Origin of the sequence: Caulobacter sp. Root1472 (genome assembly GCF_001426985.1) — a bacterium.
In the GTDB taxonomy this organism is placed as follows: domain Bacteria; phylum Pseudomonadota; class Alphaproteobacteria; order Caulobacterales; family Caulobacteraceae; genus Caulobacter; species Caulobacter rhizosphaerae.
Genome location: NZ_LMFX01000001.1, coordinates 112,679 through 157,724 on the forward strand (window position 1 = coordinate 112,679; position 45,046 = coordinate 157,724).

44 protein-coding genes and 3 pseudogenes (1 of these 47 only partly in view) are annotated in these 45,046 nt (G+C 69.0%); 35 read left to right on the forward strand and 12 right to left on the reverse strand.

Annotated elements, in window-relative coordinates:
- A protein-coding gene (locus tag ASD47_RS00515; RefSeq protein WP_056750064.1) for a lipoprotein-releasing ABC transporter permease subunit crosses the window boundary here: on the forward strand, positions 1–201 show its 3' end. It extends 1,074 nt beyond the left edge of the window; 201 of the gene's 1,275 nt are visible here — the last part of the coding sequence; its start codon lies beyond the left edge, outside the window; it ends in the stop codon at positions 199–201.
- Positions 194–880, forward strand: coding sequence for an ABC transporter ATP-binding protein (locus ASD47_RS00520; RefSeq protein ID WP_056750067.1), 687 nt, complete (start codon positions 194–196; stop codon positions 878–880). Before ASD47_RS00515 ends, ASD47_RS00520 begins: the two co-directional genes overlap by 8 nt.
- On the opposite strand, the gene ASD47_RS00525 is transcribed toward ASD47_RS00520, so the two are convergent.
- Positions 877–1,836 (reverse strand): nucleoside hydrolase, encoded by a 960-nt coding sequence (locus ASD47_RS00525; RefSeq protein WP_056750070.1) that lies wholly within the window; start codon positions 1,834–1,836, stop codon positions 877–879. The genes ASD47_RS00520 and ASD47_RS00525 overlap by 4 nt on opposite strands.
- Positions 1,837–2,001: 165 nt before the next feature.
- On the opposite strand from ASD47_RS00525, the gene sidA reads away from it, so the two are divergent.
- The 5 genes and pseudogenes from sidA to ASD47_RS25935 all read left to right on the forward strand — a co-directional run bounded on the left by sidA (position 2,002) and on the right by ASD47_RS25935 (position 7,373).
- Positions 2,002–2,091, forward strand: coding sequence for a cell division inhibitor SidA (gene sidA, locus ASD47_RS00530; protein WP_035074860.1), 90 nt, complete (start codon positions 2,002–2,004; stop codon positions 2,089–2,091).
- A 24-nt stretch (positions 2,092–2,115) separates the two neighbouring features.
- Positions 2,116–5,550 (forward strand): DNA polymerase III subunit alpha, encoded by a 3,435-nt coding sequence (gene dnaE / locus ASD47_RS00535; protein WP_056750071.1) that lies wholly within the window; start codon positions 2,116–2,118, stop codon positions 5,548–5,550.
- 159 nt (positions 5,551–5,709) lie between these two features.
- The gene (locus tag ASD47_RS00540; RefSeq protein ID WP_056750073.1) at positions 5,710–6,042 is read left to right on the forward strand and encodes a DUF5076 domain-containing protein; all 333 of its coding nucleotides are present in this window, start codon (positions 5,710–5,712) and stop codon (positions 6,040–6,042) included.
- Between the two features lie 154 nt (positions 6,043–6,196).
- Complete coding sequence (locus ASD47_RS00545) at positions 6,197–6,547, forward strand: GFA family protein (protein WP_056750077.1); 351 nt, start codon at positions 6,197–6,199, stop codon at positions 6,545–6,547.
- Positions 6,548–6,615: 68 nt separating this feature from the next.
- Positions 6,616–7,373 (forward strand): annotated as a pseudogene (locus tag ASD47_RS25935) (IS5 family transposase).
- Here ASD47_RS25935 and ASD47_RS25940 read toward each other — a convergent pair.
- Positions 7,366–8,169: pseudogene (locus ASD47_RS25940) on the reverse strand (IS5 family transposase). The pseudogenes ASD47_RS25935 and ASD47_RS25940 sit on opposite strands and share 8 nt — an antisense overlap.
- 437 nt (positions 8,170–8,606) lie before the next feature.
- On the opposite strand from ASD47_RS25940, the gene ASD47_RS00565 reads away from it, so the two are divergent.
- A complete protein-coding gene (locus ASD47_RS00565; protein ID WP_056750083.1) occupies positions 8,607–9,170 on the forward strand; it encodes a hypothetical protein in 564 nt (187 codons plus the stop codon).
- 65 nt (positions 9,171–9,235) lie between these two features.
- Here the strand turns inward: ASD47_RS00565 and ASD47_RS00570 are convergent, their stop codons facing one another.
- Positions 9,236–9,886 carry a haloacid dehalogenase-like hydrolase gene (locus ASD47_RS00570; RefSeq protein ID WP_056750085.1) on the reverse strand — a complete coding sequence of 217 codons (651 nt, stop codon included), beginning with the start codon at positions 9,884–9,886 and terminating at the stop codon, positions 9,236–9,238.
- Between the two features lie 178 nt (positions 9,887–10,064).
- On the opposite strand from ASD47_RS00570, the pseudogene ASD47_RS28060 reads away from it, so the two are divergent.
- The 19 genes and pseudogenes from ASD47_RS28060 to ASD47_RS00655 all read left to right on the forward strand — a co-directional run.
- A pseudogene (locus ASD47_RS28060) lies at positions 10,065–10,367 on the forward strand (GNAT family N-acetyltransferase); the annotation flags it as partial.
- Between the two features lie 85 nt (positions 10,368–10,452).
- Complete coding sequence (locus tag ASD47_RS27885; protein ID WP_255355492.1) at positions 10,453–10,587, forward strand: hypothetical protein; 135 nt, start codon at positions 10,453–10,455, stop codon at positions 10,585–10,587.
- 206 nt (positions 10,588–10,793) lie between these two features.
- Complete coding sequence (gene rpsB, locus ASD47_RS27330) at positions 10,794–11,708, forward strand: 30S ribosomal protein S2 (RefSeq protein ID WP_056750088.1); 915 nt, start codon at positions 10,794–10,796, stop codon at positions 11,706–11,708.
- A gap of 162 nt (positions 11,709–11,870) precedes the next feature.
- Positions 11,871–12,809, forward strand: coding sequence for a translation elongation factor Ts (gene tsf, locus ASD47_RS00580; RefSeq protein ID WP_056750091.1), 939 nt, complete (start codon positions 11,871–11,873; stop codon positions 12,807–12,809).
- Positions 12,810–13,021: 212 nt separating this feature from the next.
- Positions 13,022–13,759 (forward strand): UMP kinase, encoded by a 738-nt coding sequence (gene pyrH, locus ASD47_RS00585; protein ID WP_056750094.1) that lies wholly within the window; start codon positions 13,022–13,024, stop codon positions 13,757–13,759.
- A gap of 25 nt (positions 13,760–13,784) precedes the next feature.
- On the forward strand, positions 13,785–14,351 hold the full coding sequence (frr, locus tag ASD47_RS00590) for a ribosome recycling factor (protein WP_056750097.1): 567 nt from the start codon (positions 13,785–13,787) through the stop codon (positions 14,349–14,351).
- 44 nt (positions 14,352–14,395) lie between these two features.
- Positions 14,396–15,175: a polyprenyl diphosphate synthase gene (uppS, locus tag ASD47_RS00595; RefSeq protein WP_056750099.1), complete on the forward strand. Its 780-nt coding sequence runs from the start codon at positions 14,396–14,398 to the stop codon at positions 15,173–15,175.
- Positions 15,153–16,001, forward strand: coding sequence for a phosphatidate cytidylyltransferase (locus ASD47_RS00600; protein ID WP_056750103.1), 849 nt, complete (start codon positions 15,153–15,155; stop codon positions 15,999–16,001). Before uppS ends, ASD47_RS00600 begins: the two co-directional genes overlap by 23 nt.
- A complete protein-coding gene (locus tag ASD47_RS00605; RefSeq protein ID WP_056750106.1) occupies positions 15,989–17,197 on the forward strand; it encodes a 1-deoxy-D-xylulose-5-phosphate reductoisomerase in 1,209 nt (402 codons plus the stop codon). The genes ASD47_RS00600 and ASD47_RS00605 overlap by 13 nt, the downstream gene beginning before the upstream one ends.
- A gap of 41 nt (positions 17,198–17,238) precedes the next feature.
- A complete protein-coding gene (locus ASD47_RS00610; RefSeq protein ID WP_235525700.1) occupies positions 17,239–18,423 on the forward strand; it encodes an RIP metalloprotease in 1,185 nt (394 codons plus the stop codon).
- A 29-nt stretch (positions 18,424–18,452) separates the two neighbouring features.
- On the forward strand, positions 18,453–20,822 hold the full coding sequence (bamA, locus tag ASD47_RS00615) for an outer membrane protein assembly factor BamA (RefSeq protein WP_056750111.1): 2,370 nt from the start codon (positions 18,453–18,455) through the stop codon (positions 20,820–20,822).
- A 5-nt stretch (positions 20,823–20,827) separates the two neighbouring features.
- A complete protein-coding gene (locus tag ASD47_RS00620) occupies positions 20,828–21,475 on the forward strand; it encodes an OmpH family outer membrane protein (protein WP_056750114.1) in 648 nt (215 codons plus the stop codon).
- 46 nt (positions 21,476–21,521) lie between these two features.
- Entirely contained in the window at positions 21,522–22,538 is a 1,017-nt protein-coding gene (gene lpxD / locus ASD47_RS00625; RefSeq protein ID WP_056750116.1) for a UDP-3-O-(3-hydroxymyristoyl)glucosamine N-acyltransferase, read from the forward strand.
- Positions 22,539–22,545: 7 nt separating this feature from the next.
- Positions 22,546–23,022, forward strand: coding sequence for a 3-hydroxyacyl-ACP dehydratase FabZ (fabZ, locus tag ASD47_RS00630; protein ID WP_056750120.1), 477 nt, complete (start codon positions 22,546–22,548; stop codon positions 23,020–23,022).
- Complete coding sequence (gene lpxA / locus ASD47_RS00635) at positions 23,019–23,813, forward strand: acyl-ACP--UDP-N-acetylglucosamine O-acyltransferase (protein WP_056750123.1); 795 nt, start codon at positions 23,019–23,021, stop codon at positions 23,811–23,813. The genes fabZ and lpxA overlap by 4 nt, the downstream gene beginning before the upstream one ends.
- Before the next feature lie 8 nt (positions 23,814–23,821).
- A complete protein-coding gene (locus ASD47_RS00640; RefSeq protein WP_056750126.1) occupies positions 23,822–24,664 on the forward strand; it encodes an LpxI family protein in 843 nt (280 codons plus the stop codon).
- Positions 24,661–25,854 carry a lipid-A-disaccharide synthase gene (gene lpxB, locus ASD47_RS00645; protein WP_056750130.1) on the forward strand — a complete coding sequence of 398 codons (1,194 nt, stop codon included), beginning with the start codon at positions 24,661–24,663 and terminating at the stop codon, positions 25,852–25,854. The genes ASD47_RS00640 and lpxB overlap by 4 nt, the downstream gene beginning before the upstream one ends.
- Positions 25,855–25,962: 108 nt before the next feature.
- A complete protein-coding gene (locus tag ASD47_RS00650; protein WP_056750133.1) occupies positions 25,963–27,612 on the forward strand; it encodes a flagellar hook-length control protein FliK in 1,650 nt (549 codons plus the stop codon).
- Entirely contained in the window at positions 27,609–27,881 is a 273-nt protein-coding gene (locus ASD47_RS00655) for an EscU/YscU/HrcU family type III secretion system export apparatus switch protein (RefSeq protein WP_056750136.1), read from the forward strand. Before ASD47_RS00650 ends, ASD47_RS00655 begins: the two co-directional genes overlap by 4 nt.
- 19 nt (positions 27,882–27,900) lie before the next feature.
- Here the strand turns inward: ASD47_RS00655 and ASD47_RS00660 are convergent, their stop codons facing one another.
- From ASD47_RS00660 to gltX, 3 genes are all read right to left on the reverse strand, one after another.
- Complete coding sequence (locus tag ASD47_RS00660) at positions 27,901–28,512, reverse strand: GyrI-like domain-containing protein (RefSeq protein ID WP_056750139.1); 612 nt, start codon at positions 28,510–28,512, stop codon at positions 27,901–27,903.
- A 163-nt stretch (positions 28,513–28,675) separates the two neighbouring features.
- Positions 28,676–29,956: a citrate synthase gene (gene gltA / locus ASD47_RS00665; RefSeq protein WP_035074918.1), complete on the reverse strand. Its 1,281-nt coding sequence runs from the start codon at positions 29,954–29,956 to the stop codon at positions 28,676–28,678.
- A gap of 67 nt (positions 29,957–30,023) precedes the next feature.
- Positions 30,024–31,445: a glutamate--tRNA ligase gene (gene gltX / locus ASD47_RS00670; RefSeq protein ID WP_056750142.1), complete on the reverse strand. Its 1,422-nt coding sequence runs from the start codon at positions 31,443–31,445 to the stop codon at positions 30,024–30,026.
- A 55-nt stretch (positions 31,446–31,500) separates the two neighbouring features.
- Between gltX and ASD47_RS00675 the strand changes: the two genes are divergently transcribed.
- Together ASD47_RS00675 and ASD47_RS00680 are read left to right on the forward strand one after the other, a co-directional pair.
- Positions 31,501–33,708, forward strand: coding sequence for a ComEC/Rec2 family competence protein (locus ASD47_RS00675; protein ID WP_082564421.1), 2,208 nt, complete (start codon positions 31,501–31,503; stop codon positions 33,706–33,708).
- Between the two features lie 38 nt (positions 33,709–33,746).
- A complete protein-coding gene (locus tag ASD47_RS00680; protein ID WP_235525702.1) occupies positions 33,747–34,181 on the forward strand; it encodes a GFA family protein in 435 nt (144 codons plus the stop codon).
- 159 nt (positions 34,182–34,340) lie between these two features.
- Here the strand turns inward: ASD47_RS00680 and lexA are convergent, their stop codons facing one another.
- Positions 34,341–35,042 carry a transcriptional repressor LexA gene (lexA, locus tag ASD47_RS00685; protein ID WP_056750145.1) on the reverse strand — a complete coding sequence of 234 codons (702 nt, stop codon included), beginning with the start codon at positions 35,040–35,042 and terminating at the stop codon, positions 34,341–34,343.
- A 438-nt stretch (positions 35,043–35,480) separates the two neighbouring features.
- Between lexA and ASD47_RS00690 the strand changes: the two genes are divergently transcribed.
- Positions 35,481–35,900 carry a DUF5990 family protein gene (locus ASD47_RS00690; RefSeq protein WP_056750148.1) on the forward strand — a complete coding sequence of 140 codons (420 nt, stop codon included), beginning with the start codon at positions 35,481–35,483 and terminating at the stop codon, positions 35,898–35,900.
- A 7-nt stretch (positions 35,901–35,907) separates the two neighbouring features.
- On the opposite strand, the gene trpC is transcribed toward ASD47_RS00690, so the two are convergent.
- The 3 genes from trpC to ASD47_RS00705 are packed head-to-tail and all read right to left on the reverse strand — an operon-like array spanning position 35,908 to position 38,318.
- A complete protein-coding gene (trpC, locus tag ASD47_RS00695) occupies positions 35,908–36,696 on the reverse strand; it encodes an indole-3-glycerol phosphate synthase TrpC (RefSeq protein WP_056750151.1) in 789 nt (262 codons plus the stop codon).
- Entirely contained in the window at positions 36,693–37,718 is a 1,026-nt protein-coding gene (trpD, locus tag ASD47_RS00700; RefSeq protein ID WP_056750154.1) for an anthranilate phosphoribosyltransferase, read from the reverse strand. Before trpD ends, trpC begins: the two co-directional genes overlap by 4 nt.
- A gap of 3 nt (positions 37,719–37,721) precedes the next feature.
- Positions 37,722–38,318, reverse strand: a complete 597-nt coding sequence (locus tag ASD47_RS00705) for an aminodeoxychorismate/anthranilate synthase component II (protein WP_056750160.1) — start codon at positions 38,316–38,318, stop codon at positions 37,722–37,724.
- 95 nt (positions 38,319–38,413) lie between these two features.
- Here ASD47_RS00705 and ASD47_RS00710 point away from each other — a divergent pair, with 95 nt between their 5' ends.
- Genes ASD47_RS00710 through ASD47_RS26965 form a run of 4 tightly spaced genes read left to right on the forward strand, consistent with a single transcriptional unit; the run spans position 38,414 to position 40,290 of the window.
- Positions 38,414–38,998, forward strand: a complete 585-nt coding sequence (locus ASD47_RS00710; RefSeq protein WP_056750164.1) for a hypothetical protein — start codon at positions 38,414–38,416, stop codon at positions 38,996–38,998.
- Positions 38,979–39,608 (forward strand): DUF488 family protein, encoded by a 630-nt coding sequence (locus tag ASD47_RS00715; RefSeq protein WP_056750167.1) that lies wholly within the window; start codon positions 38,979–38,981, stop codon positions 39,606–39,608. The genes ASD47_RS00710 and ASD47_RS00715 overlap by 20 nt, the downstream gene beginning before the upstream one ends.
- Complete coding sequence (locus tag ASD47_RS00720) at positions 39,605–40,045, forward strand: DUF488 family protein (protein ID WP_056750171.1); 441 nt, start codon at positions 39,605–39,607, stop codon at positions 40,043–40,045. Before ASD47_RS00715 ends, ASD47_RS00720 begins: the two co-directional genes overlap by 4 nt.
- 38 nt (positions 40,046–40,083) lie before the next feature.
- Positions 40,084–40,290, forward strand: coding sequence for a hypothetical protein (locus tag ASD47_RS26965; RefSeq protein ID WP_056750176.1), 207 nt, complete (start codon positions 40,084–40,086; stop codon positions 40,288–40,290).
- A gap of 12 nt (positions 40,291–40,302) precedes the next feature.
- Here the strand turns inward: ASD47_RS26965 and trpE are convergent, their stop codons facing one another.
- Both trpE and ASD47_RS00735 read right to left on the reverse strand, forming a co-directional pair.
- Positions 40,303–41,838 (reverse strand): anthranilate synthase component I, encoded by a 1,536-nt coding sequence (gene trpE, locus ASD47_RS00730; RefSeq protein WP_056750180.1) that lies wholly within the window; start codon positions 41,836–41,838, stop codon positions 40,303–40,305.
- Positions 41,835–43,811: a peptidylprolyl isomerase gene (locus ASD47_RS00735; protein WP_056750183.1), complete on the reverse strand. Its 1,977-nt coding sequence runs from the start codon at positions 43,809–43,811 to the stop codon at positions 41,835–41,837. Before ASD47_RS00735 ends, trpE begins: the two co-directional genes overlap by 4 nt.
- 159 nt (positions 43,812–43,970) lie before the next feature.
- On the opposite strand from ASD47_RS00735, the gene tpiA reads away from it, so the two are divergent.
- A complete protein-coding gene (gene tpiA / locus ASD47_RS00740) occupies positions 43,971–44,732 on the forward strand; it encodes a triose-phosphate isomerase (RefSeq protein ID WP_056750186.1) in 762 nt (253 codons plus the stop codon).
- The last annotated feature ends 314 nt before the right edge of the window (positions 44,733–45,046 follow it).

A 45,046-nucleotide genomic window follows, 5' to 3' on the forward strand; every position in this document is an offset into this window, starting at 1 on the left:
CAGAACTTCGTGGAATGGATGACGGGCACGGCGGTGTTCAGCGCCGACATCTACTTCCTGGCCCACATCCCGGCCAAGATCGACTGGACGGAGGTCGGGGTGATCGTCGCCATAACGACTCTCCTCAGCATATTGGCCGCCCTTCTGCCTGCCGTCTGGGCCTCGCGAATCGATCCGGTCGAGGCCCTTCGCTATGAGTAGCCCCGTCCTGGCCCTGCGCGGCGTCGAACGCACCTATGTCACCGAGGCCGGCGCCCTGAACGTGCTGCGCGGCGTCGACCTGGACGTCTATCCGGGCGAGGTCGTGGGCCTGATCGGTCCGTCCGGCTCGGGCAAGTCGTCGCTGCTGCACGCGGCCGGCCTGCTGGAAAAGCCCAACGCCGGCCTGATCGCCCTGGACGGCCGCGACTGCTCGAAGCTGTCCGAGCGCCAGCGCACCAAGATGCGGCTGTCGACCGTCGGCTTCGTCTACCAGTTCCACCACCTGCTGCCCGAGTTCAGCGCGCTCGACAACGTGGCCATGCCGGCGATGATCGCGGGCAAGGGCCGGGGTGAGGCGCGCGAGGCGGCCCAGGTGATGCTCGAGCAACTGGGGCTGGCTCAGCGCATCGAGCACCAGCCGGGCCAGATGTCCGGCGGCGAGCAGCAGCGCGTGGCCATCGCCCGGGCGCTGGCCAACAGCCCAAAGCTGCTGCTGGCCGACGAACCGACCGGCAACCTCGACCCGGCCAATTCGGCGGCGGTGTTCCAGGCCCTGTACGATCAGGCCCGTAAAAGGGGCGTGGCGGCCCTGATCGCCACCCACAACATGGAGCTGGCCCGCTACATGGACCGGGTCTTCGCCCTGAAGGACGGACACCTGGTGGCCCAGCGCTTCTAGAGCAGCGCAGCCCGCATGGCGGCGTAGAAGCCCGCCTGGTCGATCTTCCGGATCATCCGAGCGTTGGGCGGCCGGCGCTTCAGGGCCGGATCCGCCAGTTCGATGTCCGGCAGGATCGGGTGGGAGACGCTCAGATAGCCGCGCGTCAGCTCGCCGATCGTCTCGACATCGACCACGGCCATGTCGGACTCCAGGATCAGGGTCTCGTCCAGCGCCACGGCGCAGGTCAGGGCGTCCGGATGCAGGCTGCCGTCCAGGCCTTGCGTTTCCCGGGCGAAGGCCAGGGAGCTCCGGTTGACCTGGGTGAAGAACGCCGCGCGCGGCGTGCCCAGGGCCTCCAGGGCCGACAGTTGGTCCACGGTCAGCAGGCCGTCCCGCAGCGTCTCGGTCCAGGTGACGATGCTCGTCGGAAAGCCGGCGTTGATCACGATCTTGGCCGCTTCCGGATCGACATAGAAATTGTACTCGGCCGCGGGGGTGACGTTGCCGACCCCGTTGTCGGTTCCGCCCATGATCCACAGGCGCTTGACCGCCTGGGCGATGCGCGGCTCGCGCAGATAGGCCAGGGCGATGTTGGTCAGGGCGGCCTGAGCGATCAGGGTGATTTCGCCGGGCGCGTCCATCACCCGCCGCACGATCTCGTCGGCCGCGTGGCCGGGGGAGGGGCGCTGGACGGCCTTCGCAAAGCCGCTGTCGCTCATGCCGTCGGCCCCGAACACATAGGCCGCGTCCAGCGGCGCGCGGGTGAACGGCCGCTGGGCGCCCAGATAGACCGGGATTTCGCCGCCGCGTTCGCAGGCTTCCAGGGTGGCCAGGGCGTTCTCAGCGTGCTGCTCGAAGCCGACATTGCCGTGGGCGATGGTGATGGCCTCGACGCTCACGCCAGGGCGGCGCAGGGCGAGCATCAGGGAGAAGGCGTCGTCCCCGGCGGTGTCGGTGTCGATGATCAGGCGCATGTGGCGATCTGCGCCGATCCGCGCTGCAAATCCACTGGAAAGGCGGGCCGCGGCCCAGGCGCGCGGCTACGCGACAAAAAAGCGCGCAATCGAACAAGGGTCTCTTGCGCGTGAGAACAAAAGTGGAATATAGAACAAACAAGCAACGACCGCAGGAGGGTTCCCATGGTCCGTATCGCGCGTGAGTCTTTGGCTCTTGTATCTGTCGTCAGCTTCGTCTGGATGATGTGTCAGGTCGCCCAACTGGTGGCCTGAGTCGTGTAGCGGTGAGGTGTGGTGATGTCGGGCAGTGAAGGTCAGGGTTTCGTCCACCTTCGCGTGCGGTCGGCCTATTCGCTGCTGGAAGGCGCCATCAAGGCCGACAAGATCCCCGGCCTGGCCGCGGCCGCGGGCATGCCGGCGGCGGGGCTGGTGGACCGTAACAACCTGTTCGGCGCGCTCGAATATTCCGTCTATTCCAAGGACTACGGCGTTCAACCGATCATCGGCTGCGCCCTGGCGGTGTCGGGCATCGGGGCCGGACCGACCGAGCGTTGGGCGCGCACGCCGACCATCACCCTGCTGGTCCAGAACGAGCGGGGCTATCTGAACCTTTCGGAACTGTCGTCCCTGGCCTATCTGGAAAGCGGCGAGATGGTCGAGCCGGTCGTGCCCTGGGCCAAGGTGGTCGAGCACGCCGAGGGGTTGATCCTGCTGTCGGGCGGAACCGACGGCCCGATCGACGCCCTGCTGGCGGCCGGCAAGACCGCCGAGGGCGAGGCCGCGCTGGCGCAGATGCAGCGGGTGTTCGGCGATCGCTTCTATGTCGAGCTGCAGCGTCACGGCCTGCCGCGCCAGGCCGCCGCCGAGCCGGGCCTGGTCCACTGGGCCTATGAGCACGACGCGCCTCTGGTCGCCACCAACGACGTCTATTACGCCAAGCCCAGCCTGTACGACGCCCACGATGCGCTGCTGTGCATTTCCGACGGCGCCTTCGTCGGCCAGGACGAGCGGCGGCGGGTGACGCCCGAGCACTGGTTCAAGCCGGCCGAGGACATGCGCAAGCTGTTCGCCGACCTGCCCGAGGCCTGCGACAACACCCTCGATATCGCCCGCCGCTGCGCCTTCATGGTGCACAAGCGCGACCCGATCCTGCCCAGCTTCCCCACCGGTGACGGCCGCAACGAACCCGAGGAGCTGACCTATCAGGCCGAGGAAGGCCTGCGTCGGCGGCTGGCGGCGCTGCCGCAACTGGCCGCGCCGGAAGAGGAATATTGGGAGCGGTTGAGGTTCGAGCTCGGCATCATCATCAAGATGGGCTTTCCGGGCTACTTCCTGATCGTGTCGGACTTCATCAAGTGGGGTAAGGAACACGGCATCCCGGTGGGACCGGGACGGGGTTCGGGCGCGGGGTCTCTGGTCGCGTGGGTGCTGACCATCACCGATCTCGACCCGCTGCGCTTCGGGTTGCTGTTCGAGCGCTTCCTCAATCCCGAGCGGGTGTCGATGCCCGACTTCGACGTCGACTTCTGCCAGGAGCGGCGCGAAGAGGTGATCTCCTACGTGCAGGAGAAATACGGCCGCGACCGCGTGGCCCAGATCATCACCTTCGGCAGTCTGCAGGCCCGCGCCGTGCTGCGGGATGTCGGGCGGGTGATGCAACTGCCGTTGGGCCTGGTCGACCGGCTCTGCAAGATGGTGCCCAACAACCCGGCCGCGCCGGTCACCCTGGCCCAGGCCATCGACATCGAGCCGCGCCTCAAGCAGGCCCGCGACGAAGACGCCAACGTCAAGGCCTGCCTGGACGTGGCCCTGCAACTGGAGGGGCTGTTCCGCAACGCCTCGACCCACGCCGCCGGCGTGGTGATCGGCGACCGGCCCCTGACCCAGCTGACCCCGCTCTACAAGGATCCGCGCTCGGACCTTCCGGCCACCCAGTTCAACATGAAGTGGGTCGAGAGCGCCGGCCTGGTGAAGTTCGACTTCCTTGGGCTCAAGACGCTCACGGTGCTGGATCGGGCGGTCAAGCACCTCAAGAAGCGCGGCGAGATCATCGATCTTGGCCAGCTGCCGTTCGACGACGCCAAGACCTACGAGCTCCTCGCCTCCGGCCAGACGGTCGGCGTGTTCCAGCTGGAAAGCCAGGGCATGCGCGACACGCTGCGCAAGATGCGCTGCAGCTCGATCGAGGAGATCACCGCGCTGATCTCGCTCTATCGTCCCGGCCCGATGGACAACATCGACACGTTCGTCGACTGCAAGTTCGGCCGCAAGCCCGTCGACAACCTGCACCCCTCGCTGGAGAAGGTGCTCAAGGAGACCTACGGCGTCATCGTCTACCAGGAACAGGTGATGCAGATCGCCCAGATCCTGGCGGGTTACAGCCTGGGCGAAGCCGATCTTCTGCGCCGGGCCATGGGCAAGAAGAAGAAGGAGGAGATGGATCTCCAGAAGATCCGTTTCGTCGCCGGCGCCAAGGAAAAGGGCGTGCCAGAGGAGCAGTCGGGCTCGATCTTCGAACTGGTGGCCAAGTTCGCCGGCTACGGCTTCAACAAGTCGCACGCGGCCGCCTATGCCCTGATCTCCTACCAGACGGCCTGGCTGAAGGCCAATACGCCGGTCGAGTTCCTGGCCGCCTCGATGAGCCTGGACCTGTCGAACACGGACAAGCTGGCGGTCTTCCACCAGGACGCCCGGCGCTTCGACATCACCGTGCGGCCGCCCGACGTCAACCGCTCGGGCGCGGACTTCGAGGTCGAGAACGGCGAGGTGCTCTATGCGCTGGGCGCGGTGCGCAATGTCGGGCTGGAGGCCATGAAGCACCTGGTCGCCATCCGCGAGGAGGGCGGGCCGTTCCGCGACATCTTCGACTTCGTCGAACGGGTCGACCCCAAGCTAGTCAACAAGCGGGCGATCGAGAACCTGGCCCGGGCCGGGGCTTTCGACTCGATCCACAAGAATCGCGCCCAGATCTTCGCCTCGGCGGACGTGTTGATCGCCCATGGCCAGAGCATCGCCGCCGACCGCCAGGGCGGCCAGCACGCCCTGTTCGGCGGCGATCCGGCCGCCGGCCGGCCGCGCCTGAAGAAGACCGAGCCCTGGAGCCAGGTCGACCTCTTGGACGAGGAACTGGCGGCCGTCGGCTTCTATCTGACCGGCCACCCGCTGGACGACATGGTCGGGGTGCTGCGCCGCCGCCGCACGGCCATGCTGACCGAGGTCATCCCGCGCGCCGAGGCCGGCATGGAGGCCTTCCGCATGTGCGGCGTGGTCCGCCGCCGCCAGGAGCGGGCTTCGCAGAGCGGCGAGCGCTTCGCCTTCGTCTCGCTGTCTGACCCCAGCGGAGAGTACGAGGTGCTGTTTCCGCCAGAGGCCTTGCGCAAGTGCCGCGAGGTGCTGGAGCCGGGCAAGGCGGTGTCGATCAAGGTCCGCGCCAAGGCCCGCGACGGCGAGGTGCGGTTCTTTGGCGACGACGCCGAGCCCATCGAGAAGGCCATCGAGAACATGGTGGCGGGCCTGCGCCTGCACCTGTCGCCCTCGGCGACCGAGATCGAGGCCCTGAGAAAGCGGCTCGAGCCGGCCGCCTCGCCGCGCGGCGGCGAGGTCAGCCTGGTCGCGGCCCTGGGCGGCGGCCGCGAGATCGAGATGAAGCTGCCTGGGCGCTACACGCTCGACGCCGCCCTGCGCGGCGCCTTGAAGACCGCGCCGGGCGTAGCCCTGTTGGAAGATGTGTGATGGGAGGGGCGCGCCGGCGAATGTGGTCGTCGCGTCATCCGGTGCGGCCCGAAGGCGGGAGAACCTTGTCATCGCCGGGACCGGCCGCCTTGTTTCGAGCACGAGGCGTGGGCGCCCAGGCTGCCGGTTCGAGTCTGGATTTCCAGACGTGGGGGTCTGATGAACGTACTTGGAATTCCGCCGGCGGCGCTGCGCGACGCTGAGGCCCTGGAACTGGCCCGGGTCTGGATCGCCGAGCGGGGGCTGCACTGCTCCCCGAGGGTGGGCCTCTATGCCGACGATGGTGCGTCAGGAGAGACCAGAGCCTGGGCCATCATCCTGGCCGACATGGCGGGACATATCGCCGATGCGCTGAGCGCCGCGGGCATGGGGTCTCGGGCGGACTTGCTGGACGCGCTGGCCGACCGTTTCAACGCGGAGGTGGCTTCGCCCACATCCGCGCGTAGGGCGAATGGGGCGTGGAGGCGAGCTGACGAGGTGATGGCGGCGTAGGCGTCGGGCTTGGGCTCGGCTTTGTCGTTGGCCGTCAACACCGGACGGAGGGATTTGGGGCAGGGGCGGCATCCTTGTCGGCCCCCAAGGTTTTCGTGCGCGTCTCTTGGGCCTGAAGCGCGCGGATCCCATCAGTTTTCGAAAGGAAATTCTCATGGCCAGACATGAAGGCGGCTGCCAGTGCGGCGCGGTGCGCTATGCGGTCGAGCTCGAACTCGACAAGCTGATCGCCTGCAACTGCTCGCGATGCGGCAAGCTGGGGTCGGTGCTGGCCTTCGCCCCCGCCTCGGCGTTCGAGCTGAAGCAGGGCCAGGACTCCCTGACTGAATACCGCTTCAACAGCCACAAGATCTCGCACCTGTTCTGCAAGACCTGCGGAATCCAATCCTTCGGCCGCGGTGTCGGGCCGGACGGGGCCGAGATGGCGGCGATCAATGTGCGCACCCTGGACGACGTGGACGTCTTCGCGCTGGAACCCCACCGGTTCGACGGCAAGTCGCTCTAGGCTGTGGTGACGATTTGGGATTCCGACGGCCCGAGGTTCTGATTCAACGCTGCTTTTTGGAGGCGGCGTTGGAAGGCGAGGTTGTTCGGGACGATCAATGGGCGCGGATCCAACCGTTCGTGCCGGGCGGCCGCAAGGGCAAGCGCGGGCCGCGCAGCAACGGCCGGTTGTTCGCGGACGCGCTGTTGCGGATGGCGCGCTCAGGTTGGCGGTGGCGTGATCTGCCCGGGCGAGTTGGGCCCTATCAGACGGCCAAGCGACGCTATTGCCGCCGGATCGAGATGGGCGTGCTCAACCGGTTGTTCGAGGCGGTGGCGGCCGAGCCCGATCTGGAATGGACGATGCTGGACGCTAGCCTGATCCGCGCCGACGTCCAAGCCGCCGGCGCGCGGCGAAAAAGGGGGACCGCACGCCCAGGCGCTTGGCCGCTGGCGCGGCGGCTTCGGAACCAAGATCCACGTCTGCGTAGACGCCTTGGGCCTGCCGGTCCGCATCATTCTGGGGCCAAGCCATAAGAACGACATGGCGCCCGCCTGCGACCTGATCGACGGCGTGGCCGCCCGGTACGTCCTGGCCGACAAGGCCTATGACGCCGATCGGCCGTATCTGAAGATCATCCAGCAGGGCGGCGACCCCGTCGTGCCGCCCCGTCGCCATCGCGAGCGACAGCACGCCTATGACCGCGCTCGACAAGGAGCGAAACCGCGTCGAACGCTTCTTCAGCCGCATCAAGTACTTCCGACGCATCGCCACGCGAGACGACGAGCTGGCGGCCACCTTCATGGGCTTCGTCACCCCGGGCGCCATCATGCTCTGGCTCAAATAGCTAAATCGTCACCGCAGCCTAGGAGCTGTGGACACTTACCGCCCCAGAGCACGGCGGCGGCGAGGTGTAGGACGGCGAGGTAGTTCCTGGCGTCTTCTCGAAGCGTGTGGCGACGCGCCGGAACTGCTTGAGGCGGCTGAAGCAGCATTGGACCAGGTGGCGTTGGGCGTAGAGGTGCTTGTCGAGCGGATGCTTGCTGGCGCGCGAGGGGTTGTTGGGAATGACCGCGAGCGCGCCCTTGGCGGCGATGGCTTGGCGCAGATGGTCAGCGTCGTAGGCGGTGTCGGCCATGACGACGCGGGCGTGCAGGCCTTGGATCAAGGCGGCGGCCTGGGGTGTGTCGCCCCGGTGTCCGGCGGTCAGGATGAACCGGACGGGCAGGCCAAGTCCCGCACGGCCATGTGGACCTTGGTGCTCAGGCCACCGCGGGAACGTCCAAAGGCTTGATCTTCAGACCCCCTTTTTTGGCCCCGCTAGCGTGCTGGTGGGCGCGAACGATGGTGGAGTCGACAATCAGGTATTCGAAGTCGGGATCGCCCGACATCGCTTCGAAGATCCGTCGCCAGACGCCCTTCTGGCTCCAGCGACTGAACCGTCGAAAGGCGCTGTTCCAATCGCCGAACGCCTCGGGAAGGTCGCGCCAGGGCGAACCCGTGCGCACGATCCACAACACGCCCTCGACGAACAGCCGGTTGTCACGGCCCGTCGAGCCCTTCTGGTCAGGACGACCGATGATCAGGCCCGACATGCGGTCCCAATCGGCGTCGCTCAGCACCAAACGATCCATCACACCCAAGACCGCCTCCTAAAAGACAGTCTTGAATCACGATTTGGAGCCGCCGGAATTCTTAGAGTCCACAGCTCCTAGAGCATCGCGCGGAAAAAGCGGCGCGAAGGCGGGACCTAGAGCAAGCTGCGCCATTCCTCATCCTGAGCTTGTCGAAGGACGAGGAATTCGGCCCAAGGCCGTCCACCGTCCACCGTCCACCGTCCACCGGCGCTAGCGGGCTATCGAAGGCGTCAACGGCGATCGACCCGGCGGTGAGGGCGAGGTGGTGGGTCCAAGGAAGGGGAGAACGGCCGGGATCACGGGCGAAGGCCTGTCCGGCAGGCCCGGAGCCCTCGCGTTTGGCGGCCAGTGGAAGGAACGCACGGTCCGCTGCGTCCGCAGCGAGACTCCATGGCCCCTCCTGCGCTCTATTGCTGTTCATCGCGAGGCGCTTGGAGGGCGGCATGATCCACAGCTTGAAGGCGGTCGGTGCAGCCCTGGCGCTTTTGCTCGGCGGGCCGCCGCTGGCCATCGCCGCGCAGCCGTCCTCCGCGGTCGCGGCGAAGAGCCAGGACGGCCAGCGGGATTTTGACTGGGAGATCGGTGAATGGACGACGCGCCTGTCCCGCCTCCAGCATCCCCTGACCGGGTCGAACGCCTGGGTCGAGTACGAGGGGGTGACCGTTGTCCGACCGGTGCTGGACGGCAGCGCCAATCTGGTCGAACTGAAGGTCAAGGGGGCGGCCGGCCGGATCGAGGGCCTGTCCCTGCGCCTGTACGACCCGGACGCCCAGCAGTGGAGCCTCAACTTCGCCGGCGGCGGGGTGCTCACCCGGCCGGTCTACGGCCAGTTCAAGGAGGGTCGCGGCGTCTTCTACGGACAGGACAGCTTGGGCGGCCGGGCCATCCTGGTGCGCTTCATCATCTCCGACGTCACCGCAAACTCCGCGCGCTTCGAGCAGGCGTTTTCGGATGACGGCGGGGTCAACTGGGAAGTGAACTGGATCGCCGTCGACACTCGCCGTTGAGCAGGGACTTCGCGCGTCCCTAGCTCAAGAGAGCCGCGCGCCGCTGGCGAACGGCAAGGGGATCCCTACCACGCCATGGCGCGGCCGTTGGGCAGGCGGGCTCGGCCGAGACGGCGCTTGGCGGCCTTGCCGCAGCCGACGATCATCGGCGCGTCGGCCCCGCGGAGCAGCGGCAGGTCGTCGAGGCTGTCGGTATAGGCGTAGGCCCAACGCGGGCCATGGCCGGCCTCGGCCAGGGCCTGGCACTTGCGCTGGTGGCGGCAATGAACGTCGGCCACCCAGCCGCCGGCCTGACGCTTGAGCGAGGTGCCCAAGACGACGATCGGCCGGCCCAGAGGGGTGATCAGAGCTTGGGCCAGGACGGTCGGCGCGGCGGTGACGATGACGACCTCATCGCCGCCGGCGAGGTGGGCGTCGAGGGTCTCGACCCCCTGGCCGCGCCAGGCGAGCGGCAGGGCGTCGGCATGGAAGCGGGCGGCGAAATCGGCGCAGGATTTCCGCAGCGCCCGCTCGTCCAGCCCGGCCGTGGCGATCCACAGCAGGATGGAAGCCCCGGCCCGGCGGGTGCAGGGCGCGATCACCATCGGGATGGCGACCGGCGAGACCAGCAGGGTGGCCAGCAGGCGGGGAACGGAGCGGCGGGCCCGGTCCCACAACCACACCGCCGTGGAGTCGCTGTCGAGCAGGGTGCCGTCCAGATCGAAAACCGCGAGCATGAGCCTCCTCCACCCATTACGGCCGGACGAGCGGCTCCCACGCAGCCGTCGGACCTGACCCATCAGACACGCCCTCTGTGTCAGAAACGCGTGACGATTGCGGTTCGCCTGTGGACAGATCAGGTTCATTTGTGGGCCTGCGCCGATCGAAGGCGCCATGCGAAGGACATGCGGCCTGATGGACCGTCTCTTGACCGCTCGTCTGATCGCCGAGCGCCCGGACGAGCGGGACTTGCCCGACCTAGTCGCCCTGCACCTTGATCCAGACGTCTCGCGCTATCTGGGCGGGATCCGGTCGGCGGAGGCGACAAAGGCCCATCTCGCGGCCTATCTGATCCATTGGAACCGCCACGGCTTTGGACTGTGGATCTGGCGCTCGCCCGACGGCGCCTTCGTGGGTCGCGCGGGGATCCGACCTTTGATAGTGGGCGGCGTCCAGGAGATCGAGATCGCCTACGCCCTGGCGCGCGACGCCTGGGGGCGGGGACTATGCCGGCGAGATCACGGAGAGGCTGGTCGGGCATGCCCTCGGGCGACTGGCCCTGCCGTCCCTCGTCGGGGTGGTCATGATCGATCACGGCGCCTCGCGCCGGGTGCTGGAGCGGGCGGGGTTCACGTTCGAGCACGAGGTGGTTCATGCGGGAGAACGCTGCGCGCTCTACCGCCTGAGCCGGCTGGCAGGCGGTGCAACGGCGGCATGACCTTGCCGGGCCGGGCGGTCAAAACGGCAAGGTTCTGGCGCCTAAGGGCTTGCTTTTTGGTCCGTTCACGCCTATTTGCGCGGCCATTCCACACGTGGACGTGCGGCGACGCCGGGGAGACATCCCGTCGTTACCGTTCCGGTCCCGGTCCGAATCGTCGGAGCGGGGGTGTCCACGGAGGTTCAACCGGAAGAAGGAGACCTATCATGGCGCTTCCCGAATTCTCCATGCGTCAGCTCTTGGAAGCTGGCGCCCACTTCGGCCACCAGACGCACCGCTGGAACCCGAAGATGGACCGCTACATCTTTGGTTCGCGTTCGAACATCCACATCATCGACCTGTCGCAGTCGATTCCGCTCCTGCACCAGGCCCTGGTGAAGGTGCGTGAGGTCGCCGCCGCCGGCGGCCGCGTGCTGTTCGTCGGCACCAAGCGCCAGGCCAGCGACCCGGTCGCCACCGCCGCCAAGCGCTGCGCCCAGTACTATGTCAACCACCGCTGGCTCGGCGGCACCCTGACCAACTGGCGCACCGTCTCGGGCTCGATCGCGCGTCTGCGCGAGTTGGAAGGCGTTCTGGCCGGCGAAGGCCAAGGCCGTTCCAAGAAGGAACTGCTGCAGCTGACCCGCGAGCGCGACAAGCTGGAGCTGTCGCTGGGCGGCATCAAGGACATGGGCGGCATCCCCGACATCATGTTCGTGATCGACACCAACAAGGAAGCGATCGCGATCCTCGAGGCCCGCAAGCTGAACATCCCGGTCGTCGCCATCCTCGACACCAACTGCGATCCGGACGGCATCACCTATCCGATCCCGGGTAACGACGACGCCGCCCGCGCGCTGCAGCTGTACTGCGACCTGATCGCCGACGCCGTTCTGGACGGCCTGGCCGCCGGCCAAGCCAACTCGGGCGTCGACCTGGGCGCCTCGATCGCTCCGATCGAGCCGACCCTGGCTCGCGAACTGACGCCGGAACCGGTGGCTGAAGCCGCTGCTCCGGAAGTTGCTCCCGCCGAAGTCGCTGCTCAGGAAGCTGCGTTTGAAGCCGCCGCTGCTCCGGAAGCCGCTCAAGAAGCGACCGCCGAAGCGATCGAAGCCGTCGCCGAAGAGCCGGCCGCGAGCTGATTTTCCGATCACCGGATCGGGATTTCGGTCCCGGTCCGGTCTTCGTGAACCTGACATGCGACCGGGCTATCAAGCCCGGTCGTAATTTTGTTTCACGCGTTTCCCCGCCGGACCGGTCCTGGTCGCGGTTGGAAGCGCTCTGACGTTTCAATGGAGGAACTCATGGCTGAAGTGACCGCTGCGCTGGTGAAAGAGCTGCGCGAAAAGTCCGGCGTCGGCATGATGGACTGCAAGAAGGCCCTGGTCGAAAACAACGGCGACATCGACGCGTCCATCGACTGGCTGCGCGAAAAGGGCCTGTCCAAGGCCGCCAAGAAGGCCGACCGCGTCGCCGCTGAAGGCCTCGTCGGCATCGCCGTCCGCAACGACGGCGCCGGCATGACCGCCGCCGCGGTGGAAGTGAACGCCGAGACCGACTTCCTGGGTCGCAACGAGCTGTTCCAGAACGCCGTCCGCAAGATCGCGGCCGTCGGCCTGGACAACGACGGCGTGGACGCCATCAACGCGGCCAAGACCGCCGACGGCGACGTCGTGGCGGATACGCTGACCAACCTGATCGCCACCATCGGCGAGAACATGGTCCTGCGCCGTTCGGCCAAGTTCTCGGTCGCCCAGGGCGCGGTGTCGTCCTACATCCACAACGCCACCGCCCCAGACCTGGGCCGCATCGGCGTGCTGGTGGCCATCGAAGGCGCCGGCGACCAGGCCAAGATCCTGGAGCTGGGCCGCAAGATCGCCATGCACGTGGCCGCGACCGCCCCGCTGTCGCTGTCGCCGGACGACCTGGACCAGGCCGCCATCGAGAAGGAGCGCCAGATCTTCACCGCGCAGGCGCTGGAGTCGGGCAAGCCCCCGGCCGTCGTCGAGAAGATGGTCGAAGGCCGCATCCGCAAGTTCCTGGAAGAAGTCGTGCTGCTGAAGCAGGCCTTCGTCATGAACCCGGACCAGACCGTCGAGCAACTGGTCGCCGAAACCGGCAAGGAACTGGGCTCGCCGCTCACCGTGAAGGGCTTCGTTCGCCTGGCCCTGGGTGAAGGCGTTGAAAAGGCTCCGGAAGGCGATTTCGCCGCCGAAGTCGCCGCCATGGCTGGCCAGGCCTAAGTCTTTTCCGACGCCTTCCCGTTCTTCGGAAAGGGGTGTCGGATTCGACCGCCTATGAAAGGCGCGGCGCGCATCGAGCGCGCGCCGCGCCTTTTTTGCGCCCCGGTCGCGCACCTGCACGCGATCTGGCCGGTTTGAGCCCGGAAAACCGATCCCACTTTTCCGGAACGCGCACTATGTTGCGTCCCGACGACTCAGGAAGAGCCTCCCGCATGTCCGAACCCCAGCACAGACCCTACCGCCGCGTGCTTCTGAAGGTTTCGGGCGAGGTGTTGATGGGCGACACGCCCTACGGCATCGACACCAAGACCGTCGAATCGGTGGCCGAGGACATCCGCGAGATCGTCCAGTCCGGCGTCGAGCTGTGCCTGGTGATCGGCGGCGGCAACATCTTCCGCGGCATGGCCGGCGCGGCCAAGGGCATGGAGCGCTCAAGCGCCGACTACATGGGCATGTTGGCTACGGTCATGAACGCCCTGGCCATGCAGGACGCCCTGGAGCGCATCGGCGTCTCCACCCGCGTGCAGTCGGCCATCCCGATGGCCACGGTCTGCGAGCCCTACATCCGCCGCCGCGCCCAGCGGCACCTGGAGAAGGGCAGGGTGGTGATCTTCGCCGCCGGCACCGGCAATCCGTTCTTCACCACCGACACCGCCGCGGCCCTGCGCGCCGCCGAAATGCAATGTGACGCCCTGTTCAAAGGGACTAGCGTCGACGGCATCTACAGCGCCGATCCCAAGAAGGATCCGCAAGCCAAGCGCTACGACACCCTCGACTACATGGACGTGCTGGCCAAGGACCTGCGGGTGATGGACGCCTCGGCCGTGGCCCTGATGCGCGACAACAACATCCCGATCGTGGTCTTCTCCATCAAGGGACGCGGCAACCTGCTGAACGTCCTCAAGGGGCAGGGGACTCACACCGTCGTCTCCGGCGTCCGCGCCGCTTAATTTCCCAGCGAAGAGAGCCCAAGCCATGGCCACCGCCGAAAAACCCGTCCTGTCCCGCTACAAGGACCGCATGGAAAAAGCCGTGCTATCCCTGAAGGAAGACTTCGCTGGCCTGCGCACCGGTCGCGCGTCCGCGGGCCTTCTCGACCAGATCATGGTCAACGCCTACGGTTCGATGGTGCAACTCAACACCGTCGCCTCGATCAGCGTCCCCGAGCCGCGCCAGATCAACGTCAACATCTGGGACAAGGGCGTCGTCTCGGCCGTCGAGAAAGCGGTTCGCAACTCGGACCTGGGCCTCAACCCGGTGGTCGAGGGCAACAACCTGCGCATTCCGATTCCGCCGCTGACCGAAGAGCGCCGCAAGGACTTGGTCAAGGTGGCCGGCAAGTACGCCGAAGCCCAGAAGGTGGCCGTCCGCAACATCCGTCGCGACGCCAATGACGACCTCAAGAAGGCCGAAAAGGCGTCCGTCATCAGCGAGGACGAGCTGAAGAAGATGGAGACCGAGGTCCAGAAGATGACCGACGCGGCCATCAAGCAGGTCGACGAGGCCTTGAAAACTAAGGAACAAGAGATCATGCAGGTTTAGCATCGACCTGCGTTGTGGGGGGAGATGAGGGAAGGYTGAAGCGCATGGCGCCGACGACCGGCCTGCAGGATGTCTCGACGCGCGCCGGGGGCGCCAAGTCGGGGCGGCCGTTGCATGTGGCCATCATCATGGACGGCAACGGCCGTTGGGCGAAGCGGCGCAACCTGCCGCGCGTCCTGGGCCATCGCGCCGGCGTCAACGCCCTGAAGCGGACCGTCGAAGGCGCCGCCGCCTTGGGCGTGGGCGTGATGACGGTGTTCGGCTTTTCCACCGAGAACTGGAGCCGTCCGCCGCAGGAGGTGTCGGAACTGATGGGCCTGCTGAAGGCCTATCTGGAGTCCGATATCGACCGGTTGGCCCGCGAGGGCGTGAAAGTCCGGATCATCGGTCGCCGCACGGGACTGGCCGCCGACGTGCTGGCCGTGATCGAGCGGGCCGAGAGCCGCACCAGCCATAACGACGCCTTCCTGCTGCAGGTGGCGTTCAACTATGGCGGCCGGGCCGACATCGCCGACGCCGCGCGCGCCTTCGCCGAGGCGGTGGAGCGCGGCGAAGCGCGGGCCGCCGACCTGGACGAGGCGCTGTTCGAGCGACACCTGTCGACGGCGGGGGCTCCGGCCCCGGACGTCATCGTGCGCACCAGCGGTGAGCAGCGGATCTCGAACTTCCTGCTTTGGGAATGCGCCTACGCCGAACTCGTGTATCAGGATGTTCTTTGGCCGGACTATGGGCCCGAACACCTGGCCGCCGCGTTGACGGAATATCGCAGCCGCGACCGTCGCTATGGAGGTATCGCCGTCGATGACGTCGCCGTCGCCGGCTAAACGTTTCAACTGGAGCAACCTGCGGATCCGTGTCGCCTCGGCCACGGTGCTGGTGCCTACGGTCGTGGCCGCCGTCTGGTTCGGCGACGTCTGGTACCTGGGCCTGATCCTGGTGGGGGTGGCGCTGCTGGCCCGCGAGTGGGCCGAGATGAGCGCCCGGCGGGCCGTGCTGGGCGTGGCCTTGGCGATCGGCGCGGCCGTGGCGATCTCGGTGATCGTCGCCTTCCGCGGCCACTACTACATCACCTGGCCCGTGGTGATCGTCGGGGCCGTGGCCGCCGCCCTGATGGCCCGCGGCGCGGTCGAGCGGCGGGCCGACGCGGCCTATGGGGTGATCTATATCGCGCCGGCGGTGATCGCGATGATCTGGCTGCGCCGGATGGAGGCGGGCCTGTCCTGGACTCTGCTGATGTTCACCGTCACCTGGTTCGCCGACATCTTCGCCTTCGCGACGGGCAGTCTGCTGAAGGGGCCCAAGCTTTGGCCGCGCTATTCGCCCAACAAGACCTGGTCGGGCTTCTTCGGCGGGCTGGTCGCCGCCTCTCTGGGGGCGGTGGGCATCGTGGCCCTGTCCCAGGCGCTGCCTGCGTTGCCGGACCTGCACCTGGCCTGGCCCGTGGCGGCCGCGATCGGCCTGCTGGGCGGCCTGGCCACCATGGCGGGCGACCTGTGGGAATCCATGCTGAAGCGCCGGTTCGGCGTGAAGGATTCGGGCGACCTGATCCCCGGCCACGGCGGCATGCTGGACCGCGTCGACGGCCTGATGTTCGCGGCGATCGTGGTCGCCGGCGCGCGGCTGCTCGACCAATGGGGATGGCTGCCTTGACTCACCCTCGCCCGGGCGTGGCCCGCAAGGTCGTGGTGCTGGGGTCGACGGGGTCCATCGGCGTTTCGACGCTGGACCTGTTCGAACAGGCCGACGTTGGCGTCGAGATCCTGGCCCTGACCGCCGGCCGCAACGTCGAGAAGCTAGCGCAGCAGGCCCTGCGCTGGAAGCCCCAGGTCGCGGTCATCGACGACGAAACTTGCCTGCCGGAGCTGCGCGAGCGCCTGGCGGGTTCGGGCGTCCGGGCCGCCGCCGGGGCCGCCGCGGTCTCCGAGGCCGCCGCCATGGGGGCGGACTGGGTGATGTCGGCCATCGTCGGCGCGGCGGGCCTGGCCCCGACCCTGGCCGCGGCCCGCACGGGCGCGGTCATCGCCCTGGCCAACAAGGAAAGCCTGGTCTGCGCCGGTCCGGCCCTGCTGGCCATCGCCCACGAGGCCGGCGGCTCGGTGATTCCCGTCGATTCCGAGCACTCGGCGATCTTCCAGGYGCTGCAGCGCGACTGTATCGACCAGGTATCGCGCCTGATCCTGACGGCCTCGGGCGGACCCTTCCGCACCTGGGACAAGGCCGCCATGGCCAAGGCCACGCCGGAACAGGCGGTGGCCCATCCGAACTGGTCGATGGGCGCCAAGATTTCGGTCGATTCCGCGACGATGATGAACAAGGGCCTCGAGATGATCGAGGCGTCCTACCTGTTCGACACTCCGCAAGAGCGCATCGACGTCGTGATCCACCCACAGTCCGTGATCCACAGCCTGGTCGAATACGCCGACGGCTCGACCCTGGCTCAATTGGGTCCGCCGGACATGCGCAGTCCGATCTCCTGCGCCTTCTCCTGGCCCCAGCGCCTTTCATGGCCGGCCAAGCCCCTGGACCTGGCCGCCTATGGCCAGCTGACCTTCGAGGCGCCGGACCTGGACCGCTTCCCGTCGATCGCCATCGCCCGCGAAGCCCTGCGTCTGGGCGGCGGCGCGCCGGCCGCCATGAACGCCGCCAACGAGGTGGCCGTCGCGGCCTTCCTTGACCGCCAGATCGGCTTTCTGGATATTGCGCGCGCGGTGGCGGGGACACTTGAGCGCATGAACGGCCTGGGCGAGCTCGCCGACAGCGTCGGCGACGCCCTCGACAGCGCGATGATGACCGACGCTTCGGCTCGCCGCATTGCGGCCGAGGTTGTCGGCCAGAATCGTATCTAGAGACTGACCGGGGAGTTGGGCGCCACCTTATGATCGGGTTTTTGACGGGCCTTCTTGCGTTCGTGTTCGTGCTGTCCGTCGTCGTGACAGTGCACGAGCTCGGCCATTTCTGGGCCGCGCGAGCCTGTGGCGTGGCGATCGACTGCTTCTCGATCGGCTTTGGCCCCAAGATCGTGGCGTGGCGCGACAAGACCGGCGTCGAATGGCGGATCGCCTCGATCCCCCTGGGCGGCTATGTGCGATTCTCCGGCGACGACAACGCCGCCAGCGTGCCGGACGGCAGCGACCTGGCGGTCCTCAAGCGCGAGATCGCCAGCCGCGAAGGCGAGGCGGCCGTTTCGCGCTACTACCACTTCAAACCCGTCTGGCAGCGCGCGATCATCGCCGTCGCCGGTCCCGTGGCCAATTTCCTGCTGGCGATCGCCGTGTTCGCCGTCTTCATGGTGACCCTGGGCGAATATCGCCATCCGGCGACAATCGAGACGATTCCGGCAAATAGCCCGGCCGCCGCGGCCGGGTTCAGGCCCGGCGATTTGATCACCAAGGCCGATGGTCGTCGGATCAAGACCTTCGAAGAGCTGAAGGGCTATGTCATGCTCCGGGCGCGTCTGCCCATCGACTTCACGGTCGAGCGTGGCGATCAGACCCTGCATCTCGTGGCCACCCCGGTCCAGGTCGAGGTCGTCGACAAGATCAACGGCCGTATGAAGATCGGCCAACTGGGCATCGGCAACACCAGCCGCCCCTACCACTATCGCTCGTCGATCTGGCGCGCCATTCCCGACGCCACCGTGCAGGTCTGGGACCAGATCAGCACCATCGGCTTTTACCTCGGACGCCTGGTCACGGGGCAGATCTCGGCCGACCAGATCAGCGGCGTGATCGGCATCGGCCATGCTGTCGGCGCCATGGCCTCGGCCACCACGGTCGATGCGCCCGACATCCAGACGCTGCTGCTGCGTTTCTTCGTCGGCCAGATGATCATGGTCGCCACCCTGTCGGTCAGCATCGGCTTCATGAACCTGCTGCCCATACCGGTGCTCGATGGCGGCCATTTGCTGATGTACGCCTACGAGGCGATCGCCAAGCGACCGCTGAAGGCCGAGTTCCAGGCCGCCGGCTTCAGAGCGGGGCTTGCCTTGATCCTTGGTTTCATGCTGTTCGCGGCCTGGAACGATCTTCACCGCTACGACGTGTTCAAATTCATTGGCGGCCTGTTCTCGTGACCTGTTCGCGTGAGCCCGGCCGTCCGTCCATGATTGGTCCCATGAGCAAAATTCGCGCCCACAGCGCCGCGTTCGCCACCGGCGTTGCGCTCCTTCTCGGTTCCACGGCCCTCACGGCGCCGCAGGCGGCCCTGGCCCAGGCCCAGACTACGGGCGTGGTCCAGCGCATCGTGGTGCAGGGCAACGAGCGGATCGAGCAGGGGACCGTGCTGTCCTACCTGCCGATCCAGCCGGGCGAGACCGTCGATCCCCAGCGCCTCGACCTGGCGCTGAAGACCCTGGCGCGCACCGACCTGTTCGCCGACGTCAAGATCGAGCTGCAAGGCGGCGACCTGATCGTCAAGGTCGTCGAGAACCCGATCATCAACCAGGTGGTCTTCGAGGGGAACTCGGCGCTCAAGGAAGACAAGCTGAAGGACGAGGTGCAGATCCGTCCGCGCGGCATCTTCACCCGCGCCAAGGTCCAGGCCGACGTCCAGCGCATCATCGAGCTGTATCGGCGCTCGGGCCGCATCTCGGCGACCGTGACGCCCAAGGTGGTCGAGCTGCCGCAGAAGCGCGTCGACCTGGTGTTCGAGATCAGCGAAGGCCCCAAGAGCGGCGTGCTCGGCGTCAACTTCCTGGGCAATGTCGAATATTCGGACAACGACCTGAAGGACGTCATCGTCACCAAGGAGTCGCACTGGTACAAGTTCCTGACCAGCAACGACAACTACGATCCGGACCGGATCGAGTACGACCGCGAGCAGCTGCGCAAGTTCTACCGCAATCGCGGCTATTTCGACTTCCGCGTGGTGGCCACCGTCGCCGAACTGGCCACCGACAAGAACGGCTTCGCGGTCACCTATACGATCGACGAAGGCCCCAAGTACAAGTTCGGCAAGGTCACGGTCGAGACCGAACTGAAGAAGCTTGACGGCAACCTGCTGGCCCAGATCCTGCCGATCCGCGCCGGCCAGCTGTACGAAGACGACAAGATCGAGCAGGCCACCGACGCCCTGACCTTCGCGGCGGGCGCGGCCGGCTTCGCGTTCGTGGACGTGCGCCCGCGGTACGTGCCCAACCACGAGAACAACACCGTGGACGTGGTGTTCTCGGTGCGGGAAGGCCCGCGGGTCTATGTCGACCGGATCGACATCGTCGGCAACACGCGCACGCTGGACTACGTGGTGCGCCGCGAACTGGAAGTGGCCGAGGGCGACGCCTACAACCGCGTCCTGGTCGACCGCTCGAAGAACCGCGTCCGCGCCCTGGGCTTCTTCAAGGACGTCAACATCGAGGAAGTGCCCGGCGCTCAGCCGGACCGCACGACCCTGCGGGTCAAGACCGAGGAGCAGCCGACGGGCGAACTGTCGTTCAGCGCCGGCTACAGCTCGGTCGACAAGCTGGTGCTGGACGTCGGCATCACCGAACGGAACTTCCGCGGCCGCGGCCAGAACCTGCGGGCCCGCGTCTCCGTCGGTTCGCTGCGCCAGCAGATCGACTTCGGCTTCACCGAGCCGCGCTTCCTGGGCCGTGACCTGCGCGCGGGGCTGGATCTGTACTCGTATCGGTACGACCTGAGCGACTACGCCGCCTACGATACGGAATCGACCGGCGGCACGCTGCGCCTAGGCTTCCCGCTGACCCAGAACGCTTCAATGGGCCTGCGCTACCAGCTCCGCCAGGACAAGGTGAGCGTGGAGGACAGCCTCTGCACCAATGGCCAGGTGTCCGACATCCTGTGCCTGCAGCGCGGCTCGTACATCACCTCGCTGATCGGCTACAATCTGCGGCTCGACAAGCGCAACGACCCGATCCAACCGACCCGCGGCTGGTTCGCCGACCTGAGCCAGGACCTGGCCGGCTTCGGCGGCGACACCAAGTATCTGAAGACCGAGACCGACGCCGGCTGGTACTGGGGCTTCAACAAGGACTTCATCTTCAGCGCCGTCGGTTCGGCGGGCTATATCGAGGGCTGGGGCGGCGACAACATCCGCATCAACGACCGCTTCTACAAGGGCGGCAGCTCGTTCCGCGGCTTCGAGATCGCCGGCATCGGCCCGCGCGACACGACCAACGGCAACCAGAGCAGCAACTCCCTGGGCGCCAAGCTCTACGCCATCGGCACGTTCGAGCTGACGGTCCCGACGTTCCTGCCCGAGCAGTACGGCATCAAGGCCGCGGTGTTCTCCGACTTCGGCACGGCCGGCCAGTTGGACGACGTCGACCGGCTGGACAAGGCCGGACTGGTCAATCCGAAGATCAAGGACGGGCTGGGCTTGCGGGCTTCGGCTGGCCTGAGCATCGACTGGAAGTCCCCCATGGGGCCCATCCGGTTCGATTTCAGCCATATTCTCGCTAAAGAAGACTACGACAGGACCGAAACCTTCCGGTTCTCCACCTCCACAAGGTTCTAATCAGCATGACCTCCAAGTTCCTCGCCGCGACCGTTTCGGGTCTGGCCGCTTTCGCCACGGCGTCGGGCGCCTTCGCCCAGGCCACGCCTCCGACCGCCCCGGCCGCGCCGCCGGTCACCCACGGCGCGCCGATCGCCGGCGTCTGCATCTTCTCGAGCCAAGGCGCCGTCGCCCGCTCGCAGGTGGGCAAGGCCGTCGACGCGCGCCTGAAGACCATTATCTCGCAGGTCAACGCCGAACTGAACGCCGAGCGGACCAGCCTGGAAACCGACGCCAAGGCGTTGGACGCCAAGCGCGCCACCCTGGACCAAAGCGCGCTCGAACAGCAGGCCGCCGCCCTGCAGGTGCGCGGCAACGCCTTCCAGCGCAAGGGCCAGCTGCGCCAGCGCGAAGTCGAGGCCACCGAGCAGAAGCAACTGGCCCGCGTCTATCAGGAACTGGACCCGGCCATCCGCCAGGCCTACCAGGCCAAGACCTGCTCGATCCTGATCGAGCGGGAGTCGGTTCTGCTGGGCAACCCGGCCATGGACATCACCGACTCGGTCGTCGCCGCGGTCGACGCCCGGATCAAGACCCTGACCTTCGATCGCGAACGTCTGGACCAAGCGGCTCCGGGGGCTCAAGCTCTCCAGCCGACGACTCCCAAGAAGTAGTCGAGTCGGCCCGGGCATGACGCCTGGGCCGCTCACGAGAGGACCGATGCCGGACCCGCGCTTTTTCGAAGACCTGGGTCCGGCGACCCTCGCGGAACTGGCCAGCCTGAGCGGTGCTCGGCTGGCCGATCCGGCTGGCGGCGATCACCGGATCTCCCACGTAGCGCCGCTCGAAGGCGCGGGCGTCGGCGCCGTCACCTTCCTGTCCGATCCAAAGCGCCTGGCCGATCTGGCCGACCTTGATGGCGCGGCCTGTTTCCTGAAGCCCGAACACGCCGACCGCGCGCCGCCCGGCCGCCTCCTGCTGCTGACCAGCCACCCGCAGGCGGCCTGGGCCGCCGCCGCCCAGCGCCTGCACGCCCCACGCCGCCACGACGGCGCTCAGCACGTCCATCCCGACAGCGAACTGGAGGAGGGCGTGACCCTGTCTCCGGGCGTGACCATCGGCCAGGGCGCGCGAATCGGCCGGGGAACCTGGCTGGCGCCAGGCGTGGTGATCGGCCCGGGCGTGACCGTGGGGCGCGACTGCCGGATCGGGGCCAACGCCGTGATCGGTTTCGCCCTGATCGGCGACCGGGTGTCGATCCACGCCGGCGCGGTGATCGGCGAGGCGGGATTCGGCGCGGCCGGCGGGCCCGCGGGCGTCGTCGACCTGCCTCAGCTGGGCCGGGTCGTGCTGCAGGACGGGGTGACGATCGGCGCCAACAGCTGCGTGGACCGCGGCGCCTTTGGCGACACGACCATTGGCGAGAACACCAAGATCGACAATCTCGTCCATGTCGCCCACAACGTCCGGCTCGGTCGCAACTGCGTCGCCGCCGCCTTCACGGGCATTTCCGGCAGCACCGTGGTCGGCGACGGGGTCGCGTTCGGCGGCAAGGCCGGCGTGGCCGATCACCTGACGGTCGGCGCGGGCGCCCAGATCGGCGCCTCGGCGTCGGTCTTCAAGGACGTGCCGGCCGGCGAAACATGGACTGGATTCCCGGCGCGGCCGCTCAAGCGGTGGCTTCGGGAAACCGCGTGGCTGTCGCGCAAGGCGGGCGGCCGTGAATCGAAGGGCTAGGGGCGAAATGAGCCAATCCAAAGTTGAAGAGCCGCTGGCCGACATCGACATCGCCGAGATCCTCAACCGGATCCCGCATCGCTATCCGTTCCTGCTGGTCGACCGGGCCGAGGCGTATCGCCCGCACCAGTCGATCGTGGGCGTCAAGTGCGTGACGATCAACGAGCCGTTCTTCCAGGGCCACTTCCCCGGCAATCCGGTGATGCCAGGCGTGCTGATCATCGAGGCCCTGGCCCAGACGGGCGCGGTGCTGATGAGCAAGTCGCTCGAGGTCGACACCGAAGGCAAGACCATCTTCTTCATGTCGGTCGACAACGCCCGCTTCCGCAATCCGGTGCGGCCCGGCGACGTGATCCGCATGGAGGTCGAGGTGGTCCGCGCCCGTTCCAGCATCTTCAAGTTCAAGGGCGTGGCCAAGGTCGGCGACAAGGTCGCGGCCGAGGCGGAGTTCGCGGCGATGGTGGTGGAGACGCCCAAGGCATGACCCAGATCCATCCCACCGCCATCGTCTCGCCGGGGGCGCAGCTGGGCCAGGACGTCGAGGTCGGCGCGTTCTGCACCGTGGGGTCCCAGGTCCAGCTAGGCGACGGCGTGCGGCTGGTCTCGCACGTGGTGATCGAGGGCGCGACGCAGATCGGGGCGGGGACCACCGTCCATCCGTTCGCTGTGCTGGGCGGCGCGCCGCAGCATCTGGCCCACAAGGGCGAGGAAACTCGCCTGGTGATCGGCGAGCGCAACATCATCCGCGAGCATGTCACCATGCACACCGGCACGGTTGGCGGCGGCGGGGTGACCAAGATCGGTTCCGACAGCCTCTACATGGTCGGCGCCCATGTGGCCCATGACTGCATCGTCGGCGATCGCGTGACCTTCGCCAATAACGCCACCCTGGGCGGCCACGTGGTGATCGGCGACTTCGTGTTCATGGGCGGGCTGTGCGCCGTCCACCAGTTCACCCGCATCGGCCGCTACTCGTTCGTCGGCGGCGGCGGGGTGGTGACCAAGGACATCATTCCCTACGGCTCGGTGTGGGGCAACCACGCTCACCTGGAAGGCCTGAACCTGGTCGGCCTGAAGCGGCGGGGCTTCACGCGCGAGGCGATCAACGCCCTGCGCGCCGCCTACCGCCTGCTGTTCGCCGACGAAGGCACCTTCCAGGAGCGCCTGGACGACGTGGCCGAAGCCCATGCCGACACGCCCGAGGTGATGGAGATCGTCGATTTCATCCGGTCGGAGGCCAACCGGCCCCTGTGCCTTCCCGAGCGCGAAGTCTAGGAGCGGCCATGCGTAAGCTGGGTCTGATCGCCGGGGGCGGTTCCTTGCCCGTGGAACTGGCGCAGCATTGCGAGGCCGCGGGGCGGCCGTTCGCCGTGATGCGCCTGAAGTCGTTCGCCCAGCCGGTGCTGGCCCGCTATCCCGGCGTCGAAGTGGGACTGGGCGAGTTCGGCAAGGTGTTCAAGGCGCTGCGGGAGGAAGGCTGCGAAGCCGTGTGCTTCGCCGGGGTCGTCGATCGCCCCGACTTCTCGACGATCAAGCCGGATCTGCGCGGCCTGGCCGTGATCCCGGGCCTGGTCAACGCCGCCCGCAAGGGCGACGACGCCCTGCTGCGCCGGCTGCTGGCCGAGTTCGAGAAGGAAGGCTTCGCGATCGAGGGCGCCCACGAGGTGCGGGGCGAGATGACCCTGCCGCGCGGGGCTCTGGGCAAGCATGCGCCCAAGGAAACCCACGTCGCCGACATGGACCGGGCGCTGGACGTGGCCCGGGCCATCGGCGCGCTGGACGTCGGGCAGGGCGCTGTGGTCTGCGACGGCCTGGTGCTGGCGGTCGAGGCCCAGGAGGGCACGGACGCCATGCTCCGCCGGGTCGCCGACCTGCCCCAGGCGATCCGCGGCAACGCCGAGGCGCCGCGCGGGGTGCTGGCCAAGGCGCCCAAGCCGATCCAGGAGACCAAGGTCGACCTGCCGACCATCGGCGTCGCCACCGTGCAGCGCGCCGCGCGCGCGGGCCTGGCCGGCGTGGTCGGCGAGGCTGGCCGCCTGCTGATCGTCGACCGCGACCAGGTGATCGCCTGCGCCGACGACCTGGGCCTGTTCGTGTACGGGGTCGAACCACGGGCCGACAGATGAGCCCGACGGGCTCAGAGGGGCGGCCGCTGACCGTGATGCTGGTGGCGGCCGAGGCTTCGGGCGACGCCCTGGGCGCCAAGCTGGCCCGCGTGCTGCGCGAGCGTCTCGGCGCCGGCAAGGTCCGCTTCGTCGGCGTCGGCGGGGCCAAGATGGCGGCCGAGGGGATCCATAGCCCGTTCGACATCGCTCAACTGTCCATCCTGGGCATCGTGGAGAGCCTGAAGGCCTATCCGCGCGCCATGGCCCGCCTGAAGGACACCCTGGCCCTGGCGGCCCGGGAAAAGCCCGACGTGGCGGTGCTGATCGACAGCTGGGGCTTCAACATCCGCCTGGCCAAGGCGCTGCGCAGGCAGCACCCGGGCCTGCCGTTGGTCAAGTACGTCGCCCCCCAGGTCTGGGCCTATCACGCAAGCCGCGCCAAGGACCTGGCCGGGGCGGTGGACCTGCTGCTGTCGATCCAGCCGATGGACAAGCCGTATTTCGACGCCGCCGGCCTGGCCAACGTCTTCGTCGGCAACTCGGCCCTGGCCCACGATTTCAGCCGCGCAGACCCGGCCCGGCTTCGCGCCGCGATTGGCGCCGCGCCCGGCGAGCCGATCCTGCTGGTGCTGCCCGGCAGCCGTCCGTCCGAGATCCAGCGGGTCATGCCGCCGTTCGAGGACGCCGTGCGCCGCCTCAAGGCCGATCGACCGGACCTGCACGTGGTCGTGCCCGCCGCCTCGACCGTGGCGCAAAGCGTCAAGGCGCGGGTCGCGGCCTGGCCGTTCCGGGCCCACGTCGTCGAGGACGAGACGCTGAAGGACGACGCCATGGTCGCCGGCACGGTCGCCCTGGCCTGCAGCGGCACGGTGACCACCGAACTGGCCCTGGCCGGCTGTCCGATGGTGGTCGGCTATGTCACCGGCAAGATCACCTACGCCCTGCTGAAATCGATGTTCAAGCCGCGCTGGGTGACCCTGTTCAACATCGCCGCCGACGACACCGTCGCGCCCGAGCGGCTGCAGGACGCCTGCACGGGCCCGGCCCTGGCGGCCGACGTCGCCCGGCGGCTGGACGACCCGGCCCTGCGCGCCGCCCAGATCGCCGCCCAGAACGCCGCCCTCGACAAGATGGGGCGCGGCATGCCCGACCCCTCCGAAGCGGCGGCTTCCGCCCTGCTGGACTTCCTGAGGGCGCGCGGCCTGCTCTAGGCGGCGCGGTCGCGTCCGGGCGTTAAGCAAGCCTTTAAGATCCGCTTCACGGCTCTCGCCTAGGGTGGAGGCCCTGGCGACCGTCCTGTCGCCGGCTGGAGCCCTGGCGTGACGATCTTTTCGGTCACCCCCTTGTCGTCCTTGACGCCGTCCGCCCCCGTCAGCCGGGCCGACCAGGCGGCCGAGGCGCTTGCCCGGATCGCGGTCATCCAATCGGTCGAGACCTTGGGCGCGATGATCGACCAGTCCCAGTCCCAGGCCGACTTGGCCAACCTGGCCAAGGACGCGGTGGGAGAGGGCGAGGCGGGACGCGCCAAGGTCGCCGAAGCCCGCGCCGTGGCCCTTGGACCCGACGTCCAGGTCGAAACCCCCGCTCGCGCCGTCGCCGCGGCCGCCGGCCGAGCCGCCGCCCGGCAGGCGGGCCTGGCGCCCCTGATGGCCGACATGGCCCAGGCCGCCGCCGAGCCCGACACGCCGCGCCAGGTCAAGGCGGCCATCGCGCAGGTCATGGCGCTAGGGACCCGCCTGGATGGCCAGATCAGCGGTCCGGAGATCCGCCAGGCCCTGCAGCGCTCGGGCCTGTTCCTGGAAGCCCGCCTGGCCACCGCCGCTCCCGACGCCCCTCCGCAGCGCCAACAGACCGGCACCCTGACGGCGCCGCCCAAGGCCGTCCCGACCCCGACGCCCAACAGCGACATGAAGGCCGCGCTGCTGGTGTTCCGCGAAGTGGTCAAGACCTGGGCCGACGGCCTGCCGCCGATGGCCGCCCAGGCTGGCGCCACGCCCAATTCAGCGCCGGGCGCCACGCCGAACGCGGCAGCCACGGCGGCGGCGTCCTCCGCCCAACTCGGCGCGCCCCAGGCCCAGGCCACGGCGATCCCGTCGCCGACTCGCCCGACCAGCCAGGTTCCCATGCCGACGACTTTCGATCGAGAAGCGCCGACTCCGGCCTTGCCCTCGACTGACGCTGCCGCCCGTGGCGCGGTCGCAAGGCCTCCGGGCGGATGGCCCAACGTCAACGCGTCTCCGCAGGCGGCCCGCCTCGCGCCGACGCCGCAACCGCCGGCGCTTCCGGCGTTCGGGGCCATCACGGCCGAGGACCTGCCGCCTCTGCTTCCGGCGCGCATCGCGTCGGCGGTGGCGGCGGCCTATGGCGGACCCGAGGTCGCTTCCGGCCCGCCCTCCCAGACCCCGCCGCCCTACGCCGGCGCTCCGACCCATGCCCAGGCCGCCGCCCAGCCGGGTCTGGCGGCCGGCGCGGGGCCCCACGCCGTCGCTCAGCGCCTTCTGGCCGAGACCGGCGCGGCCCTGGCCCGCACCGAGCTGTTGCAGATCGCTTCGCTCCCGGAGCCGCCCGCCGCTGGCCGGCCGGTGGAGGAGCACGGGCAGCGCTGGGTGTTCGACATGCCGTTCATGACCCCGCAGGGCCCCGCCGCCGCCCAGTTCGAGATCAGCCGCGACGGCGGCGGTTCGGGCGGGGAGGGCGACCGCGCCCTGGGCCGCACCTGGCGCGCCCGCTTCTCGCTGGACGTCGAGCCGATGGGCCCGGTCCACGCCCAGGTGGCCCTGACCGGCGACCGGGCCCGCGTCTCGTTGTGGGCCGAGCGTCCCGTGGCGATGGCTCGATTGCGGGCCGGCGAGGAGCGGCTGGGCGGCGCTCTGCGCGACGCCGCCCTGGAGCCCGAAATCGCCTTCCACGCCGGTCAGCCGCGCGCCCCGGCCGCCGCGCCGGGCCAGTTCCTGGATCAGGCCACGTGACCGGCGCCATCCGCTCCGCCGGGCCCCGCATCGCCGTGGCCCTGCATTACGAGGAGCCCAACGCCCCGCGCGTGGTCGCCTCCGGCCGCGGCTGGGTGGGCGACAAGATCATCGAGACCGCCCGCGAGCACGGCGTGCCGATCGAGGAGAACCCGGCCCTGGCCCAGGCCCTGTCGACCATCGAACTCGACGAGGAGATCCCCGAGGCGCTCTATGTCGCGGTGGCCGAGATCCTGGGCTTCATCCTGCGTAGCGCCGAGGGACGGTAGCGCCGTCGAGAGACGGCCTTCAGACCCGCCGCACGGGTTGGCGGATCACGGTCCTGAGCTTTTCCGGCGCCGTCTTGCGCGGGTCGCTCAGATAGACCTCATGATGCCGCCCGGCGAAATCGTAGCCGCCGGCGGGCATGATCTCGCCGTGCAGCCTGGCGAGCAGCGGCCCCTCGTCGTCGTAGGCGCCCACGTGCAGGGCCTGCAGGCAGAGGCCTTCCTCCAGGCGTTCGAGCCTCAAACTTCCAGGAAGGCCGCCGAGCTTCTCCAGCGCCTTGCTCCGGGCGGCCTGGAAGGCCTCGTCGTCCACAGGGTCGGGCAGCATGATCGTCATGGTCCAGTCCCATTCGTCCTTGCGGCGCGCGGTGAAGCTTTCGGGATCGGGCGCCGACCAAAGCCCTTCCAGCGGCGGCACGACGAAGTCCCTGCCGTTGGCCTTGCTGGCGAACTTGATCGTGAAGGCTGTCGTGTACAGGCTCTCGACGGCCAGCCGGTAGGCCGGGACCGTGTTCGGGTCGCCGTGGCCGTCCACCATCAGGTAGGAGACCGGCGGCGCCTCAATCGTCACGAAGCGGCCGAGTGGCGCGGTGAAGAGCGCCTTCCGTGTCTTCTTCAGGTCCAGCTTTTCCATCTACCCTCGCGGCGTCGTAGTCTCGGGCGGCGGCCGTCTCCGGGCCCAAGGTTGCACAAGGGGAGCCTGATTCAGGCGGCAATGGCGGCCGAAGCCGTCGTCTCGGACAAGAAAAAGGCCCCGCTTTCGCGAGGCCTTTTCCAATTCAGCGATGTCGAAGCGCCTAGCCGCGCTTGTCGACCGCCACGTAGTCGCGTTGCGTCGCGCCGGTGTAGAGCTGGCGCGGGCGGCCGATCTTGCGCGAGGGATCCTCGAACATTTCCTTCCACTGGCTGATCCAGCCGACGGTGCGGGCCAGGGCGAACAGCACGGTGAACATGTTGGTCGGGAAGCCCATGGCGCGCAGGGTGATGCCCGAATAGAAGTCGATGTTCGGGTACAGCTTGCGGTCGATGAAATACTGGTCGCTGAGCGCGACCTTCTCCAGCTCCATGGCCACGTGCAGCAGCGGGTCGTTGATACCCAGCTGCTCCAGCACCTCGTAGCAGGTCTTCTGCATGACCTTGGCGCGCGGGTCGAAGTTCTTGTACACGCGGTGGCCGAAGCCCATCAGCTTGTACTTCTTGTCCTTCACGCCCTGCACGAAGGCGGGGATGTTCTCGACCGAGCCGATCTCCTCCAGCATCTCCAGGGCTTCCTGGTTGGCGCCGCCGTGCGACGGGCCCCAGAGGCAGGCGATGCCGGCGGCGATGCAGGCGAACGGGTGGGCGCCCGACGAACCGGCTAGGCGGACGGTCGAGGTCGAGGCGTTCTGCTCGTGGTCGGCGTGCAGGATGAAGATGCGGTCCATGGCGCGGGTCAGGACGGGGTTGGGAACCCAGTCCTCGGCCGGCACCGAGAAGCACATGCGCAGGAAGTTTTCCGAGTAGCTGAGCTCGTTGCGCGGCGTCACGAACGGACGGCCCTGCGAGTACTGGAAGGCGCGCGCGGCGATGGTCGGCATCTTGGCGATCAGGCGATGGGCGCTGATCTCGCGCTGCTTGGGATCATCGACGTTCAGGCTGTCGGCGTAGAAGGCCGACAGGGCGCCGACCGCGCCGGTCATGACCGCCATAGGGTGGGCGTCGCGGCGGAAGCCCTGGAAGAAGCTGTCGAACTGGGCGTGCAGCATCGTGTGGTAGGTGATGTTGCGTTCGAACTTGGTGAATTCCTCGGCCGTCGGCAGTTCGCCGTTCAGCAGCAGGTGGCAGACTTCCAGGAACGAGGACTTCTCGGCCAGCTGGTCGATCGGATAGCCGCGGTGCAGCAAAATGCCGGCGTCGCCATCGATATAGGTGATCTTGCTTTCGCACGACGCCGTCGAGGTGAAGCCCGGATCGAAGGTGAAGTGGTCGGAGTCGCCATACAGCTTCCGCACGTCCAGGACGTCCGGACCCGTGCTGCCCTTGAGGATCGGCAGGTCGTAGTTCTTGTCGCCGATCGTCAGCGTGGCTTTGTCGGTCATGCGAGAGACCCCTTCAATGATGGAACGATCAGTCCAGTTTTCGATTTCGCGGTTGCGTTATAGCGCCTCATGCGCGCGACGCCAGGGCGTCGTCAAGGCGCCCTAGAGACTCCTCGCGACCGAGCGCGGCCATGATCTTGTTCAGGTCGGGCGCCTGGGCCCCGCCGGTGAGGATCCCACGCAATGACGGGCCGAATTTGCCAAAGCCCACGCCTTCGGATTCCGCGAAGGATTTCAACAGGGTTTCCAGCTCCGACACGCCCCAGACCGGCGCCGCGCCCAGCTGGGCCCGCAGGCGGGCCAGGCGCTCGACGGTCTCGTCGGTCAATTGCTTGACGGTCTTTTCTTCCAGGACCAGCGGACGCACCTTCAGCGCGAACGCGCAGTGCTCGGCCAACTCCAGGATGGTCTTGGCGCCTTCCTTGACCTGCGGCACGACCGCCAGCAGGCGCTGGGCGGCGTCGGCCGGCAGCTCGGCGCTCTGGGCCTGCAGGGCTTTCAGGGTCAGGTCGGCCAGGCGGGCGTCGTCCGCCTGGCGCAGGTGCTGGCCGTTGATGAAGTTCAGCTTGGCCCAGTCCAGGCGGGCCGGGGCCTTGACCACGTCCTTGACGTCGAACCAGGCGATCGCCTGCTCGTCGCTGAACACCTCGTCGTCGCCATGGCCCCAGCCCAGGCGGGCCAGGTAGTTGCGCATGCCCTCGGGGATGTAGCCCATGTCGGCGAACTCGCCGACCGCCTGGGCGCCGTGGCGCTTGCTGAGCTTGGCGCCGTCGGGGCCGTGGATCAGCGGGATGTGGCCGAAGGCCGGCAGGGTCCAGCCATTGGCCTGGTAGATCAGGGTCTGGCGGGCGGCGTTGTTCAGGTGGTCGTCGCCGCGGATCACGTGGGTGACGCCCATGTCGTGGTCGTCGACCACCACGGCCAGGTTGTAGGTCGGGGCGCCGTCGGCGCGCAGCAGCACCAGGTCGTCCAGGTCGGCGTTGTTGAAGGTCACCGGACCCTTGACCAGGTCGTCGACCAGGGTCGTGCCCTCGGTCGGTCCCTTGAAGCGGATGACGTGCGGCAGGCTGGGGTCGTTGGGCGGCGGGGCGTCGCGCCAGGGCGAGCGCAGGGCCGGACCGCCGGCCCGCGCGGCCTCGCGGGCCGCGGCCAGCTCCTCGACGGTCATCCAGCAGCGATAAGCGCGGCCGGCGGCCAGCATCTCCTCCACCACGGCGCGGTGACGGTCGGCGCGGCTATACTGGAAGACCACCTCGTCGTCGGACTTCAGGCCCAGCCAGTCCAGGCCTTCGAAGATCGCGGCGACGGCCGCCTCGGTCGAACGCTCGCGATCGGTGTCCTCGACGCGAACAAGGAACTTCCCACCCGTATGGCGTGCATATAACCAGTTGAACAGCGCGGTGCGTGCGCCGCCGATATGCAGGAAGCCGGTTGGCGACGGGGCGAAGCGGGTGACGACGCCTGAGGGGGGCGAGGGGGAATTGGTCATCGGGATCAAGGCTGACGAACTGGAGGCCACGGACGTGGCGAGGACGTCACCGGACATGTCCGGTGGCTGGGCGGCGCGTCTTAGCACGCGTCTTCGCGCGCGTCCTAGCGTGGGAGCGGTAACAGCTTCGCTGATCGACGAGATCGACGCCAATCGCGAGCGCTGGATGCTGTGGTCGCCGGTGGCCTTCGGCCTCGGCGCGGCCGGCTACCTGGAACTGAGGGCCGAGCCGTCCTGGGCGTTGCTGGCCGGACTGGCGGCCGGATTGGCGATTCTGGCGGCGCTGATCGGGCGGCGGTCGGCGACGGGGCTGTCGGTGGTCCTGGTGCTGGCGACCTTCCTGGCGGCCGGGGCGCTGGCCGGCAAGGTCCGCTCGCACGCGGTGGCCGCGCCGATCCTGGCGGGCGAGCGGACGGTGATGACGATCGACGGCTTCGTGGTCGACGTGGTCAGTCCCGGCGCGGGCGGGCCGCGGCTGCTGATCGCGCCGGTGCGGATCAGCCGCCTGGCTCCGGAGGACACGCCCAAGCGAGTGCGGGTGACCGTCGAGGCCGAGGACATCCCCGCGCCCGGCCAGGCGATCCGCCTGCGGGCCATGCTGGGACCGCCGCCGCCGCCGGCCGCGCCGGGAGCCTACGACTTCGCCCGCGACGCCTGGTTCCACGGCGTGGGCGGCGTCGGCTTCGCGATCGGACAGTCCCAACCCGCCACCCTGGACCCGCCGCCGTGGCGCCTGCGGGCGGCCATGGCGGTCAACGCCTTCCGCTGGCGGCTGGCCAGCCGCATCGTCGAGGACATGGGCGTGGCGCGCGGCGGCGTCGCCGCGGCCATGGTCACCGGCCACGAGGCCTGGATCACCCAGGACCAGACCGACGCCATGCGCGCTTCGGGCCTGGCCCACATCCTGTCGATCTCGGGCCTGCACATGGCCATCGTCGGGGGCTTCGCCTTTGGCCTGGTGCGGCTGCTGATCGCCGCCTGGCCCTGGGCGGCGCTGCGGGTTCCGGGCAAGAAGGTCGCGGCCGTGGCGGGCCTGGCGGCCGTCGCGACCTATCTTGTCATTTCGGGCGCGCCGCCGCCGGCCCTGCGGGCGGCGATCACCGCCACGGTGGCCTTCGCCGCCATCCTGTTCGACCGGCAGGCCATCACCCTGCATGGGCTGGCGATCGCCGCCCTGGTCATCCTGATCGTCCAGCCGGAGTCCGCGGGCGCGCCAGGGTTCCAGATGTCGTTCGCCGCCACCGCCGCCCTGGTGGCCCTGGCCGAGGCCTGGCCGCGCCCGGTGCGGGAGATTTCCGCCCCCTGGTGGATCCGGGCCATCCAGGGCGCGCTCAGCTGGCTGGCGGTCAGCGTCGGCGCCAGTTTCGTGGCCGGCATGGCGACCGGGCCGTTCGCCATGCAGCACTTCAACCGCGTCGCCGTCTGGGGACTGCCGGCCAACCTGCTGGTCGCGCCGCTGTCGTCGTTCGTGATCATGCCGTTCCTGGCCCTGGGCGCGGCGCTGGAGCCCTTCGGCCTGGGCCGGCCGTTCCTGGCGATCGCCGGCTGGGGCATCGCCGCGATGATGGGGATCGCCAACGGCTTCGCCAGCGCCGGCGGCGCCCAGAAGGTGGTGGCCAGCGGCCCGCCGTTCACCCTGGCCCTGGCCTTCGTCGGCCTGATGCTGCTGTGCCTGTGGCGCGGCCGCCTGCGCTGGCTGGGCGCGCCCCTGGCCCTGGCCGTGGCCCTGTGGCCGCGCGCGGCGCCGCCCGACGCCTGGATCGCGCCGGACGGGACCACGGCGGCCGTGCGCCAGGGCCGCGAGGCGGTGCTGCTGCGCCCCGACGCCCGCCGGTTCGGGGCCGAGCTGTGGAGCCGTCGCCGCGGCCTGACCCTGCCGGACAGCGCCGCGCCCAGCCCGCTCTACGCCTGCGACCGGCGCGCCTGCGCCCCCGCCGCCGGAGCGCCCGTGGCCCTGGCCCTGTCGTGGAGCAAGGCCGCGCCCGACGCCGACGGCCTGGCGGCGATGTGCGCCGAGGCCGAGATCGTGGTGCTGCGCGGCGTCGCGCCGTCCATCCCCCCGGCCTGCCGCGACCGCATCGTGCTCGACGCCGACGACTTCGCCGCGGGTGGGGCGGCCGAGCTCTATCGGCGCGGCGGCGAATGGTGGATCGTCTGGGCCCAGCCGTTGAGGGGCGTCCGACCGTGGACTGGACCGCCGCCTGAACCCCGGTGGATGCCCGACGGGCCGATGACCCGTTCGCCGAACGCAAAGGCCTTCTGAGCCGAGCGGCGCTTCGGGCGTTTAGGCCGGGACGAGCGATGGAGACGATCATGGAGCGGGAAGGCGGGTGCGCGTGTGGGGCGGTGCGCTATGTCACGACCGGCGGACCGCTGCGGGTTGGGCTGTGCCACTGCCTGACCTGCCGCAAGCGCCATGGCGCGCCGTTCAACGCCTTTGCGGCGTTCCGGGCGGACAAGGTGCGGATCGAGGGTTCACCGGCGATCTGGACCGGCGCCGAGCACGGCCTGATCCACGGCTGCCCGACCTGCGGCTCGCCGTTGTTCTGGACGGCGGCCTCCTGGCCTGAGAATGGCGAGGGGGACGGCGAGATCGAGATCCACCTGGGCGGGCTGGACGAGATCGGCCAGTTCACGCCGCAGTACGAGGTCTGGGTCAAGCGTCGCGAGCCCTGGCTGCCGCCGTTGAACGTGCCGCAATATGTGGAGAACCGGCCGGCGGGGATGGCGACCTAGGGGGCTTTCGTTCCATCGCCCAAACTCCGCTCATCCCGGCGAATGCCGGGACCCAGATGGCATGGTCGAGCGCCAAAACAGAAAGACGCCGAGTCCGTCCAATCAGACTCGGCGCCCTACGATCTGGGTCCCCGCATTCGCCGGGATGAGCGGATGAATCTAGTGATACCGCCGGATCAGCCCCACCAGCTTGCCCTGCACCTCGACCTGGTCGGGACCGAAGATGCGGGTTTCGTACTTGGGGTTGGCGGCCTCCAGGGCGATCGAGCCGCCCTTCTTGCGCAGGCGCTTGAGGGTGGCTTCCTCGCCGACCAGGGCCACGACGATCTCGCCGCTGTTGGCCGTGTCGCCCTTGCGGATGATCACATAGTCGCCGTCCAGGATGCCGGCCTCGATCATCGAGTCGCCTTGGACCTCGAGCACATAGTGCTCGCCGGCCCCCAGCATGGTCTCGGGCACCGGCAGGCGCTCACGCTCGTGCTGGATGGCGTCGATGGGCGTGCCGGCGGCGATGCGGCCCAGAATCGGCAGCTCGCGGGTGTTGTCGGCGGCGATCGGCGCCGGCGCGGCCGGAGCCTGGCCGCCGCCTTCCAGCACCTGGGGCTTGAAAGCGCCGCGGCCCTTCGGCGGCGCGGCCGCGGTGGCCTGCTGCGGCAGCTTGACCACCTCCAGCGCCCGGGCCCGGTGCGCCAGGCGGCGGATGAAGCCGCGCTCTTCCAGCGCCGTGATCAGTCGGTGGATGCCCGACTTGGACGCCAGGTCCAGCGCCTCCTTCATCTCGTCGAAGGAGGGGGAGACGCCGGTCTCCTTGATCCGTTCGTGGATGAACATCAGCAGCTCGTGCTGCTTGCGCGTGAGCATGTCCGGCCTCGCCAGTCGTCGCGGAACAAACCGCAAACCTCTGTGAATGTTCTCTAGGTGTTCTTCGTTGATGTCAAGTTAACGGTGTTCGGCGGAGAGGCGGTCGAATTCGCCTGTAAATTCAAGCCTCGGGCGTCCCGGATCGAACATCCAGGCGGGCTGGAGCGCAGCGCATTACCGAGAATCGGTCCCGCACGCCGCGCGATTGACCCACGCGGCCAAGGCGGCTGTAGTCGCGCCGGGATATCGGGGGAGACCGTCATGCACGAGGTTTGGCTGCTGAACGCCGGATAGCCGCGGGCCTTGTGGAGGACGCAGCCTTGACCCCGCGGTTCGGCGACGAACCCGCCGTATCGCAAGCGCAAGGCGGCGCGGATCCCATTCGTGTGGTGATGCGCCGAGACGAAACATCGAGCGTCACGGGCGCAGGAGGGTTGTATGGCGGCGGGTCAAACGATCAGGCTCAGGCTGACGATCCAGGACCCGGTCCCGGGGGTCGCCTACAGCTTGCAGAACAAGAAAAGCGAAGCGGTCGGGCAGGTCGTCGCCGCTGGCGGACCGCTGTCGTTCGATGTCCCCGTGCGGATCACGCCGGGGCCGAAATTCCTGGGAGAGTTCGTCCGCAGCGAAGGGCCGGTCCGGCGCTTCGTCTACATCGCCATCGGAGGCCAGGCCGGCCTGGCGGCGTCCCCCTGGAGCCGCCGCGCCAAGATCGACATCCACGCCCTGCCGACCGACCTGCTGGAGCAGGCGCTTGCCGGCAAGATCCTGGAGGCCCGCCTGCCGGGCAGGGACAAGGACGGCGGTCCGGCCTGCGCGGCGGTGCGCCCGCTCGGCGCCTGGCGGGTCGTGGAATGATCCAGCCCTAGCCCAGCAACGCCTTGGTCGCCGCCGCCACGTTCACCTGCCGCATCAGGCTTTCGCCGACCAGCATGGCCTTGGCGCCGGCTGCTTCCATGCGCACCACGTCGTCGTGGACGAACAGGCCGCTCTCGGTGACCAGCAGGGCGTCGGCGGGCGCCTGGGCGGCGAGACGTTCGGTGACGGCGAGGTCGACCACGAAGCTCTTGAGGTCGCGGTTGTTGATCCCCACCAGGGTGGAGCCGAGCTTGCCGGCCCGCTCCATCTCGGCCTCGTCATGCACCTCGACCAGGGCGTCCATGCCCAGGCGAGCGGCTTCGCTCATCAGGTCGGCGGCCAGGGCGTCGTCGATCATCGCCAGGATCACCAGGATGGCGTCGGCGCCGAGGGCGCGGCTCTCGGCCACCTGCCAGGGATCGACGAGGAAGTCCTTGCGGATGCAGGGCAGGGCGACGGCGGCGCGGGCGTCGATCAGGTAGCCGTCGGCGCCCTGGAAGCTGGGGCCGTCGGTCAGGATCGACAGACAGGCCGCGCCGCCCTCGGCGTAGGCGCGGGCCAGGGCCGGCGGGTCGAAGTCGGCGCGGATCAGGCCCTTGGACGGCGAGGCCTTCTTGATCTCGGCGATCAGCGACAGCTTGCCCGGCGCATGGCCGGCCTCCAGCGCGGCCTTGAAGCCGCGCGGGCTGCTGGCGGCCTTGGCGGCGGCGTCGACCTGGGCGAACGCACGCCGCCGTTTACGATCGGCCACGTCCTCGCGCTTGTAGGCGGCGATCTTGGCGAGAATGTCGGTCATGCGGCGATTTCTGAATTGGTGGCGGCGACCAGGCCGGCCAGGGCCGCCTTGGCCCGGCCGTCGTCGAGCACCGCGCCGGCCAGCTCGACACCCTCGCGCAGGGTCTCGACCCTGTCGGCCACCAGGAAGGCGGCGGCGGCGTTGAGCATGACGATGTCGCGATAGGCGCCCTTTTGGCCGTCCAGCAGGGCGGTCAGGGCGGCGGCGTTGAAGGCGGGGTCGCCGCCGGTGATGTCGGCCAGCGCCGCGCGCGGCAGGCCCACGGCCTCGGGGGTGATCGTGAACAGCCGCAGGGACCCGTCGCGCCATTCGGCGACCTCGGTCTCGCCGGTGGTGGTCAGTTCGTCCATGCCGGCCCCGTGCACCGACCAGGCGCGCTCCGCTCCCAAGGCCCCAAGAGCCTTGGCCACGGGTTCGACGAAGCGATGGGCCGAGACGCCGACGACCTGGCGCTTGGCCCCCGCGGGATTGGTCAGCGGGCCCAGCAGGTTGAAGATGGTGCGGAAACCCAGCTGCTGGCGGATCGGCGAGACGTGCTTCATCGCCCCGTGGTGCGACTGGGCGAACAGGAAGCAGATGCCGGCGGTGTCCAGCGCCTGGCGCTGCTGGACGAGGGAGGCGTCGATATTGACCCCCAGGGCGGCCAGGACGTCGGCGGTGCCCGACTTGCTGGTGATCGCCCGGTTGCCGTGCTTGGCCACCTTCAGCCCGCCGCCGGCCGCCACGAAGCCCACGGCGGTCGAGATGTTCAGGGTGTGCAGGCCGTCGCCGCCGGTGCCGCAGACGTCGACCACGTCATAGGGGTGGTCCAGGTGGATGGCCGCGCGGCGCATGGCGCGGGCGCAGGCGGTGATCTCGCCCACCGTCTCGCCGCGCAGGCGCATGGCGGTGACCGCCGCGGCCACCTGGGCGGGGGTCGGCTCGCCGCGCAGGCAGGCGGCGAAGAAGGTCTCGGCGTCGTCCTCGTCCAGGGTCTGGCCGTCGGCCAGCTTGGCCAGCAGGGGCTTGAAGGCGTCCGACATCGCCTAGACCCAGATCGCCGCGTCGCGCTGGACCTTGGCCAGGTCCAGGAAGTTGGCCAGCAGCTGGTGGCCGCCCTCGGTGGCGATCGACTCCGGGTGGAACTGCACGCCGTAGACCGGCCGGGTCTTGTGCTGGACGCCCATGATCTCGCCGTCCTCGGTCCAGGCGGTGATCTCCAGGTCGTCGGGCAGGGTGGCCTTGTCGACCGCCAGGCTGTGATAGCGGGTGGCGATGAACGGGTTGGGCAGGCCCTTGAACACGCCCTGGTCGTTGTGGAAGATCTTGCTGGTCTTGCCGTGCATCACTTCCTTGGCGCGGATCACGTCGCCGCCATAGGCCTGGCCGATGGCCTGGTGGCCCAGGCACACGCCGAGAATCGCCAGGTCCTCCGGCGCGCCGCGCAGCAGCGGCAGACAGATGCCGGCCTGGTCGGGGGCCTTGGGGCCCGGCGACAGCAGCACGGCGTTGGGCCGCAGGCCCAGGGCCTCCTGCACCGACAGGTCGTCGTTGCGATGCACGACGGTGTCGGCCCCCAGCTCGTTCAGATAGTGGACGAGGTTGTAGGTGAAGCTGTCGTAGTTATCGATGACCAGGATCATGACGCCGCCTTTCGCCGCTTGCTTCTAGGGGCAACCACGCCGCAGGCCAAGTCATCCGATGTTGCGTCGCCGGCTTTGAACTGGATCGCGGCGTGATGATCCGGCCCGAGCCGGAGCCGGCGGGCTTCTGGGAGGCCAAGGTCTGCGGGCCCAACACCACCTTCCATCCCGGCCATGTGGTGGAGTTTCGCGGCGAGCGCCCCCAGACCGCCTTGCCGCACAACACCGAGGACATCGTGGTCGGCGGCCGGCCGCGCAGGATTGCCGTGCTGAGCGCCGACGGCTTCCGACAGGCGCTGGCGCGGGCGGCGGCCTTTTCGCCCCAGGCGGTGTTCGGCGGCCATCTGCGGTTCGACCGCGACAAGGCCTATGTGCCCGCGGGCGCGCCGTGCGGGTCGCTGGCCTGCCAGACCATCGATGCGGCCAGCTTCAAGCTTTTCGACCAGCCCTACAGGGACGAGCACAAGCTTCGCGCCGAACTGGAGGTCGCTGGCCATGTCCTGCACCTCGGCGTGGCGGCCAAGGCGCTGAAGCAGGCCTTCGAGAAGGAGGGGCTGGCCGCCGCCCAGGCCCTGGCGCCCAAGGCGGGGCGGGCCCAGGTGCGGCTGGGGCTGGCGCGTCCCTTCAAGGAGCATCTCGATCAGTGCTATCTTCAGGTCAATGGACTCCACGCCCTCTGACCCCCGCGTCCTGACGATCGGCCACTCGACCCACAGCTGGGAGCGGTTCGAGCGCCTGCTGCTGGGCGCCGGCGTCACGGCGGTGGCCGACGTGCGCACCAGCCCCTGGTCGCGCCATACGCCGCAGTTCAACCGCGACGCCCTGGCCGAAAGGCTCAAGGGCGCGGGCCTGGCCTATGTCTATCTCGGGGACGCCCTGGGCGGCCGGCCGACCGGGGCGCACCTGTTCGACGACGGGGTGGCCGACTACGAGGCCATGGCCGCCGAACCGGCGTTCAAGGCGGGGCTGGAGCGGGTGCGCAAAGGGGCCGAGCGCCACGTCGTGGCCCTGATGTGCGCCGAGCAGGAGCCCCTGGACTGCCATCGCTGCCTGCTGGTGTCGCGCCAATTGAAGGCGATGGGCCTGGCGGTCTCGCACGTGCTGCCGGACGGCCAGGTCGAGCCGCACGCGGCGACGGAACGCCGGCTGCTGGTCTGCGAAGGGCTGGAGCACGACGACTTCCTGGAAGGTCCCGAAGAGCGCCTGGCGCGAGCCTATCGCCAGCGCGCCCGCAAGGCCGCCTATGCGGAGGATCAGCCGGAAACGGCGGTGCTCGGCGCCGCCGGATGACCGACGTCTGCACGATCGGCTTCACCCGGACCACGGCCAGGGGCTTCTTCGAGCGCCTGAAGGCGGCCCAGGTGCGGGCGGTGATCGACGTGCGCCTGCACAATACCTCGCAGCTGGCCGGTTTCGCCAAGGCCGACGACCTGGCCTTCTTCCTCGGCGAGATCGGCGGCATGGCCTATCGCCGCGAGCCGCTGCTGGCGCCGTCGGACGACATCCTCAAGGCGTTCAAGCGCGACAAGGGCGACTGGCGCCTCTACGAGACCCGCTTTCTGAGCTTGATGGCCGAGCGCAAGATAGAGACGCGGCTCAAGCCGGACCTGTTCGAGGGCGCCTGCCTGCTCTGCTCGGAGGCCGCGCCGCATCACTGCCACCGGCGACTGGTCTGCGAGTACCTGAACTGCAAGTGGGACGGCCGGTTGCGGGTGCGACATCTGTGATCTCGCCTCGAGGCGAGTCGCCGGGCATGCTCACGGGCATGGACCTTGCTGATTCCACGCTCGACACCGCCGCCCTGGCCTATGCTCGGGCCCTGCTGCGCAAGCCGGCGCGCCGGCAGAAGATGGGGCCGGTCCTGGCCGCGGCGGCCTTCGCGGCGCTCAGCGCGGTGACCTTCGCCGCGGTGATGGTCATGGCCCCGCCGGCGGTCGTCCAGCACCTGCCGTCCGACCGCCTGGGCGACTAGGTCAAGGACTGGCTAGGCGAACCGCCAGGCCTCTTCGGCCGCGCGCTTCAGGGCCCGCGACTTGTGCAGGGTCTCGTCGTACTCGGCGTCGGGGTCGCTGTCGGCCACCACGCCGCCGCCGGCTTGGACGTACATCATGCCGTCCTTGACCAGAGCCGTGCGCAGCACGATGCAGGTGTCGACCGAGCCGTCGGCGCCGATATAGCCCACGGCGCCGGCGTAGCCGATGCCGCGCTTCTCGACCTCAAGCTCGTCGATGATCTCCATGGCCCGCACCTTGGGCGCGCCCGACAGCGTGCCGGCGGGCAGGGCGGCCATCAGCACGTCGACCGGATCCACGCCCTCGGGCGCATCGCCCTCGACGTTGGAGACGATGTGCATGACGTGGCTGTAGCGCTCGATCTTGAAGCTGTCGGTGACGCGGACGTTGGCGTGCTTGCCCTTGGCCGCCGGGTCGTTGCTGCCGGCGTGCTTGAGCATGGCCACCCGGCCCACGTCGTTGCGGCCCAGGTCCAGCAGCATCAGATGCTCGGACCGCTCCTTGGGATCGGCCAGCAGCTCCTTCTCCAGCGCCAGGTCCTGCTCGGGCGTGGCGCCGCGCGGACGGGTGCCGGCGATCGGCCGAATGGTGATCTTGCCGTCGCGCAGCCGCACCAGGATCTCGGGGCTGGAGCCGACCAGGTTGAAGCCGTCCAGGTCCAGGAAATACAGGAACGGCGACGGGTTGGTCCGCCGCAGCGAGCGGTAGAGGGCGAACGGCTCCAGCGGGAACGGCGCGCGGAAGCGGTGGCTGGGCACCACCTGGAAGATGTCGCCGGCCCGGATGTACTCCTTGGCCTTCTCGACCACGACCGCGTAGTCCCGCCGGCTGACCGGCGTGGTGAACTCGGCCTGGCCGTGGCTCTGGCGCGGGGCCGGCTGGCTCAAGGGGCCGCGCAGGTCGGCCATCACGCTCTCGATGCGGCCCTGCGCGGCGGCGTAGGCGTCGGCGGCCGACACCCCGGCCTGGGGCCGGGCGGTGGTGACCAGGATGATCTCCTGGGCGATGGCGTCGAACACCGCCACGATGGACGGCCGGGTCATGATGCCGTCGGGCAGGCCCAGCGTGTCTTCGTTGACGTCCGGCAGGCGCTCGGCCAGGCGGACCATGTCGTAGCCCAGGGCCCCGAACACGCCGGCCGACGGCGGCGGCAGGCCGGCCGGCAGCTCGATCCGCGACTGGGCGATCAGGTCGCGCAGGCTGTCCAGCGCGCCGCCCGCCTGGGACGTGAAGCGGCCGGCGGCGATGTCGTCGCCCTGGGCGATCTCGGCCTGGTCGCCGCGGCAGCGCCAGACCAGGTCCGGCTTCATGGCCACGATCGAATAGCGGCCGCGCCAGGCGCCGCCCTCGACGCTCTCGAATAGAAAGGCGTAGGGCCGGCCATGGCCGATCTTCAGATAGGCCGAGACCGGGGTCTCCAGGTCGTCGATCAGCCGGGTCCAGACCACCTGCGGGCGGCCGGACTGGTAGGCGGCGGCGAAGGCGTCGAAGCTGGGCTCAAGGCTCATTGAGCCAGGCCCTTGGGAGCCTTTTCCTTGGCCTTGGCCGGCGCCTTGCCGTCCTCGGCGGGGAGGGCGCTGGTGTCGACGCCGATCGCCTGGCGGGCCAGGGTCAGGTTGACCTTGGTCTTCAGCTGAGTCTTGGCGGCGTCCTGGGCGGCCATGCCGACGTCGCGCAGCAGGCCCTGCGAGGTCTGCGGGCGGGCGACCTCGGTGATCTGGGCCATCTGCTCGGGCGAACCGGGATGGACCTTCTCGACCAGGGCGACCAGATAGCCGCCCTGCGGGCCGCGGCTGACGAACGCCACGCCCGGCTTGGCCCCGAAGGCGCCCATCAGCAAGTCGCGGCCCAGGCCCTGGAACTGGCGGGCGTTCTGGCGGGTGATGTTGGGCACGCGCTGCACCTGGGCCTGGGCCGAGGCGGCGACCGCTTCCAGCGACTCGCCCTTCTTGACCCGCGCCACCAGCTCGTCGGCCTTGGCCTTCATGCGCTGCAGCAGCTGGTCCAGCTGCCATTGCTGGGCCAGGGGCGCGCGGATCTCGGCCAGGGGCGGCATGGCCGAGGGAATGACCTTCTCGACGCGGACGGCGAAATATTCGCCCTTGCCGGCCTCGATCAGCTCGCTCTCGCCACCCGAGGGGAGCTCGAAGGCGGTCTTCAGGGCGTCGGGGGTCAGGCCGGCGGCCGGCTGCCCGGTCTGGTCGGCGCCGTTGGCGGCGACCGGCGCGGTGGTCATCACAAAGGCCCCGGCCTTGGTCGCCGCGTCGATCAGGTTGGCGCCGCCGTCGTGGGCGTCCTGGTAGGCCTGGGTCTGCTCATAGGCCTTGGCCTGGGCGGCCTGGGCCTTCAGTTCGGCCTCGATGGCCGGACGCTGGGACTCCAGGCTGGGCGTGGTCGCCGGGCTGATCTTGGTCAGCTTGACCACCGAGACGCCCAGGTCGCCGTTGATCGGGCCGCTGACCTGGCCGGCGGCCAGGGCGAACACCGCGTCGGCCACCTTGCGGTCGGGCAGGGCGGATTTCGGCTTGGAGTCGATCATCACCGGCTGCTTGCCGTAGGCGCTGGCGACGATGGCCGGCTGGTCGCCCTTGGCCAGGCGCTGGGCGATCACCGCGGCGGCCTTGGCGTCTGGGGCGACGATCTGGACGAACGAACGGGTCTCGGCCGTGCCCAGGGTGTCCTTGCGGAAGTTGTAGGTCTTGACGATGTCGGCCTCGGGCACGGTCACCGACGGCTCCAGGGCCTTGGCGCTGAAGCGGACCACCGACAGCACCCGGGTCTCCGGACGGGTCAGCTGGGCGGCGTGCTCCTTCATGAAGGCCTGGAGCTGGGCGTCGGTCGGGGCGGCGGGTTTCTCGACGGTCGCGGGATTGATGGCGAAGGCGGCCAGGTCGCGGCCTTCCAGGCCGTAGGCGGCCTGCAGCGCCGAATAGATGCGCGGGGCGCGCAGGCTGGAGGCCACGGCGCTGAACAGGTGGGCCTGGGCGATGTCGTCGCGCAGCGAGGCCTCGTAGCGCGCCGGGGTCAGGTCGTTCTGGGCCAGCAGCCGCTGGTACAGCGCCGTGTCGAACTTGCCGGTGATCGGGTCGAACGGACGCTGGCCCGGGGGCAGGCTGGCCATCTGCTCGCGCAGGGTGTCGCCCACCACCTTGTCGGACGGACGCACGCCCATCTTGCGGATCAGCTCGGCCAGGGATTCCTGCAGCGCCAGCTGGGTCAGCATCTTGCGGTCGACGCCCTGTTCGACGGCGATGTCCGGGGTGACGGTCTGGCCCTGGGCCTGCTGCTGCTTGCGGTAGGCCTCGAAGTGCGCCTTGAAGTCCTCCGGCGACATGTTCCGCGACCCGGCCGCGATCACCCACTTGCCGGGGGGATGGCGGAAGACGTCGCTGATGCCGAACACCGCGAAGCTGACGATGAGCAGACCAAACAGGACCACCGCGAACGGCGATTTGGCGAAGGAGCGGAAGCCGGCGAGCATGACTGGGAGAAACCTTCCTCGAAAATCGCGCGGTTTCCCCGCAGGGCGGCGGAACGAACGCGAGTTGCGGGTATAGTAGAGCCCCGGGGCGCTGGGCAAGCGGCGGCAGGGCGCAAGCGGCCTTGACTTCCGCCCCGCCAAGGGCCCCAAACCGGGCGCATGACCCTTTCTCTGACCACGCCCCGGCCGCTGATCGCCGGAAACTGGAAGATGTTTGGCCTGGAAGCCTCGCTCGACGAGGCTCGCGCGGTCGCCGCGGCGGTGTCCGCCAGGCCGCCCGCCGCCCGCGTGGCGATCTGCCCGCCCGCGACCCTGCTGCACCGGATGGCCCAGGCCATGGCCGGCGAGGGGGTGATCGTCGGCGGCCAGGACTGTCATCCCGCCGAAGCGGGGGCCCACACCGGCGACGTCTCGGCCGCCATGCTGGCCGACGCCGGCGCCCGGCTGGTGATTCTGGGCCATTCCGAGCGCCGCGCCGCCTATCAGGAAAGCGACGCCCTGGTCGCGGCCAAGGTCGAGGCCGCCCTGGCCGCCGGCCTGGAGCCGATCGTCTGCTTCGGCGAAACCTGCGACCAGCGCGACGCCGGCCAGGCCGAGGCGGTGGTCACCGGCATGGCCCGCGGCTCGCTGCCCGCCTCGCTGGCGGGCCAGGCCTTCGCCGTGGCCTACGAGCCGGTCTGGGCCATCGGCACGGGCCGCACCCCGACTCCGGCTGACATCGAGCACGTCCACCAGGCGCTGCGCGGCGTGCTGGTCGAGCGGTTCGGCGACCATGGGGCCAGCGTGCCGATTCTCTATGGCGGCTCGGTGAAGCCCGACAACGCCCGCCAGATCCTGGCCACCCCCGAGGTCGGCGGCGCCCTGGTCGGCGGCGCCTCGCTGAAGGCGGCGGACTTCCTGGCGATCATCGCAGCGGCTTAGGATCGTCGGGGACACGCCCTTGCGGCGTGTCCCCAGGTCTCGCACGGGGGCAGGCGGTCGGGGACACGCCGCAAGGGCATGTCCCCGGCAGGGTGCTTATCCTCGGGGCATCGGAGGCGAACCCCAGCGATTTCAACGCCCTGAATTTTCTCGACCTAACTTATCCTCACCCCTCCAGACCGCCCTTATCCTGACTTCACCTCGTTGCATGGAAAGGGCGCATGGCCAGCGACCGATGCGGCGGCGGGGGGCGATCGAGCGGGAAGCTCCGTCGGCGGTCCTTTTGGACCAAACCTCGCGTCTCTGGAGCCGGT

Bases quoted from the DNA above. Each gene is read 5' to 3' on its own strand.
- ASD47_RS00520 (WP_056750067.1), top strand. From the start codon at position 194: ATGAGTAGCCCCGTCCTGGCCCTGCGCGGCGTCGAACGCACCTATGTC.
- ASD47_RS00525 (WP_056750070.1), bottom strand. From the start codon at position 1,836: ATGCGCCTGATCATCGACACCGACACCGCCGGGGACGACGCCTTCTCC.
- sidA (WP_035074860.1), top strand. From the start codon at position 2,002: ATGGTCCGTATCGCGCGTGAGTCTTTGGCTCTTGTATCTGTCGTCAGC.
- dnaE (WP_056750071.1), top strand. From the start codon at position 2,116: ATGTCGGGCAGTGAAGGTCAGGGTTTCGTCCACCTTCGCGTGCGGTCG.
- ASD47_RS00540 (WP_056750073.1), top strand. From the start codon at position 5,710: ATGAACGTACTTGGAATTCCGCCGGCGGCGCTGCGCGACGCTGAGGCC.
- ASD47_RS00545 (WP_056750077.1), top strand. From the start codon at position 6,197: ATGGCCAGACATGAAGGCGGCTGCCAGTGCGGCGCGGTGCGCTATGCG.
- ASD47_RS00565 (WP_056750083.1), top strand. From the start codon at position 8,607: ATGATCCACAGCTTGAAGGCGGTCGGTGCAGCCCTGGCGCTTTTGCTC.
- ASD47_RS00570 (WP_056750085.1), bottom strand. From the start codon at position 9,886: ATGCTCGCGGTTTTCGATCTGGACGGCACCCTGCTCGACAGCGACTCC.
- ASD47_RS27885 (WP_255355492.1), top strand. From the start codon at position 10,453: ATGATCGATCACGGCGCCTCGCGCCGGGTGCTGGAGCGGGCGGGGTTC.
- rpsB (WP_056750088.1), top strand. From the start codon at position 10,794: ATGGCGCTTCCCGAATTCTCCATGCGTCAGCTCTTGGAAGCTGGCGCC.
- tsf (WP_056750091.1), top strand. From the start codon at position 11,871: ATGGCTGAAGTGACCGCTGCGCTGGTGAAAGAGCTGCGCGAAAAGTCC.
- pyrH (WP_056750094.1), top strand. From the start codon at position 13,022: ATGTCCGAACCCCAGCACAGACCCTACCGCCGCGTGCTTCTGAAGGTT.
- frr (WP_056750097.1), top strand. From the start codon at position 13,785: ATGGCCACCGCCGAAAAACCCGTCCTGTCCCGCTACAAGGACCGCATG.
- uppS (WP_056750099.1), top strand. From the start codon at position 14,396: ATGGCGCCGACGACCGGCCTGCAGGATGTCTCGACGCGCGCCGGGGGC.
- ASD47_RS00600 (WP_056750103.1), top strand. From the start codon at position 15,153: ATGACGTCGCCGTCGCCGGCTAAACGTTTCAACTGGAGCAACCTGCGG.
- bamA (WP_056750111.1), top strand. From the start codon at position 18,453: ATGATTGGTCCCATGAGCAAAATTCGCGCCCACAGCGCCGCGTTCGCC.
- ASD47_RS00620 (WP_056750114.1), top strand. From the start codon at position 20,828: ATGACCTCCAAGTTCCTCGCCGCGACCGTTTCGGGTCTGGCCGCTTTC.
- lpxD (WP_056750116.1), top strand. From the start codon at position 21,522: ATGCCGGACCCGCGCTTTTTCGAAGACCTGGGTCCGGCGACCCTCGCG.
- fabZ (WP_056750120.1), top strand. From the start codon at position 22,546: ATGAGCCAATCCAAAGTTGAAGAGCCGCTGGCCGACATCGACATCGCC.
- lpxA (WP_056750123.1), top strand. From the start codon at position 23,019: ATGACCCAGATCCATCCCACCGCCATCGTCTCGCCGGGGGCGCAGCTG.
- ASD47_RS00640 (WP_056750126.1), top strand. From the start codon at position 23,822: ATGCGTAAGCTGGGTCTGATCGCCGGGGGCGGTTCCTTGCCCGTGGAA.
- lpxB (WP_056750130.1), top strand. From the start codon at position 24,661: ATGAGCCCGACGGGCTCAGAGGGGCGGCCGCTGACCGTGATGCTGGTG.
- ASD47_RS00660 (WP_056750139.1), bottom strand. From the start codon at position 28,512: ATGGAAAAGCTGGACCTGAAGAAGACACGGAAGGCGCTCTTCACCGCG.
- gltA (WP_035074918.1), bottom strand. From the start codon at position 29,956: ATGACCGACAAAGCCACGCTGACGATCGGCGACAAGAACTACGACCTG.
- gltX (WP_056750142.1), bottom strand. From the start codon at position 31,445: ATGACCAATTCCCCCTCGCCCCCCTCAGGCGTCGTCACCCGCTTCGCC.
- ASD47_RS00675 (WP_082564421.1), top strand. From the start codon at position 31,501: ATGTCCGGTGGCTGGGCGGCGCGTCTTAGCACGCGTCTTCGCGCGCGT.
- ASD47_RS00680 (WP_235525702.1), top strand. From the start codon at position 33,747: ATGGAGACGATCATGGAGCGGGAAGGCGGGTGCGCGTGTGGGGCGGTG.
- lexA (WP_056750145.1), bottom strand. From the start codon at position 35,042: ATGCTCACGCGCAAGCAGCACGAGCTGCTGATGTTCATCCACGAACGG.
- ASD47_RS00690 (WP_056750148.1), top strand. From the start codon at position 35,481: ATGGCGGCGGGTCAAACGATCAGGCTCAGGCTGACGATCCAGGACCCG.
- trpC (WP_056750151.1), bottom strand. From the start codon at position 36,696: ATGACCGACATTCTCGCCAAGATCGCCGCCTACAAGCGCGAGGACGTG.
- trpD (WP_056750154.1), bottom strand. From the start codon at position 37,718: ATGTCGGACGCCTTCAAGCCCCTGCTGGCCAAGCTGGCCGACGGCCAG.
- ASD47_RS00705 (WP_056750160.1), bottom strand. From the start codon at position 38,318: ATGATCCTGGTCATCGATAACTACGACAGCTTCACCTACAACCTCGTC.
- ASD47_RS00710 (WP_056750164.1), top strand. From the start codon at position 38,414: ATGATCCGGCCCGAGCCGGAGCCGGCGGGCTTCTGGGAGGCCAAGGTC.
- ASD47_RS00715 (WP_056750167.1), top strand. From the start codon at position 38,979: ATGGACTCCACGCCCTCTGACCCCCGCGTCCTGACGATCGGCCACTCG.
- ASD47_RS00720 (WP_056750171.1), top strand. From the start codon at position 39,605: ATGACCGACGTCTGCACGATCGGCTTCACCCGGACCACGGCCAGGGGC.
- ASD47_RS26965 (WP_056750176.1), top strand. From the start codon at position 40,084: ATGGACCTTGCTGATTCCACGCTCGACACCGCCGCCCTGGCCTATGCT.
- trpE (WP_056750180.1), bottom strand. From the start codon at position 41,838: ATGAGCCTTGAGCCCAGCTTCGACGCCTTCGCCGCCGCCTACCAGTCC.
- ASD47_RS00735 (WP_056750183.1), bottom strand. From the start codon at position 43,811: ATGCTCGCCGGCTTCCGCTCCTTCGCCAAATCGCCGTTCGCGGTGGTC.
- tpiA (WP_056750186.1), top strand. From the start codon at position 43,971: ATGACCCTTTCTCTGACCACGCCCCGGCCGCTGATCGCCGGAAACTGG.